Origin of the sequence: Allotamlana fucoidanivorans (assembly GCF_006265225.1) — a bacterium.
In the GTDB taxonomy this organism is placed as follows: Bacteria; Bacteroidota; Bacteroidia; order Flavobacteriales; family Flavobacteriaceae; genus Allotamlana; species Allotamlana fucoidanivorans.
Window position 1 is genome coordinate 1 of record NZ_VDCS01000018.1, and the last position, 43,293, is coordinate 43,293.

Here is a 43,293-nt window from a genome sequence, read left to right on the forward strand (position 1 = left end):
ATCGCAGCTTGGGTAACGGCACAAACTAATAGTATTAATAGCAGTTTAGCGGGGGGATGTTCACCGAGCGTATCGCATGATTTTACCAATCAGTCTATTGACTTCTGTACGGGAGGTACGGTAACCATTACCTGGACGGTAGAAGATATCTGTGGCTCTACTAATCCTACTGCTACCTATACCCTAACACAACCGCAAGCAGTAAGCTATACTAGTCCTTCTGATGATACAGCTGATGCCTGTGAGTTTGATGATCAAGTAGGCGTTGACCAAGCATTCCTTAATTGGGTAAATACTCAATCAACCAATATTAATTTAGGTGGTGGTTGTTCTCCAGAATTAACAAATAATAGTGCTTCTGTATCTATTCCTGAATTATGTGTGGGTGGAACAGTTACCGTAACATGGACCATCGATGATGTTTGCGAAACCATTCAGGTTAGTGCCAATTTTACTTTGACACCAGTTCAAGGTACTAAATTCGACCAAACTACTTTACCTGCAGATGTAACAGTAGAATGTGATGCCATTCCAACTTCGGAAACACTAACAGCATCAAATTCTTGTGGTAATGTATCCGTTACATTTAATGAAACAAAAATTGATGGAAGCTGTCCTTCAAACTACTTAATAGAGCGTACATGGATGGCAACCGATAAGTGTGATAATACTGTTAGCCATAAACAAATCATAACCATTCAAGATACAACGGCACCAGTGCCAACAACTACGTTTGAAGGTATGATAAACGTAATTTGTACAGACATCCCTGAAATACCAAATTTAGAGTTCGTTGATAATTGTTCTTCAAACGTTACAGTAGTGTTTAATGAAACAAACTCATTTAATGAAAATGAACCTACAGATTATGAAATTGTAAGAACATGGTCCGTTAAAGATGACTGTGACAACTCTAAGGATTATGTACAAATCATCTCAGTGACCTTAAGTGAAGTGGTTACTGAAGAATTTGCTGAAAGTAGATGTTTTGAAGATGGTATTGTAGAATTGAACGACTATTTACCACGAAATCTAAATAGAAATGGTACTTGGACGCTTTTAGAAGGAAATCTAAACGCTCTTTTAGATGGAAGTGTTTTCAACCCTACAAAGCTTAAAATTGGTGAAGACTTTTTACCAAGTGATGGCGGAATTGATTATAAGTTTGCCTATACTACAACAGATGCAGGTTGTATTAGTGTTACAGAATACAATTTAAATATACATGCCGATTGTGTGGTGCTTCCATGTGGTGAAAATGATATTGTAATTTCAAAAGCGGTTACTCCTAACGGTGATCGTGTAAACGACACCTTTGATATCACAGGAATTGACTTATGTGGATTTGTTGCTGAAGTTAAAATATTTAACCGTTGGGGGGCTTTAGTTTATGAATCAGACAATTATACCTTGGGAAGCACAGAAACTTCTGGAATTTCGGGTGACTGGGATGGCTCTGCTCCAAAATCGGCCATCGGAAATGCTGGAAAATTACCTAACGGAACGTATTATTATATCATTAACTTGAAAGATAGTGGATTAAGTCCTTTAACAGGCCCTGTTTACCTAGGAACCAAATAAACCATTAACCTATGAAACGTACTAAACATTATATAATCGCTATTGCATTGTTTAGCTGTGCTATTGGATTTACACAACAGCTACCACAGTTTACTCAATACATGTACAACACGATTGCCATAAACCCTGCTTACGCAGGAAGTAGGGAAGCTTTAAGTATTATCGGGTTACACAGAAGCCAATGGGTTGGTTTTAAAGGTGGGCCAATTACACAAACACTATCTATTCATACACCGCTTAGAAATGATAGAATAGGTTTAGGTTTATCTTTTATTGAAGATGATTTAGGGCCACAAAACTTCACATATCTCTATGCTGATTTTTCATATGGCATTCCTGTAGGTAAAGAAGGAAAACTAGCTTTTGGTATCAAAGGAGGCTTTACTCAATTTAGTTTTGATTCAGATTTTAGGTTGGATCCAGGCAATATTGACGACCCTTTAATTTATGGTACTGAAGACAGGTGGACGCCCAATGTAGGTTTAGGGGCTTACTATACTACTAATAGGTTTTACCTAGGATTATCGACTCCAAGAGTGTTAAACAATGACTTACATAACAAGAATGGTTATGAAGCCCTAGAACGTATTAGTTACTATTTCACAGGAGGCGTTGTAGTCGATTTAAGTGAGAAAGTAAAATTTAAACCTGCATTTTTAATAAAGGCTACCAATGGCGCCCCAATGTCATATGATATAACGGCCAACTTTTTATTCAACGAGAAATTCTGGCTTGGTGGTTCATACAGAATTAATGAGCAAACGGCTGCTGTTGGTGGTATTGTTGATTTTCAGATTTCAAGACAATTGCGAATTGGATATGCTTACGAAAAACCAATTTCAGATATTGCCAGATACACAACAGGTACACATGAAATTTTACTTATTTATGAGTTCAAATTTATGAATTCAAAACTCAAGTCTCCTAGATACTTTTAATCCCAATCTGTCATGAACAAAAAGAACTACATTTTCATTTGTTTAGCTCTTTTCCTAAGTGTGTCTCTATTTGGGCAACAAGGAAAACAGAAAAGAGCAGATACCTTATTCAATAAATTTTCTTTTGTAAAAGCTTCAAAGGTATATAGAGAACTTATTGAGAATAATTACAATAAAGATTACGCTACCAGAAAATTAGCAGATTGTTATGCCCTTATGCGTGACCCCAAAAATGCTGCGAGATATTATAAAAGCGTGGTTAAACAAGAAAAAGTTCCTATTGAATATTACTATAAATATGCGCAATCACTACGCGGTATAAAAAAATATGAGGAATCTCAAGAATGGCTAGAACGATTTAAAGATTCTGGTGGGGTGGTAAATACCAATGACTTTTCAAAAGACATCAACTTTATTAGCAGTGTATTTAGTTCAAAGCAACAATATTTTCTTGACCGTGTACGATTTAATTCAAAATATAGTGATTTTGGTGCTTTTGAGCATAATGGCAAAGTGTATTTTGCATCTTCGCGTGATGAAGGCGTTTCGGTTAAACGACTGTACGGTTGGAATGAGCAACCTTTTCTTGATATCTATGTTACTGATGTAAACAACAAAACAAATGTTGATCACACCAATAAAGTTATTGGAGATGTAAATTCCATTCTTCACGATGGTCCAGCCACCATTACAAAAGATGGTAAAACCATGTATTTCTCAAGAAATAACTTTAATAAGAATACCGAAATTAAAGATAAAAAAGGGCTAACCAACATGAAAATTTATCGTGCTACATGGGTAGATGATAAATGGACAAATATTGAAGATTTACCTATTAATGGCGATGAATTTTCTACTCAACATGCCGCTCTTAATAAAGATGAAAACAAACTCTATTTTGCCTCTGATAGACCTGGAGGCTATGGAGGGTCTGATATTTGGGTGGTTGATATACATTCAGATGGTTCTTTAATCAATTTAAGAAATCTGGGGAATGTGGTTAATACAGAAAATGCAGAAGGCTTTCCTTTTATAAATAACGAAGATGTTTTATTCTTTTCTTCTGATGGGCATACCGGTTTAGGCTTACTGGATATTTTCACTACTATAAAAGGAGAAAATGAAAAAAACATTGTAGATGTTATAAACTTAGGGGTTCCTGTTAATTCTAATAAAGATGACTTTGCATTTACCATGAATCCCAATGGCATTACAGGCTATTTTGCTTCAAACAGAACTGGAGGAAAAGGTAGTGATGATATCTATGCCTATCATAGAGTTCCATTATTAAATGTAGAAGGCGTGGTAACCGATGCCATTAATACTAAACCTATACCTCATGCAAAAATTACACTATTTGATGAGAATAATCAACAAATTGCCTATGTAGAAACGGATGAAGATGGTTATTACGAAATAAATATTGATAGAGATAAGGATTATAAAATTGTAGCTAATCAAGATAAATATATTGAAGATTATAGAATGTTTACTTCAAAAAACATTCAAATTGAACTAACTACAATAACAGCTAATCTGCTATTAAACCCAATTCAAAATGTAGTCAAACTGGCTGAATTAAATACCATTTACTTCGATTTTGATAAACATAACATTCGAAAAGATGCAGCAATTGAATTGGATAAGATTGTTGATTTAATGCAAAACACCTACCCTGAAATGGTAATACGTATTGAATCGCATACCGATTCTAGAGGAGAATTAACATATAATGACAGACTATCTATAGACAGAGCAAATGCTACCTATGAATACTTAATTTCAAAGGGTATTGATCCCTCAAGAATAACCGAACATCAAGGTTTTGGTGAACGACGATTAACCAATGGTTGTCAAGATGGCACCAATTGCGAAGAGGAAGCTCACCAATTAAACAGGCGTACGCAATTCATTGTTATTAAAATGGAATAACAATCAATGTAAGTTTGATGGTTTTAACTAAAAAAAGAGCACAAATGAAAATTAAGAATTACACACTTACTGTTATAGTTTTATTACTTAACATAGTTTCTATGGCTCAAAGTGGTAAACAAAAACGTGCCGATAATCTTTTTAATAAGTTCGCTTTTTATGACGCTAAAGAAGTTTATAAAGAACTCATTAATAAAAACTATAATGTTGACTATGCCACAAGGCGTCTTGGAGATTGCTATGCTTATATGAGAATGCCTGATAGTGCTGTAATATATTATCAAAAAGCTATAGAACAAAAAAATGTTCCTACTGAATATTATTACTATTATGCCCAAGCTTTAAGGGGCACTGAAAATTATAAAGCATCTCGCACATGGTTAAAGCGCTATAAAAAATCTGGAGGGAAAATTAATAAACAAAAGTTCCTAAAAGATTCAGATTTTATTAATTCCATATTCAATACTAAGCAACACTATTTTTTGAACAATGCTATTCAATTTAATTCTGAATTTAGTGATTTTGGTGCTATTGAAAATAACGGTCTTATTTATTTTGCTTCATCACGAGATCAAGGTGTTTTAAGAAAACATATTTACGGATGGAATAATGAGCCATTTTTAGATGTTTACGTCACCGAAAAAAGTAAAAATGATAGTGTTGTTAACCATAAATCAAAATTAAAAGGCAAAGTAAACTCAGCATTTCATGATGGTCCTGTCACTTTGACAAAAGATGGTAACACCATGTACTTTTCTAGAACAGCTTTTCTAAAAAATGTGTTAAGTAAAAATAATGCCGGTGTTTCAAATTTAAAAATTTATAAGGCTAGTCTAATTGATGGAAAATGGACAAATATTGAGGAACTCCCCTTTAATAGCAACTATTATTCCAATGGGCATCCTGCATTAAATGAAGATGAATCAAAGCTATATTTTGCTTCAGACAGGCCTAACGGTTACGGCGGATCAGACATTTACTATGTTGATATTCTCGCCGATAATTCATACGGAACACCTCAAAACGTTGGGTATATAGTAAATACAGATAAAGACGAGCTATTTCCTTTTATTAATAACGAAGGAGTTCTGTTCTTCTCTTCTGATGGTCACCCTGGTTTAGGATTGCTCGATGTGTTTGGAACAGTTAAAGACAAGGAAGGGCAACTAGTTAGTGCTTTAAACTTAGGCATTCCTGTAAATTCAAGTAAAGATGATTTTTCATTTTTTATGAGCACCGATGGTCTATCTGGTTACTTTGCGTCTAACAGAAAAGGCGGAATAGGCAGTGATGATATTTATGCTTTTGACAGAATACCTCCATTAATAATTGAAGGCCATATTCAAGATGAACTCAATAATTTACCTATAGAAGATGCTCAAGTTGTTTTATTTGATAATGAAGGAAATGAAATAGTGTCCTTAAAAACAGATGAAGATGGCTATTATCAAGTAAATATTGATCGAAATTCAGAATACAAGCTCAATGCTTCACATCCAAAGTATGAACAGAATTTCTTGAACATTACTTCCAAAAACTTAGAAAATTCGGTAAAAAGTATAAAAGGAGATATTAAACTGTCGCCCATTCCCGATGTACCTGTTCTTGCTGATTTAGGTATCATTTATTTCGATTTTGACCAATCAAATATAAGACCAGACGCTGCTTTAGAACTAGATAAGGTCGTTGATCTCATGGTAAATACATATCCTGAAATGGTTATTAGAATTGAATCGCATACCGATTCAAGAGGTTCATTAGAATACAATGATGAGTTATCTGGAAAAAGAGCTTATTCTACTTATTATTATTTAGTATCAAAAGGTATTGATGCTTCAAGAATCATTGAATATAAAGGGGTTGGAGAGCGTCAATTGACTAATAGTTGTAATGGAACCATCAATTGCACCGAAGCTGAACATCAACTTAATAGACGTACCGAGTTTATTATTATCAAAATGAAATAACCAACACTATTTACTATAAAACATCTTAAGCGTATTTAATCTTTATGACTTAAATACGTTTTTTTTAATGTCTGTTTTACTTACATCAGTCATTCTCCATCTGTTTGCTAAAGGATCGTGGAGGGTTTGAGCAACTAGCTTACTAAAAATGTAACGACCCAGAGATAAATCCGTAGGATTTTGCGAGTAGGCAAGAGCAAAGTAATTTTTTACATGGTATTGCCGTGTTGTTATTAATTTATTTTGGTTAGTTCAGTTATTGAATCCGACAGTTTTATTTTTTCAGTATTGTCAGTTGAAATAAATGGAATTCTATGAACCATTCCAAATTCAAATTCCACGATCAGCATTTGAGTCAATTGCATAGTCTCACCCGTGATATTTTTGAACTTCATAAGATTTATTGAGTTCATTCAATTCGGTCAAATCCCTTAAGAAAAATTTTAAATGCTATTTACAACACATTTATATTGAAATAAATATATTGGTAAAATACCACCTTCCATCTTCATTCTTTTCAGCAGAGATATCAAAATTTGTAAAATCTCCTTCAAGATTAATGCGGTGCGCCTCACTCTCAATCCATGCGTCAACCACACCCTCTGCCGTACTAAACCCATACGCCACATTTTCAGATACTTTTTGTGCGCCTGCATTAGATTTCAAATAGTCGCTTCGCACATAAAAATTATCATGAGAAACTGTGTTCTTTTCAACCATATAATCTGTATGGCTATTGGCTACAGATTTAATAATATCCATATCACTTAATGGATTTAAACCTTTTGAAAGGCGGTAATCGTTAATCAAGTTTAAAATTTCAATTTCAATAGATTTGGTTGAAGCCGCAGTTAATTTTAATTCTAGAGCATCAACTTCATCTTCAATACTATCTGTTGAACAAGAAAAAAGTGTCATACTCATGACAAGAACCAAAAGCGTCATCTTACGGAATAACTTCATGGCTAGGTAAATTTGGGTTTGGTCTTTTAAATTTACCTAGTAGAAGTTCTATTGGCTGTTAATAAAATGTTAAAACCGATTAAAAACAAACATTTAATCGTATATATAAGTTTTTAATCGGTAAAATGCACTTTTTTTAATTAAAAAAGTAGTATTTAACGTATAAATTAAGGAGATAATCGATTTGTCAACCAACTAAAGTCCTCCTCCAGTCTATATCTAATACGATCATGTAATCGATTGGGTCTACCTTGCCAAAACTCAATTTCTACAGGCTTAACTAAATAACCTCCCCAATGTTTCGGCCTATCAATAGTTCTTCCTTCATACTGTTTTTCAAATAGTTTAAGCTTATTTTCTAAATATGCTCTATTTTCTATAACGGCGCTCTGATTAGAGACTAAAGCTCCTAACTGACTACCTCTTGGCCTAGATTCAAAATATCCATCACTTAAATTTTCTGCTATTTTCTCTGCTTTCCCTTTTATGATAATTTGCCGTTCTGCTCCTGCCCAAAAAAAGGATAAACAAACATTTGGATTTAATTCAATCGCTTTTCCTTTTTCACTGTTATAGTTTGTAAAAAATATAAACCCTTCATAGGTATAACGTTTTAACAGAACAACCCTATTTTTAGGAAAACCATCTTTACCAATAGTAGAAATAGTCATAGCATTTGTTTCATCTTGCGGAAAGTGTGTGTCAACCTCATGAAACCATTTTTGAAATAATTCCATAGGATTATCAGGCACCTTATTTAATACTAGTTCTCCTTTTTCGTATGATTTTCTATAATTGCTTAAATCCTTTTCCATAATAACAAAATAACAAAATTTTATTATTTTATATAGACAAAATACTAAACAAACATTGTAGTTTTGCAACCTCTCTAATTAGAACTAAAATGAAATTTGAAGAATCGTTACAAAGTAAACTTTTAAGTCATCACAAATTAGAAATGCCTTTTGGAACCTTCTTTTTTTGTGAAAACTTTGTAATTTCTGAAATACATTCTGAGAAACACTTTGACTGGCCTAAAATTGAATTGGTTTTAAAAGAAATTATCGATTTCTATGGGGCAGGAGCAAAATTAGGTTATGTTTCTAATAGAGTTAACTCTTATTCTATAGACCCCAGCCATTGGGCAAAAATAAATTCTAACAAAGCCGTTATTGAGATGATTGGTACGTGTATAGTGTATTATAACTACATTATGTATTTAAATGCTTCTTTAGAAAACAGATTTAGCGATGTTGAAATAAAATCATGTCTGTCTTTAGATGAAGCTATTGAATGGGTACAACGTTTAAATTACTAATTATAGATCAAACGTTTTCCCATCTTCCGCTAACAGTACATTTTTAAAAATCTGTTCGGCCTCCTTTTTAAAATAATTGATACTATCATACCGCGTAGAATAATGCCCTAGAATAAGTGTTTTAACCTGGGCTTGTTTTGCAATTTCTGCGGCTTGAATAGCCGTTGCATGTTTTGTGCGTTCTGCTAAATGTGCATGCTGCTCTAAAAATGTAGATTCATGATAGAGTACATCTGTATTTTTTATAATGGGTACAATATCTTCTTTAAACATAGTGTCGCTGCAAAACGCATAACTTTTCGGCTTTTTCCCAGGAAACGTAACACTATCATTTTTTATCAAGATTCCATCTTCATTTTTTACATCATAACCCTGCTTCAGTTTTCTATAGTAGGCCACATCAATATTTGCTCTTTTAACAGCCTCTATATTTAGCTTACGTTCCCTTTTTTTTTCCTTAAAAAGAAAACCATTTGTGTATATTCTATGATTTAAAGGAATGGTGTGGACTTCAACTTTGTTATCTTCAAAAATAAGTTCGGAAGCATGAGATGTTAACTCATGAAAAAATAAATTATAATTTGTCCAGGAATCTGCTAACTTCATTTGAAGTGTAACAATTTCTTTGATACCCTTTGGGCCATAGATATGTAAGTCTGCTTCTCGGGTAAGTAATCTGAATGTTGAAATTAATCCGACTAAACCAAAAAAATGATCACCATGCAAGTGAGATATAAAAATATGTTTTATTCTATTGAATTTAATTTTATGTCTTCGCAACTCTACTTGAGTTCCTTCTCCACAGTCAATTAAAAACATATGATTACTAATCTCTAAAACCTGTGATGTTGTATTATTTAAAGCACGCGGCGTAGCACTATAACAGCCTAGAATAGATAATCTCATGAGGATGCATTTAGTGGTTTATAGTTTAAAAAATCGTCAACTAAAAATTTAGATTTAAACGAAAATGCAAACGGTGATTCTCCATAACTATTCAAATAATCAAGACGGTATTTGGCATCCTGAAAGGTTGGTTTATAGCCTTTAGGAATATACCAAAAAGCCATATGCATTCTATTCATTTTTTTAAACCATGCTTTCTTCCTTTTAAAGATGTCTACATGCCCTGTTTGATACGTAAATTTAAAAAGAGATTCAAAATCCTTCCATACAGAGATATTGATGACCAAAGCATTGTTTTGAAATATTTTTGCACCTTCATCTTTGTCCTCATCATTCATGCGCCAAATAAACCCTTCACTAGCATCTGCCATAGCATTTATATGATCTACATTACCAACAAAATCTTGCATAATTGGGTCATTTAAAGGTGCAAGAACCTCTGCAATGTTTACCTGAGCTAATTGAAAAGCATGCATGTTAAAACCCTAAATCACGCTCCATATCCTCCATTTCAATAACATCATAGGCTTCCTGCAATGTAGGTACAACAATAATTTCATCAGGAACATCATCAAAATCTACTTTATCTGATACAATTACAAATGAATTTTTAGCTGCTTTATGTATGGTAGATAGTTCTAAAAACTCAAGAATATCCCCCTTATCAAGGGGATCTAAAGATGTTAATGAAACGATAATATTGCTGTTTTTAAACTTTGGATATAATGCCTGTATCTTCTTTGTTAACTCTACAATCGTAGCTTTTTCTTGCGTGATTATAGATGTATTTCCATTTTGGTCTAAAATCATAATCTACTGTTTTATTTTTGATGCTAAGAGGTAAATTACTGCCATTCTAACAGCTACCCCATTTTGAACTTGATCTAAAATAATAGACTGACTAGAATCAGCCACATCACTAGTTATCTCAACACCTCTATTAATGGGACCGGGATGCATGATAGTTATCTTTTTATCTAAGGTATCTAATAACTGTTTGTTTACCCCAAATTGTTGGGTATATTCTCTGGTAGATGGAAAATAACTAATATCCATACGTTCATTTTGTACTCGAAGCATATTAGCTACATCACACCAACTTAAAGCTTTACGAAGATTGGTTTCCACCTTTACCCCAAGCTCATTGATATACTTTGGAATTAGCGTTTTAGGACCGCAAACCATGACTTCTGCACCTTGTAATTGCAGTGCAAAAATATTTGAAAGCGCCACTCTACTATGTAAAATATCACCAACAATAACTACCTTCTTACCTCCTACTTCACCTAATGTTTCGCGAATCGAATAAGAGTCTAATAAGGCTTGTGTTGGGTGTTCATGAGCACCATCACCAGCGTTAACAATACTGGCCTTTACATGTTTAGATAAAAAAACACCTGCCCCAGGATTTGGGTGGCGCATCACCACCATATCCACCTTCATGGATAAGATATTGTTTACGGTATCAATTAGTGTTTCTCCTTTTTTTACAGACGATTGTGCGGATGAAAAATTAATTACATCTGCTGATAAGCGTTTTTCAGCAAGTTCAAAAGACAACTTGGTTCTTGTTGAATTTTCAAAAAATAAATTAGCTATTGTAATATCTCTTAGTGATGGTACTTTTTTGATTGGTCTGTTAATCACTTCTTTAAAATGATCGGCCGTTTCAAAAATTAGTTGAATATCTTTTTTATTAAGATATTTTATTCCTAATAAGTGATTGACACTTAATTCACTCATTGCTTTTATCTATTTTTCAATTAAATAAACCGAATCTTCACTATCGTGTTCTTTCCAGTTCACCTTTACTTTTTCATTATTAATAACATCTACTTGACGCCCTCTATAATCTGGCTGAATGGGTAAATGTCTACTAAAACGTCTATCTATAAGCGTTAATAATTCTATTTCATTAGGCCTTCCAAAAGATTGTATAGCGGTTAAAGCAGCTCTTATACTTCTTCCTGTATACAGTACATCATCAATAAACACAATATTTTTATCTTCTACTAAAAAGTCAATTTTTGTTGAATTAGCTTCTAAAGGCTTATGACTTCTTCGAAAGTCATCTCTAAAAAATGTAATATCTAAATGGCCTAATTGAATATTCTTAACCTTATAATCCTCTTTGAGTATTTTAGCAATTCTATCTGCTAAAAAAACACCGCGAGGCTGCAAACCAATTAGTACGGCATTTGAGAAATCATTGTGTTTTTCAATAAGTTGACAAGCCAATCGGTGAAGAATGATGTTTACCTCTTTTTCGTTAAGTAAAACTTTTTGACTCATATACTATCCAAACGTGTTTGGTACACAAAGGTAATGCAAAAAATCATAAGTATAAACGGTAAATTAGAATCTTATTTGGGTATGTTTTTTAAATGTAGGTTTTAAGACAACTTACTTTTCTTTTTTTTTAACTTATTTACCATGGAGACATGAACTTCTATTTAAAAAAATGAATAAAAAAAACTCCTCAAAAATTGAGGAGTTTTATAAAAATTATAAATGTATAGAAAGATTATTTCTTCCCGTCCATTTTATCTTTAAGAGCTTGTAAAGCATCATTAGCATCACCTAAAGTTGGTTTTGCTTCAGCAGCTTGAGATTCTGCTTTTCTTACCGCCTGCTTAACGATCTTAGCTTCTTCTTCTTTAAATACCGCAGTATGAGAAGCAACTACACGTTTAAACTCTTTGTTAAATTCAATAATTTTGAATTCAGCAGTTTCACCTTTAGCTAGTTTACTACCGTCTTCTTTTTCTAAGTGACGTGCTGGTACAAAAGCCACGATATCTTCATTAAACTCTATAGTAGCACCTTTGTCAACAATATCAGTAATTGCTGCTGTGTGAGATGTTCCTAAAGCAAACTCAGTTTCATACTTATCCCAAGGATTTTCAGTAGTTTGTTTATGACCTAAACTTAATTTACGTCCTTCAACATCTAACTCTAATACCACAACGTCTAACTTATCTCCTACTGAACAGAACTCAGATGGGTGTTTAATTTTCTTAGTCCAAGATAAATCTGAGATATAAATTAATCCGTCAATACCCTCTTCCAATTCAACAAATACACCAAAATTAGTAAAGTTACGTACCACACCTGTGTGTTTAGAACCTACAGGATATTTACCTGTAATATCTGTCCATGGATCTGGTGTTAATTGCTTAATACCTAGAGACATTTTACGCTCTTCTCTATCTAAAGTTAAGATAACTGCTTCCACTTCATCTCCTACAGAAACGAAATCTTGAGCAGAACGTAAGTGTGTAGACCATGACATTTCAGACACGTGAATTAACCCTTCAACACCATCAGCTACTTCAATAAATGCACCGTAATCTGCAATTACAACCACTTTACCTTTTACTTTGTCACCAACTTTTACCTCTTCAGCTAATGCTTCCCAAGGGTGCTTAGATAATTGTTTAAGACCTAATTGGATTCTTGATTTGTTTTCATCAAAATCAAGGATTACCACGTTAAGATGTTGGTCTAACTCAACAATTTCATTTGGATGATTGATTCTTGACCAAGAAAGATCTGTAATATGGATTAATCCATCTACACCACCAAGGTCAATGAATACACCATAAGATGTGATGTTTTTAACAACACCTTCTAATACTTGACCTTTTTCTAACTGACCAATAATTTCTTTCTTTTGTTCCTCGATATCAGCCTCAATAAGTGCTTTATGAGAAACTACAACGTTTTTGAACTCGTGGTTGATTTTAACCACTTTGAATTCCATTGTTTTATTTACGTACTGATCGTAATCTCTAATTGGTTTAACGTCAATTTGAGAACCTGGTAAGAATGCTTCAATACCGAATACATCTACAATCATACCTCCTTTAGTTCTGCATTTAACAAAACCGTTAACGATTTCACCAGTTTCGTGAGCTTTATTAACTCTGTCCCATGCTTTGATTACACGAGCTTTTCTGTGAGATAATACCAACTGACCTGTAGCGTCTTCACGCACATCAATTAATACTTCTACTTTATCACCAACTGCTAAGTTAGGATTGTAACGAAATTCGTTTAAAGAAATAACACCTTCAGATTTTGCATTGATGTCAATGATAGCATCACGATCTGTAATGTGAATTACAGTTCCTTCTACTACTTCATCATCTAAAGTGTCAACGAAATTTTCAGCTACTAATTTTTCAAATTCTTTTAACTGTTGATCATCAACTTCATCAATACCTTCTTGGTAATTGTGCCAGTTGAACTCTTTTAAGAATTTTTCAGGGTTTGCTTGAGCTTCTGATACTTGAGGAGCTTCGGCAGTTTTTGCTTCAGTTGCTTCAACTTCAGCTTGTTTTGCGTTTTCAGCCATTTATGCTAATTACTTAATGTTTTACGTATTGTCTTTATAATAACGTAAACACATTTTGTTTGTATTCTGTTTGTTTCAGGAGATTTAAGCGCGTAACATACAGAAGTGTTAAATTTAATTACGTGTTCTATTTCCTTTTATCTTCCCGACGATTCGCTAAAAGGAGTGCAAAATTACAAATTAATATTCTAATTACCTAATAATTAGAAAACAAATAAAATGTGACTTTTTACTTCTTAATGTGTCTAAATCTTAACCATTTATTAAATTTAAAGTGCTTGGATTTTTTTACCTTAACCAAAACAATCTGAATTAATAAAAACCTTTTTAAATATGACTGCAAAATCAAAATACCAACCCGTTTTAGACTTAGGAGAATCTTTAAACATTCAAAACGGTGATGTAAAAGAAGAAGATGGCAAACTAAAAGTTTGGGGAACCGCTAAAACCCCTTATGAAAAAAACTTACTTTGGGACAAAATAAAAGAAATTGGTGGTGAAAACCCTTCAGATATAATGGCAGATATAAAAGTTGCCGATGCCAGTGTTTTTCATAGACATACTGTAAAAAGTGGTGAAACCTTAGGTAAAATAGCTAAGCAATATTATGGTAATGCATCAAAATATCAAGAGATATTTAAGGCTAATTCAGATATTTTAAAAAATCCAGATTTAATTTATCCAGATCAAGAATTGATTATCCCTAATCTGTAGTTTCTGTTATAGAGAATAGAAAGAAAGCGAGTCTTTAGTATAAAAACTCGCTTTTTACTTTTGTTAACCAATACTTCCGTTTACTTCCTTGATTTTGTCCTCTGATAATTTTAAAACTTTATCAAACTGTTCCTCTAGGCTAAAGTGAGAATTATCAATTTCAATAGCATCTATAGCCTTTACAAGTGGGGAATCTTTTCGTGTTGTATCTAAATAATCACGTTCTTCTACGTTTTTTAAAACAGCTTCATAGGTAACAGCATCACCTTTATCACTAAGTTCCTTAAAACGTCTTTCTGCCCTTTTTTCAGCGGAAGCAGTCATAAATAATTTTAACTCTGCATTGGGAAAAACTACGGTTCCAATATCTCTTCCATCCATAACAACCCCTTTATTTTTTCCCATTTCCTGTTGTTGCTCAACTAATTTTTGTCGGACTTCAGTAACAGCCGCAACCTTACTTACGTAACTTGATACTTCAAGTGTCCTTATAGCCTTCTCAACGTTTTTACCATTTAAAAAAACCTCAGCAAAACCTAATTGTTCATTGAATTGAAATGTGATTTTGATGTCATTCAAACTACTAATTAAAGCTTCCTTATAAAAAGCATCAGGACTAACAAACGTATTCTGCATAGCATACAAGGTTACAGCTCTATACATAGCTCCTGTATCTACATAAATATATCCTAGATGTTTTGCCAGTTGTTTTGCTATTGTACTCTTTCCTGTTGATGAGAAGCCATCAATAGCTATGGTAATTTTACTCATTTATAATTGTTAGGATAGCAAATGTACATAAATGAATTAGATCAAGTTTCTGTCAAGTTAATTTTTATCATTATTAAAATAAGATTAAACCATTTGTTTTGTAGAAATGCTTAAATGTTTTCTAGATAAATAGACATTACACCCTTATTAAAATTATCATTTTATAATTTAACGCTTTCACTAATTTACGATTTAAACAATGCGAAAACTATTAATTTCATGTCTTTCTTTTTTTATCTGTTCCACCATTTATTCACAAACTATTTATGTCTCTACAAATGGTAATGACACAAATGATGGCAGTGAAAATGCACCTTACAAATCATTCAGTAAAGCTGTTTCTGTAATGACTTCTGGTGATATTTGCATCATAAAAGGAGGCACTTATGAAGAACCTTTAATCATAAATAAAAGCGGTATCTCAGGAAGCTACCTAACCTTTAAAGCTGCTAACGGAGAAACTGTTAACATAAAGGCTACTAGAAAACTTACTGGATGGCAACAGCACAGCGGTACTATTTACAAAACCAATGTAAATATGAGCATTGATAGCCGATTTCGTGCCGTATACCATCATGGTGAGTACATGGATTTAGCGCGTTGGCCAAACAACACAGATAATAACCGTTGGACCATTGATTGCCATCCCGTATCGGGTGGTGGTAGCGGTAACTATATTACAGCCACTGGAATTCCTGATATCGATTGGGAAAATGGTGGGCTTTTGTATTACTTAGGAGCGCATTCTGGAACAAGTTGGACAAGACCTATTACTGGGAGTTCTGCGACTAGAATTGACCACCAACAAGTTGATATTACAAAATGGCCCTTTGGCATTCATAACCCTGAAGTTTGGAGAAGTAACCCGGGCAACGAACGTGGACAGTTTTATTTGTTCAATAAACTTGAAGCATTAGACTATGCTAGGGAATGGTATTACGACAGTGCTGCAAACATGATCTACTTTCAACCTGCTGATGGTAACTTGCCTGTGGATGGAACAGTTGAATATGCGGTTTCAAAATATGTTGCAGAAATAACTGGTGATTATGTTAAATTAGAAGGCTTAGATTTCTTTGGAGGAAGCATAAAAATACATAACAATGCAGATAACAATCAAATAATTAATTGTAAAATTATTCATGGTAGTGAAGGGCATGATTCCCTTAGTAATACTTCTGCTCAGGTTGGTGAGGCCGCTTTAGAAGTTTTGGGTGCTAATACCCTGATTCAAGGTAATATTATAGATCATAGCTCTGTAAGCGGTATACATATTATGGCTTGGGCTGGTGCACATAATTGCGTTGTTGAGAAAAATACAATTAGCAACACAGATTACAATGGTATTCATGCTTCACCTATAAGAACCTCAGCTGATAATTTAAAAATTTTGAAAAACACTATTTTTAATACAGGTAGAGATGGTATGTATGTAGCAGGAACAAATTGCGAAGTAGCCTACAATGATGTTTCTGCCTCTCAAAAAATTAACAGTGATTCAGGAATTTTTTATACTGTAGGCAACGCTAACCCCAAGAATAACGAAATTCATCACAATTGGTTTCATGATGCAACAGCGCCAGCTTATTCACACAGCCCTGATAGTCCTGCTAAAGCTGCCGGTATTTATTTAGATAACAATAGTAAGGGCTATACTGTGCACCATAATGTAGTTTGGAACGTATCTTGGAGTGCTTATCAAGTTAATTGGAATAATGTTGGTTTAAATTTTTATCACAATACCATTTGGAATGCCGAACGTGCTATGGATTCTTGGGTAAATGGCTACACGCAATCCGATAATAAAATTTATAACAATTTTTCAAACAAAGGTGATTGGTTTACTGGCAATGACCTTTCTGAATTTGATATTCAAGATAATTTAATAACTGCCGTATCTGTGCTTGAAAACCCCGAAAACCTTGACTTTATGCCAAAGGAAAATAGCGCATTAATAGATCAAGGAAGAGTGATTTCTGGGTTTGAAAAACCCTTTAAGGGTGTTGGTCCAGACATTGGAGCATATGAGCGATTGGGTACCAGATGGACAGCAGGCATAAATGCGATTGAAGATACTGGTTCAGGTGACATTGTTTCTGTATTAGATACTCAATTTACCATATTAACTACCTCTGAAACTTGTTCAGATGAAAACAACGGCACACTAACCATTGAGGCCAGTACAGAGGCTGATTACAACATTAGCCTTGACGGAAATGATTTTGCCTTTACAAAGAACAAAACCATTACTAATCTAACTCCTGGCTCTTATGAATTGTGTATTAGTATTAAAGGCATAAATGAATCACAATGCTTTGTTGTAAACATTGACGAAGCATTGCAAATAACTTCAAAGTCTACTCTATCAAATAAAAAACTTAATATAGAACTCTCAGAGGGGACAACACCATATAAAGTATATATAAACAATGACATGGTTTTAGAAACGCAATCACCGTCTTTTTCTGTTGATGTATCACAAGGAGATATTGTTAAAATACAGTCCAATAAACCATGTGAGGGAGAAATAATAAAATCTATTGACTTTTATTCAAACATTCAACCTTTTCCCAATCCTACAACCGGTGTTTTCCAGATTAGTATTCCTATCAACGAGGGACTGATTCCAATAGAAATTTACAACATGACAACGCAACTTGTAAAAGCAAAAACATATACTATCATTGACGGAAAAATAACTATTGATTTAACCAATAATCCTCCAGGCGTATATTTTGCTAATTTAGTCTTAGATAAACCAATAAATATTAAAATAATAAAAAAATAAGATGATGAAATTTCTAAAATATACTTTCGGCTTAAGTATTATTATTTCTCTTGCAATAGCATGTTCTGGAGGAAGTGATGATGGTGGTTCGCCTCCAGAACCGAAAAACAATGCGCCTTTTAAAGTGACATCATTAACATTTCCTGAAAACGATATGCTATGTACCTCCAATACTGTTGAATTCACTTGGGATGCAGCCACAGATCCTGATGGTGATAAGGTTTCATATATTCTAGAGATTTCAAAAGATTCTGGGTTTGGGGCAATTGATCAGTCTGTGAATTCTAATACATCATCTAAATCAGTCTCATTAGAAAAAGGTATTATTTATTTCTGGCGTGTAAAAGTTAAGGACACTAAAGGCCTTGAAAGCGAATATTCATCTGTATTTAGATTTTATACAGAAGGTGAACCTTTAACTAATCATATTCCTTTTCCTGCGCAGCCAATAAATCCTGCAGACGGAGAAACTATTAATGGAAACTCAATTACCTTAGAGTGGGAAGCTACTGATATTGATAATGACCCATTGACATATGACGTATATGTTGACACCGTTAACCCGCCTACACAAAAAATAGGTGATAATCAAAGTAATAATACTACAAATGTTAACCTAAACCCTGCTTCAACCTATTATTGGAAAATTGTAACAAAAGATGATAAAGATGGACAGTCTATCGGACAAGTTTGGTCTTTTATGACCAATTAATATTTATTAAGACCATAGTATAGGGAAAGCTGGAGTAAGAAAACTTCAGCTTTCTTATCTCAAATCAATCTGCAGTCCAAAAAAGTTGGAATTACCGGCACTTGTATATTTAGCATGCGTATAACTAAAACGCATTCTATTCATTTTTATAGAAATACCTGCCGACAGTCCTGAAAAATTGCGCTGATCAACTATTCTTAAATCCTCACCTCTTCTAAAATTATAACCTAACCGAATATTAAATCCTTTATCTGGAAACAATTCTGCGCCAATTATAGTATGCCTTATCACCTGACCAATAAAACCTATCTTTTCTGAACTTTGATTACCAGATAAATCACTGGTTACTCTAGCTGGATTAGGTCTTGCAATAGGCCATTGCTGTAAATTTTCTAAAGTAATATGCCAACGAATAGGTACATTTTCTAGTTTTTGAGACATTCCAAAAGCAACTTCAAAAGGCAACTTTTCATAGATATCAGCATAAGTTGTTATTTGTGAACCTAAATTTCTAACCACCAACGCCGCATTGAAATCAATAGCTTCATCAATATATAGTAAACCAAGATCAACCGCTACCCCAAAAGAACTATATTGCTCTAGGTTTGATGAAATAAATTTCACATTGGTTCCAAAATAAAAATCAGAATACCCTATTTGTAAGGCATAGCCTAAAGACAAAGCAGTTTCATTTCCTGTAAACGTTCCAGTAGAATTCCCATCTTCATCATAACCATCAAAAGAACCATAATTAATATAAGTAACACCTGTATGAAATGTTTGTGTTCTTCTATCAACAGTATAAGCATACGATGCTGTACCATAGCCAATACCTCCCAAATAACTGGTATAGTTTAAAGCCAATTGATTATCCATTTCCTCATTAATCGTGGCTGGATTAAACAACCCTTGCGTAACATCATAGTCAACATTGGTGAATACTTTTCCACCTAAAGCCGCTTGACGCGGAGACGCAATCAAATTAAGAAACTGATAGGTAGACTCGCCTCCCACTTGAGCTAGTGCCCACGTAGATACTAAACAGCAAAAAAAGGAGACTATTATTCTTAGCATATTGAGGCGCAAAGTAAATAAATCTATCTTAAAACGATAACATGAATCTTTTATTTTAATTCATAAAAAAACCTCGACATATGCCGAGGTTTAAATATTGCTTTAATATGCTATATTTTTTTTGCGTTTTTTACTTTCTGATTTGTAATAGCTATGTTAATCACATCACTCATATCTGACACATAATGAAATGTTAAGCCTTTTAAATATTCTGGTTTTATTTCCTCAATATCTCTACGGTTATCTTCACAAAGTAAAATCTCTTTTATTCTAGCCCTTTTGGCAGCAAGTATCTTTTCTTTAATACCTCCCACTGGTAACACCTTACCTCTTAAGGTGATTTCACCCGTCATTGCTAAACTTTTCTTGACTTTCTTTTGAGTGAATAGTGACACCAATGAGGTTAACATAGTAACGCCTGCACTAGGTCCATCTTTAGGTGTAGCCCCTTCAGGAACATGAATATGTACATTATAATTATCAAAAACTGATGCGTCAATACCAAATGCATCAGCGTTAGATTTTATATACTCCATAGCAATGGTGGCCGACTCTTTCATAACCTTTCCTAGATTCCCCGTAATGGTCATAGCGCCTTTGCCCTTTGATAAAATCGATTCAATAAAAAGGATATCACCACCAACTCTGGTCCATGCTAAACCTGTTACAACTCCAGCTACATTATTGTTTTCATATTTATCACGCTCTAATTTAGGTCCTCCTAAAACCTCAACAATGTCTTCATTAGTGACTTTAATATTATAGTCTTCTTCCATAGCTATACTTTTAGCCGCAAAACGCACCATTTTAGCCACCTGTTTTTCTAAACCACGAACGCCTGATTCACGTGTATAGCCCTCAACTATTTTTTCAAGTTGTGCTTTACCTATTTTCAAATCTTTAGCCGATAAACCATGCTCTTTTAATTGTTTTGGTAATAAATGACGCTTAGCTATTTCAACTTTCTCTTCAATGGTATACCCTGTAACGTTAATAATTTCCATACGATCTAATAATGCAGGCTGAATAGTTGATAAACTATTTGAAGTAGCAATAAACATAACTTTTGATAAGTCATAGCCCATTTCTAAAAAGTTATCATAAAACTCACTGTTTTGTTCAGGATCTAACACTTCTAACATTGCTGAAGAAGGATCGCCTTGATGCGAATTTGACAACTTATCAATTTCATCTAAAACAAACACAGGATTTGATGTTCCTGCCTTTTTTAAGCTTTGAATAATACGCCCAGGCATAGCACCAATATAGGTTTTTCTATGACCTCTAATTTCTGCCTCATCACGTAATCCGCCCAGCGAAATTCTCACATATTCTCTACCTAAAGCTTCCGCAATAGATTTTCCTAAAGAGGTTTTACCAACACCTGGAGGTCCATACAAACAAAGTATGGGAGACTTCATATCGTTTCTTAGCTTTAAAACAGCTAAATACTCAATAATTCTTCGCTTTACATCTTCTAAACCAAAATGATCGCGGTCTAATATTTTCATAGCTCGCTTCAAATCAAATTGGTCTTCACTAAATTCATTCCAAGGTAAATCTAAGAATAACTCTAGATAATTACGCTGAATAGAATACTCTGCAACCTGAGGATTCATCCGTTGCATTTTAGCTATTTCCTTTTCAAAATGTTTAGCCACTTTTTCATCCCAAAGCTTATCTTTAGCTTTGATCTTCATTTCCTCAATTTCCTGATCGTGACTTACACCACCCAATTCTTCCTGAATAGTTTTCATTTGCTGATGCAGAAAATATTCGCGCTGTTGTTGGCTCATATCCATTTGAACCTTAGACTGAATATCATTCTTAAGTTCTAGTTTCTGAAATTCAACATTCATAAACTTCAATGTAGCCAAAGCACGTTGCTTCAAGTTATTTATTTCTAATAACTCTTGCTTTTCCTTTACGGTAAGATTCATGTTTGATGACACAAAATTCACCAAAAATGAATTGCTTTCAATATTCTTAATAGCAAAAGAGGCCTCACTAGGAATATTCGGATTTTCCTTTATGATCTCAAGTGCAAGATCTTTTATAGAATCAATAATTGCAGAAAACTCCTTATTATTCAATGCAGGTTTAGCCTCTGGAATATCTCTAATTGTAGCATTCATGTAAGGCGTCTCGGTAAGAACTTCAGCAACCTTAAACCGTTTTTTACCTTGAATAATTACAGTAACATTGCCATCGGGCATTTTTAAAACACGTAGTATTCTAGCTACCGTCCCCGTTTCATAAATATCTTTTGCCGTGGGTTTTTCTACAGACTCATCTTTTTGAGCCACTACCCCTATTACTTTACTTCCTTTATTAGCATCATTAATAAGTTTAACAGAGGTGTCTCTACCCGCTGTAATAGGTATAACAACACCTGGAAACAACACTGTATTTCTTAATGATAAAATAGGTAGTGTTTCTGGTAATTCTTCATTATTTATTGCCTCTTCATCTTCAGGAGTCATCAATGGAATTAGTTCTGAGTTTTCATCAAATTCCTGTAATGACAAACTGTCAAGGCTCATAAAATTAGATTTTTTCATAGACATATTTAGGTCAAACTGTCATTAAAACAGTACTGAACAATTTTTTAAGTGATTTCTAATACTCAAATAAATACTAATAATCAGCTATTTACGTAGCCAACAACATATATTAGCATAGTCTATATGGCAAGAGCTGTGCCAATAACGAACTAAAGAAACTTGACACCCTTTACTAATCTATATTTTCCCCATTTTCTTTAACACAAACAACAATACTATTGGAATTGCCAACAAACCAATCATAGGCAAACTGGTTTCAAAAAGCCATGGTGCTAAAAATAACGTTATGATATACCCACCAATAGCTCCTCCAAAATGGGCATCATGCCCAATATTACCCACACGCTTTTTCATACCATACATAGAATACAATAAGTAACCGATACCAAATACATAAGCAGGAATAGGTACTGGAATAAAGAAAAACATTAAACTCATACCTGGTTGAAGTAAAATAGCCGCATAAATAATACCAGTTACAGCACCACTAGCACCAACAGCACTATAATGATATTCGTTTTTATGAAAGTACAGTGACAATAAATTACCTAGTAGTAAACTACCAAAATAAATCAATAGAAATTGAACTGGGCTCAGCAGTCTAATTACTAAATCTGCAAAAAAATAAAGCGATAACATATTAAATAACAAGTGCTGTGTATCGGCATGTAAAAACCCAGAACTTATTAACCTAATTTGTTCCCCTCGCTTAACGGCACCAACATTAAATTTATATTTTTCAAAAAAGCTATAATCACCAAACCCTTTATAGGTAATTATAACATTGGCTGCTATTATGATGATGGTAACTAAATCTAAATTGCCCATAGCGTATGTAATGTTTAAATTGAATTTAATCTATATTTGTTGCTACAAATCTAAAATTAATTCATGCAATTTCTAGCGTATATTCTTGTTTATCCAATTTTATGGGTAATATCTAAATTATCTTTTAGATTACTATACTTGATATCTGATGGCGTATACCTATTGGTTTATTATATTATTGGATACAGAAAACACATTGTTACGGATAATTTAAAATTGGTTTTCCCTGAAAAGCCTGAAAAAGAAATTATTATCATAAGAAAAAAATTCTACAAGCATTTATGTGATATGTTTTTAGAAATGGCAAAAACCATGTCTATTTCAGAAGCTCAATTACGAAAAAGGTTTGTTATTAAAAATCCTGAAGAGTTTAAACGTTTAGAAGGTTTAAATAAAAGTATTATTGTGATTTTTGGACATTATGCAAGCTGGGAATGGACTATTGTTTTAAAAAATCATATCAGTTTTAAGACCTTTGGGGTTTACAAAAAACTAGCAAATAAATATTTTGACAACCTAATTAGAACGATTAGATCTAGGTTTGATACCACCTTAATCAGTACTAAAGAAACCATTGCTACTATTAATAAATTTGAAGAAGCTGGTGTAAGAACATTAACGGGGTTTTTAAGTGACCAATCGCCAAGGCACACCAAAGATGCGTATTGGCAAAAATTTATGGGAATTGATGTCCCTTGCTTTACTGGCGCCGAGCGCTTAGCTAAAAAATTAGATTTTTCTACCGCTTACCTAAAAGTAACTAAAAAAAAACGGGGACATTATGAAGCTGAAATTATAACACTTGCCGAAGACTCCAGAACATTCAAGGACTATGATTTAACTAAATTGTTTCTTCAACAGTTAGAAAAACAAATTTATGAGGTTCCTGAATATTACTTTTGGACCCATAAACGTTGGAAACACCGAAAAAATAACCAACAAGGCTAAACGTTAATTTTCTTTAAAATCAGGATTCATAAGCACTCTACCTTCTTGTGCTGCTTTCATATATTCTGCTTTTGAAGGTCGAGGCCGAATACGGTACTTGGTAGGGAGGCCCGTTTCTCTAAAGAAATCATCTGGTGTTCTTCGCTTTGGCAAAAAGTCTTTAGTTTGGGATCTTGTTTCTTTTAAACGAGCTCTCATATCAGCTAAAACCTCAGCATACTCAACATTTGAAGCTATATTATGTAGCTCATCAGGGTCATTGATAATATCAAATAACTCCTCTTTTTCTCTTGGCTTTATGAAACATTTAAGTTGCGTCTCATTAAGTGTGCCTTCTTCGTATTCTTCAAGCATGCTCTGCCAACTTCTACCACGAATTATATCTGCCGAAGGAGTGTTAGGCAAATCTTCATAAAAGTTCTTCACGTATTTATAAGCTTTTGTTCTTATCGCTCTGGTATAGTCTTCAAAATCATGAAAATGGTCTTCTGCATATATTTGATCTCTTATCTCTTTTGACGTATCTAAAAGCATGGATGAAAAGTCATACCCCTCAAATTCTTTAAAAGGGGTTAAACCAGCAAGACTCATAATTGTAGGTGCAATATCAACAGAACTCACCAAATTACTATTTACGGTACCTGCTTTAATTTTTGCAGGCCATTTTACAATCCAAGGTGTTTTTATACCACCATCATATAAGGTTGTTTTATCCCTTGGAAATGCTCTTCCATTATCTGCAATAAACAGAATAACGGTATTCTCAGCAACACCCTGTGCTTCTAGCTCTTTTACAACATGACCAATATAACTATCCATTCTTGCTATTTCATCATAATATAGAGCAAAATCCTTCTTTACCAAATCGGTATCTGGCATGTACGGTGGTAATTGGACATCATTTTCATTATGCACACTTGGGCAGCTTCCATCATCATAAAAAGGTCTATGGGCATCAAATGAGGCTAACCATGTGAAAAAAGGTTTATCCTTAGGACGTTCTTTTAGCAATTTCACCCATTCATCACAACCACTACCATCACCCACAAGTCTTCTATCTAAGCCAATAGGTGCATCAATCCATTGCATTTCAAAAAGCGCGTTAAAATCATTTCTCACAGGATCTCCCAAATGGTACTTTCCTGCTAATCCTGTCCAATAACCATTTGCCTTTAAGGCTTGAACAAATGTTTTCTTTCCTTCGGGAAGTGGCCACGATAATTGCTCGGCATCTGTATTATGAGGATAAAGTCCTGAAATTATACTTGTTCTACTTGGGCTACAGGAACTTGTAGTTAAAAACGCTTCGGTAAACAACATGCCATCCTGTGCTAGCCTATTTAGATTTGGAGTTTTAATATGAGGATGCCCATAGACACCAATATCATTCCAACTAACATCGTCGGCAATAATAAGTACTATGTTTGGTTTATCTGTAGTTTTGGCTGCTTCATGAGGCGCCTTCTTTTTTGACTGACAAGCTGCTATTAAAGCAATAAAAGAAAGGGAAAAATGATACAGTAATTTCTTAACTAACATGGCCTGATTTTTTAAACGATGCTAAATCTAAGACTTTTCTTTAATTTTTTAAGAATATGACCAAATATTACCCTACATTTCAATTATTCTCTTATTGTGCAGAAATAAATTTAAGAGTATACCTTCTCTATACTAAAAAGAAGTCAATTCTTCTTTAGTAAATAAAAATCTTTGATATTCAAACACTACCCTATTCCTACCGTATTTATTAGGTAATTCTTTGGATTAACATAATTACCGTCGAGATATATCTAAAATTTCATCTATAAACTTATCTCCAAGCGCATCAGCCTCAACTTGTGATTTTGCTTCAGTGTATATTCTAATGATGGGCTCGGTATTGCTTTTACGTAAATGCACCCAACTCTCAGCAAAATCAATTTTGACACCATCAATAGTTGTTAAATTTTCTTTCGCATAACGTTCTTCTATGGTATTCAAAATACCATCAACATCTAATCCTGGTGTAAGCTCTATTTTCTTTTTCCCCATAAAGTAATTTGGATAACTTTTTCTAAGTTCACTTACCTTCATTTTTTTATCGGCCAATAAACTCAAAAATAAAGCTACCCCAACCAAAGCATCTCTTCCGTAATGAGACGCAGGGTAAATAATGCCACCATTACCTTCACCCCCAATAACAACCTTATTTTTTTTCATGAGCTTAACCACATTTACTTCTCCTACTGCACTAGCCTCATAGATTCCACCGTGTTTTTCTGTAATATCTTTTAAAGCTCGTGTAGAACTCATGTTACTCACGGTATTTCCTGGTGTTCTGCTCAGCACATAATCTGCGCAGGCTACCAAAGTATATTCCTCTCCAAACATGTCTCCATTTTCATCCATAAAAGCTAAACGATCAACATCAGGATCTACCACAATTCCAAAATCAGCTTTATGTTCTTTAACCGCTTCAGATAAATCGGTTAAATGTTCCTTCAAAGGCTCTGGGTTATGTGGAAATTCTCCATTAGGATTACAGTGGATTTTTATCACATCAACCCCTAAACGTTCCAAAAGTAAAGGTATAGCTATACCTCCTGTTGAATTCACCCCATCAACCACTACTCTAAACCGTTCTTCTTCAATAGCCTTTACGTTCACTAAATCTAAATCAAGAACCTCAATAATATGAAGGTCTATATAGGCCTTATTCTTTGTAATGTTGCCTAAATTATCTACATCTGCGAAACTCATAGTATCACTCTCGGCAATTTCAAGGATTTTTGCTCCTTCATCCGCATCTAAAAACTCACCGTCTTTATTTAACAACTTTAAGGCATTCCATTGTTTTGGATTATGGCTAGCTGTTAAAATAATACCACCATCTGCATGTTCCATTGGCACAGCTATTTCTACGGTAGGTGTGGTAGATAACCCTACATCAACAACATCAATCCCTAACCCAACTAAGGTATTCATTACAAGGTTTTGAATCATTTTACCTGATAGACGAGCATCACGCCCAACCACCACTTTATACTGTTCTTTATGGCGCTGTTGTTTAAGCCAAACACCATAGGCCGAAGCAAATTTTACCGCATCAATAGGAGTTAAATTTTCACCCACAGCGCCTCCAATGGTACCTCTTATACCTGATATTGATTTAATTAATGTCATAATACTAAGTTAGTTTTTCGAACAAATATAGTATTTCAAATTCGTATTTCTTACCAAGGTATTTTGTAAATTTCACAAATGAACTATTTAGCACATATTTATTTATCTGGGGACAATGAGTTAGTCGTCATAGGCAATTTTATTGCAGATGGTATAAAAGGTAAAGATTATAAAAAATACCCTGAAGCTATTCAAATAGGTATCTTATTGCATAGATATATTGACACCTTTACCGATGCGCATAAAACGGTAAGAATCAGCACTAAACGATTACATAAAAAATACGGGCATTATTCTGGGGTTATTGTTGATATTCTGTATGATCACTTTTTAGCGAAAAACTGGAGTCTATATTCAAACACGCCCCTAAAAACATTTGTAGAATCGTTTTATGATGCTCTTGAAGATCACTATGATATGCTTCCTGCTCGGATTCAAAAAATGATACCTTACATGTTATCTGAAAATTGGCTTTTAAGTTATGCATCTATTGAAGGTATTTCAAGAGTTTTAGATGGCATGAACAGAAGAACAAAAAACAGATCTGGTATGAATGAAGCAGTGGTTGAATTACAAGAATTTTATGAAGATTTTGAACATGAATTTTCTGATTTCTTTGCTGAACTTATAACCTTTTCAAAAACAAAACTTGAAGAACTAAGCGCACCTTAATCCTAATATTCATTAACTGTTGTAGAAGATAAACTACAATTATATAGAGTTAAATAAAACTTGTTAAACTTTAGGAGTTCGTCAGGATGATTATTTTAAAAGACCAAGTGCATATAGGTTGAACGGATTATCGAGAAGATAATACGCCCATCGTTTTTTATATAGAAACTTTCCAAATGAAAAGCATATTCAATAAATTAGCAAGAATTTATAACAGCGCCAATTAATCTATCTTGTATGAAAAAAGTACTTAAAATAATTTTAGGAGGATTGGTATTTTTAACATTACCTAGCCTATTATTTTTTGCTTTTTTCTATTTTAAATACCATGAAAATTTGCCAGAGGGTACATCAGGAAACCAAGCAGACACCTTAGCGTACAATATGCTGAATGCCCTAAATTATGAGGCTTACAAAAACACAGACATGATTGAGTGGACCTTTAAAAACCGAAGGCATTACATTTGGAATAAATCAAAAAACACCTGTGAAGTACTTTGGAAATCCTACCGCGTAGACCTTAATTTAGCTAACCCTACAAAGAGTACCGTTTTTATTCATGGATTTAGAAATGAAAGTGATATTAGTCATGATTTAATAAAAAAGGCTTTAAGGTATTTTAATAACGACTCCTTTTGGCTTGTAGCGCCATACAAGGTTTTTGATAAAGGCACAGAACGTAAACTGGTAAAAATTGCAAATAAGGATGCTTTATTAGTTACCTATTCATCTGGAGGAACTACCCCAGGGGATTCTTACCTTTGGTTATTGGATGACAACGACAAACCCTATGCTTTTAAAATGTGGACTTCCATTCTTCCTATTGATGGTTTGGAAGCCTCATGGGATAATTGGATAACCACCAATACAGGAGCTATGCTCCCAACCTTTCATAAATTCTTGTTTTTAGGATTGGAAATAACACATATAAAAACATCTAGCAATTAATACTACTTACTGCGCTGCCCTACAAAGTGATGACTTTTTGATTTAAACAAGACATTGAAACTTGTTAAGCTTCCATAAATTCTAGTAATATATTGTTGCAAGTCAATTTTTCCTTGCTCATCTAAATCACTCGAATTAATACGTTGTTCCATAACTCTTAGTCGATCTCTTACCATGATGATCTTATGAAAAAATTTATCTATAGGCAATTCATAAGGTTTCAAATTATTCTCAGCTGGTTGTAAAATAAGTGTTCCACCTTTATACTTATCGGCAATAGGAACAACTTCGCTCACATCACTCCATTTTTTTAATATATTCACTAAACTCTGTTCTACTTCAAAAAAACTAATAGTATCAACATCATCTTGCGTTGCTTCAATAACTTCAAATTCACTATCTAAGTCAATCGTTTCTAAACCATTTTCAATAAATGTTACCCAATAATGTTGTGAAGTTACATTAGTTACAACACCTTTTCCATATTCTGAATGATTAATTCTTGAACCTATACCTAATAATTTCATCTCTTTAGTTTTAAGTTGTTAGCTAGCATTTCTACTTACAATAATAACAAATCTAACGCTAATCTTCACAAGAATTTAACATCTAAAAATTGTATCTTCGCAGTCTTGTTTACCTAACAAAGGTTTACTATTGCTATGAGTAAATTTGAAGAACGTATTGAAGTAAGAGGAGCGAGAGTTCACAACCTAAAAAATATTGATGTATCCATTCCAAGGGAAAAACTTGTAGTTATTACAGGACTTTCTGGAAGTGGCAAATCATCATTAGCATTTGATACTATTTACGCTGAAGGTCAAAGACGGTATATTGAAACTTTTTCCGCCTATGCACGTCAATTTTTAGGAGGCTTAGAACGCCCTGATGTTGATAAAATTGATGGGCTTTCCCCTGTAATTGCCATTGAGCAAAAAACAACGAGTAAATCGCCACGATCAACCGTTGGAACCATTACAGAGATTTATGATTTTATGCGTTTACTCTTTGCCAGAGCTAGTGACGCTTACAGCTATAACACAGGTGACAAAATGGTTAGTTATAGTGATGAACAAATTAAAGCACTTATACTTAAAGATTTTGAAGGTCAGCGCATCAATATTTTAGCACCAGTAATTCGATCAAGAAAAGGACATTACAGAGAATTATTTGAACACATTGCAAAACAAGGGTTTGTAAAAGTAAGAACAGACGGTGAAATTCGGGATATTGCGAAAGGCATGAAACTTGATCGCTATAAAACCCACGATATTGAAATTGTTATTGATAGATTAGTGGTTAATGACACTATTGATAATGATAAACGACTCACAGAAACGATTAATACAGCCATGTATCATGGCGAAGACGTTTTATTGGTTATTAATCAAGATAATGGTGAAACGCGTTATTTTAGTAGAAATTTAATGTGTCCGTCTTCAGGTATTTCATATCCAAATCCTGAGCCTAATAATTTTTCTTTTAATTCTCCCAAAGGAGCTTGCCATACGTGTAATGGCATAGGAACCTTGTATCAGGTTAATGAAAACAAAATTATTCCAGATGATTCGTTGTCTATAAAAAATGGGGCACTAGCGCCTCATGGCCCTGAAAAAAATAGCTGGATCTTTAAACAGTTTGAAACTATTGCGACACGATTTAACTTTAAACTTACTGATGCTTATAAAAGTATTCCTAAGGAAGCCAAACACATGATTCTTTATGGAGGTCATGACAAATTTTCTGTTGAAAGTAAAACTTTAGGAGTTACTAGAGATTATAAGATTGATTTTGAAGGGGTAGCTAACTTTATAGAAAATCAATATAAAACGGCTGAATCAACTTCACTAAAACGCTGGGCAAAAGATTTTATGGACAAGGTTACGTGCCCTGATTGTAAAGGCTCAAGACTCAAAAAGGAATCTCTTTACTTTAAAATAAACAATAAAAATATTGCCGAATTAGCAAACTTAGATATTGTTGATTTATCTCTATGGTTTGCGGATCTTCATAAACACCTTTCTGAAAAACAGTTTAAAATAGCTGAAGAAATACTCAAAGAAATTAAATCACGACTTCAATTTTTATTAGATGTTGGTTTAAATTATTTAAGCCTTAACCGAAGTTCAAAATCATTATCTGGTGGTGAGGCGCAACGCATTAGGTTAGCTACACAAATAGGATCTCAGCTTGTTGGTGTTCTATATATTCTAGATGAACCCAGTATTGGTTTACATCAACGCGACAATGAAAAACTCATAAATTCTCTCGTTTCTTTAAGAGATATTGGAAATTCGGTGATTGTGGTAGAGCATGATAAAGACATGATAGAACGTGCCGATTATGTTATTGATATTGGTCCTAGGGCGGGTAAACATGGTGGTGAAATTATTAGCATTGGAAACCCCAACGAACTAAAATCACAAAATACCTTAACCGCTGATTATTTAAACGGGAGCAAGGAAATAGAAATTCCTAAAACACGAAGAAGTGGTAACGGTCATTTTTTAGACTTGAGAGGTTGCACGGGTAATAATCTTAAAAATGTATCGGTAAAATTTCCACTTGGTAAAATGATTGGGGTTACAGGGGTTTCTGGAAGTGGTAAATCTACTCTTATTAATGAAACGCTCTACCCTATTTTAAATGCTCATTACTTTAATGGTGTGAAAAAACCAATGCCATACAAAAGCATAAATGGTTTAGAACATATTGACAAAGTGATTGACATTAATCAATCACCCATAGGGCGAACTCCCAGAAGCAATCCCGCTACTTATACGGGTGTTTTTAGTGAAATAAGAAGTTTATTTGCAAAAATTCCAGAAGCTATGATTCGTGGTTATAAGCCTGGAAGGTTTAGCTTTAATGTAAAAGGTGGGCGCTGTGAAACCTGTCAAGGTGGCGGATTAAAGGTGATTGAAATGAACTTTCTTCCAGATGTTTATGTAGAATGTGAAACTTGCCAAGGTAAGCGGTTTAACCGAGAAACCCTTGAAATTCGTTACAAAGGAAAATCTATTAGTGATGTTTTAAACATGACCATTAATGAAGGGGTAAATTTCTTTGAGCATATTCCTAAAATACATAAAAAACTAAAAACCATAAAAGATGTTGGGCTGGGCTATATCACCCTAGGGCAGCAAAGTACCACGCTTTCGGGTGGTGAAGCCCAACGCATAAAACTAGCTACAGAACTATCAAAACGAGATACTGGAAACACGTTTTATATCTTAGACGAACCTACAACAGGGCTCCACTTTGAAGATATAAGGGTTTTAATGCTTGTGTTAAACAAACTTGTAAATAAAGGAAACACTGTGTTAATTATTGAACATAATTTAGATGTCATTAAAACGGTAGATCATATTATTGATATTGGTTATGAAGGCGGAAAAGGTGGCGGACAAATTATTGTTGAAGGCCCTCCTGAAGAGGTAGTAAAACATAACAAAAGCTATACCGCCAAATTTCTTAAAAAGGAATTAATAACAGTCTAGCTCATACTTGGTACTTGATCATATCATTTAATCGGAGTACTATTTCGTACATTTTTATATAAACCTAAAAAAATATGAAAAGTTTACTTTGGATAGTAGCCGTTATATGTATAATAACATAACTCCTTGGTCTTGTAGGCATAGTTCCTAACATTGGCGCAAGTAGCTTAATACATATTTTATTAGTTATAGCAATTATCATGGTCTTTATAACATTATAAGCGGTAAAAGACCGCTGTAAAATTACTACATTCAATCAGTTCCATAAATAAGGAAAGGTGCATGTACTTAACAGATTCACCTTTCCCTTTTTTATTAAAAAATAAAACTAATAATCCTAAGTAGAATATTGGAGTATCTTATTTTTAAATCTTATTTTGCAAACAAAACAAATGTAAGTTTCATTGATTAAAGACTTAAAACTATGATGAAAGAATTACGACACAAAGGCTGGAATGAAATAAAAACAAATGACTCATGGGCTATTTTTAAAATCATGGGCGAATTTGTTAATGGCTTTGAAAAAATGAGCAAAATAGGACCTTGTGTATCTATTTTTGGTTCGGCCAGAACAAAACCTGAAGACAAATACTATAAGTTGGCCGAGTCTGTAGCAAAAGCTATTGTTGAAGCTGGATATGGCGTGATAACTGGCGGAGGACCAGGAATTATGGAAGCTGGTAATAAAGGCGCTCATTTAGGCGGAGGTACTTCGGTTGGACTCAACATTGAATTGCCATTTGAACAACATGACAACCCTTATATTGATGCTGATAAAAACTTAGACTTTGATTACTTCTTTGTACGCAAAGTGATGTTTGTAAAATATTCACAAGGCTTTGTTGTTATGCCAGGAGGCTTTGGTACACTTGATGAATTATTTGAAGCCATTACCCTTATTCAAACTCATAAAATAGGTAAGTTTCCTATCATTCTGGTAGGAACAGATTTTTGGCGAGGTCTGATAGACTGGATTAAAACCACACTTTTAGACAGATTCTCAAACATAAGTCCTAAAGATTTAGACTTAATTCATTTGGTGGATAGAGAACATGAAGTAATCACTATTCTTGATGAATTCTATAAAAAATCAAATTTATCTCCTAATTTTTAGTCATTACAACGTATTAAATTGGATAAGTATAGTACTAATTACGCCTATAATCATTGCTTATTAGTTAAGGGTTTGGTAGTATATTTATTATATTGCATCGCCTTTATGACTATAACCTTTTAACGCTATTATAATATTGAATTTGCGTCTATTTTATTGTGCCATTTTATACTGCGTTTGCTTCTCTTCCTTCAGTCAAAATAATATTGCTGTAAAGGCTGCTTTTGATATTAATAAAAAGCAAATCAAAATTTCACAAACTATACAATATTTTAATGTATCATCAGATACTTTAAAAGTAATTTACTTGAATGACTGGGCCAATAGTTACGCCACTAAATCAACCCCTCTTGCTATAAGAATGGCTGATGAATACAGAAATGATTTTCACCTCGCAAAAAATGAAGATAGAGGCTTTACGGTAGTTACCTCATTGAAAGAAAATGGTAAAGATGTTGTCTTTCAAAGAGTAAAAGACCAAATAGACATTATTGAAGTTCAACTAAATACGGCTGTAAATCCAGGACATTCATACACTTTAAATCTTGAATATATTGTACAAATTCCTAATGATAAATTTACATATTACGGCATTACCAGTGATGGTAATGTCAATTTAAGGTACTGGTATATAACACCTGCTGAGTATAACGGCGATTGGCTATATTACAGCAATAAAGATTTAGATGATATGATTATTCCTAAGTCTGATATTTCTCTTGAAGTTGAAATTCCTAAAAATTACAAACTCACTTCTGATTTGAATATACAAACCACAACATCTGGTTTTAAAACTCAAACTATTAAACTAAATGGTGAAAACAGAAACTCTAACAAGCTGTTTTTGAGTAAAAAATCAGATTTTAACACCATTCAGTCTGAAGATATTTCTTTTATATCAAACATTGATGATGGTGGTTTAGAAGTTTTAGATAAGGTTTTAATTACTGAAAAAATAACAAATTTTATATCCAAACATTTTGGTCCCTATCCGCATGAAAAATTATTGCTCACTCAAATTGACTATGTAAAGGACCCTATTTACGGATTAAATTTTTTACCAAAATTTATAAAACCGTATCCTAATCATTTTCAATATGAGCTAAAGTTGCTAAAAATAGCCCTACATAATTACTTAGAAAACACATTACTCATCAACCCCAGAAAAGAACAATGGCTATTAGATGGTATACAGATTTATTATGCCATGAAGTATGTAGACACGCATTACCCAAACATGAAATTCTTGGGGACTATTGCCGATCTTTGGGGGGTTAGATCTTTTCATGCTGCCGACATGAACTTTAACGACAAATATGTCCTAGCTTTTATGCTTATGGCAAGAACAAATAGAGATCAAGAATTAACAAAGGCCAAAGACTCTTTATTAAAATTTAATAAAAATATTGCCAACAAATACAAGGCTGGTGTGGGTTTAAAATATTTAGATGATTTTGTAAATCATGATGTCGTTGAAAATGCACTTGAAAACTTTGTAAAAGAGAACAAACTGCAAGAAACATCAACTGCAGCGTTTGAAACTTACATTAAGTCATTAACCAATAAAAATATCGATTGGTTTTTTGAAGACTATATTGCCACACGAAAAAAAATTGATTTCAAAATTAAAAAGGTAATTACAACAGAAGACTCTATAACCATTACTGTAAAAAACAAGAGAGACAACAAAATGCCTATTTCGTTATACGGGTTAAATAACGATAGTATTATTTCAAAACATTGGATACAAAACATAACAGATTACAAAACCATAACAATAGCTAAAGACAGCATTAATAAGCTCGTACTAAACTATGAAAATAACATTCCCGAATTTAATTTAAGAGATAATTGGAAATCGTTAAAGGGATTTTTCTTTAACAACAAACCATTTCAATTTAGATTATTTAAAGATATTGAAGACCCTAATTACAACCAAGTCTTTTTTATGCCACTTATAGAGTTTAATAACATTTATGATGGCATAACTTTAGGTGTAAAAGCTTACAACAAAACTATACTTAGAAAACGCTTTAATTATCAGATATCTCCTCAATATGCATTTGGTTCAAAATCATTAACTGGTGCGGCTTCTGTTTCTAATACCCATTATCTAAATGACAGAAACCTATACCAAATAAGATATGGCGTATCAGGTAGCTACACCTCCTTCGCCCAAGATTTATTTGTTAGAAAATTAACCCCTTCCATCACATTCAGGTTCAGAGAAAATAATGACTTAAGGTCTAACAAAAATAAAATGTTATTATTTAGGTTTGTTGACATCCATAGAGATAAAGACGAAAACAATATTTTAACAACTACAACACCCAACTATTCTGTTTTTAATGCACGATATATTCACTCAAACGACAACTTGATAACCTACAACAGATGGTATGTAGATTTTCAGCAAGCTAATGATTTTAGTAAACTATCCTTAAATTATGAGTATAGGCATTTGTTTGAAAATAACAGGCAACTTAATCTTCGGGTATTTACTGGAGCTTTTTTGAATAACAAAACAGATATCAATTCAGACTTTTTCAGCTTTGCTCTAGATAGACCAACCGATTATCTGTTTGATTACAATTATTTAGGCAGATCGGAGTCCTCAGGTATATTCAGCCAACAGTATATTCCAACGGAAGGAGGGTTTAAATCAAAATTAGAACCTCATTTTGCTAACCAATGGATCACCACCCTTAACGCCAGTACAACTATTTGGAGGTATATTTTATTATATGGTGATGTTGGCTTTGTAAAAAACAAATTATCGACACCCAAATTTGTTTATGATTCTGGTATTAGAATTAACTTGGTAACAGATTATTTTGAGCTATACTTTCCTATTTATTCCAATAAAGGTTGGGAGATTACCCAGCCCAGGTATGCTCAAAATATTCGATTCATTTTCACTGCAGATCCCAAATCGCTCTTAGGCTTATTTAGACGACGCTGGTTTTAAATAATTTTTACAAAAATAAGGTTTTGAATATATTTTTCACAACAAAACAGAGTTTTACCGCTTAATTTTATTGTATTCGTAATTATTTACACAAAAATATAATTGCAAAAAAGACAAACATTACCTACTTTTGCAAAAGCTAAAAGCATTACTCTATGCAAACCCTATCCAATTTGAAAAGTAACATATCTTTTGAAGATTTTAAGGCCGAAGTTTTAAACGATTACAAAATAGCCTTAATTAGTCGTGAATGTAGCTTATTAGGAAGACGAGAAGTGCTTACTGGAAAAGCTAAATTCGGAATTTTTGGAGACGGTAAAGAAGTACCACAATTAGCAATGGCTAAAGCCTTTAAAAAAGGCGATTGGCGCTCTGGATATTACAGAGATCAAACCTTTATGATGGCTATTAATGAACTCACCGCAGAGCAGTTCTTTGCTGGACTTTATGCCAACACCAACATAGAATTAGAACCCATGTCTGCAGGGAGGCAAATGGGAGGTCATTTTGTAACGCATAGTTTAAACGATGATGGTACTTGGAAGAATCTCACAAAACAATATAACTCAAGTGCAGACATTTCTCCAACGGCTGGCCAAATGCCCAGATTATTGGGACTGGCGCAGGCTTCTAAAATCTTTAGAGAAGTAAAAGAAATAAATGCAACTAATTTCTCTAATAACGGTGATGAAGTAGCTTGGGGTACCATAGGTAACGCCAGTACAAGTGAGGGCTTGTTTTTTGAAACTATTAATGCTGCTGGGGTATTACAAGTTCCTATGGTAATTAGTATCTGGGATGATGAATATGGTATATCTGTTCATGCCAAACACCAAACAACAAAAGAAAATATATCTGAAATATTATCAGGTTTTCAAAGAGACCAAAATAACAAAGGGTATGAAATTTTAAGAGTAAAAGGTTGGGATTATGCTAATTTAATTGAAACCTACCAAGAAGCTGGAGCTATAGCTAAAGAAGAACATGTACCTGTTCTTATTCATGTTTCTGAATTAACACAACCTCAAGGGCATTCTACCTCGGGTTCTCATGAACGTTATAAAAGCGCAGAACGCCTAGAATGGGAAACAAATCATGATTGTAATACGCGTTTCAGAGAATGGATAATTGAAAATGGTATTGCAACAAATGAGGCACTAATAGAACTTGAGCGTGCCGCTAAAAGAGAGGTTAGACAGGCCAAAAACACAGCATGGAACACCTTCTTAAAACCTATAAAAAAAGAACAAACTGAACTCATATCTATTTTAAAACAAATCGCACCGCTAAGTAGCAATCGTGTTTTTATTAATAAAATTCAAGAAAATCTTTCTGAAATTGGAGAACCTACAAGAAAGGATATTTTATCAAGTGCTAGACGTGCTTTGAGATATATAGTAGGCGAAACATTTGTTGGTCATCAAACATTAGGTCAATGGATAAATGGCATTTTTGAAAACGTACAGCCCAAGTTTAGTTCTCACTTATATTCTCAAACACAACGTTCTAATACGCGTATTAAAGAGATTAAACCTACATATGATGATGGGGCCGCTTTAGTTGATGGAAGGATTATATTAAGAGACAACTTTGATGCCCTTTTTGCTAGTCATCCGGAGGCTCTAGTATTTGGTGAAGATACAGGTAATATTGGTGATGTTAATCAAGGATTAGAAGGCTTACAGGCCAAATATGGTGAATTACGTATTGCAGATGCCGGAATACGAGAAGCTACTATTGTTGGGCAAGGTATTGGCTTAGCCTTAAGAGGTTTAAGACCTATTGCTGAAATTCAATACTTAGACTATATCCTTTATGCGATTCAAATTATTAGTGATGATTTGGCTACCACCCACTACAGAACAAAAGGAAAACAAAAAGCACCGCTTATTATAAGAACGCGAGGCCACCGTTTAGAGGGTATATGGCACTCTGGATCACAAATGGGAGGCATTCTAAATTTGGTAAGAGGTGTTAACCTTTTAGTGCCTAGAAATATGACCAAAGCCGCTGGATTTTATAACACATTACTTTTAGGTGACGATCCTGCAATTGTAGTTGAGTGTTTAAATGGTTACCGCTTAAAGGAAAAAATGCCTAATAATTTAAATGCTATAAAAACGCCAATAGGGGTTGTTGAAACGATAAAAACAGGGCAAGATATAACTTTAGTCTCTTACGGTTCTACCTTAAGAATTGTTGAGCATACTGCCAAAGAATTACAGGCTGTAGGTATTAATGCTGAAATTATTGATGTACAATCACTTATCCCTTTTGATCTAAATCATGATATTGTAAAAAGTATTGCTAAAACAAATAGAGTCATGATTATTGATGAAGATGTTCCTGGTGGAGCTTCGGCATACATACTTGATGAAATAATTAATAAGCAAAAGGCGTTTCAATATCTTGATAGTGCACCAAAAACACTAACAGCGAAACCTCATAGACCTGCCTATGGCAATGATGGTGATTATTTCTCTAAACCATCGGCTGAGGATATTTTTGAAGCTGTTTATGAAGTTATGCACGAAGTAAACCCAAGAAATTATCCCAAATTAAGATGATACCTTTTCTTTAAAAAGAGCATTAAGCATTTTAAAATAACATGAAAGCTGTAGGTATTAGAGACATTAAAAAAGAATTAAAACAGCTTTCAAATCAAGAGCTCCAAGATCTTTGCTTAACACTATCACGCTTTAAAAAAGAAAACAAAGAACTCCTCACCTATTTACTTTTTGAATCTTATAACGAAGATGGCTACATTCAAACGATAAAAAGTTACATGGATGATGAATTTCAAATGATTAATACCTCCAGTTTTTATTTTATTCGTAAGAGCGTCAGAAAGATTTTAAAAAACGTAAAAAAATACATTCGATATTCTCAAAAAAAGGAAACTGAAGTTGAACTCCTACTCTACTTTTGCTTGAAGTTAAAACATTTCAATCCGAGTATTTCTAACTCTACCCAATTACAAAACGCGTATCACAGACAACTTCAATTGGCAAAGAAAATACTTCATAACCTTCACGAAGATTTACAATATGATTACAATATAGTATTAGAAGAATTGTAAAATTCGGTTCAAAACAATCTGATAATTGCAGTTTAAAGTCGAACTCAATTTAGGTTCGCGTTTCATAGCCGCATTCAAATACTAAAATTAATAACAAATACTTCTTTTTAGGTCACAATTTGGAATACATTGTTTGAATGGTTGGTGCAATATTCTATCTTTGCAGCCTTAAATTAGTACTACAATTTATGAAGATTTCTTATAACTGGCTCAAACAATTTTTAAAGACAGATTGGACACCCGAACAAACAAGTGAACTCCTTACAGATTTAGGTCTGGAAGTTGAAGGATTAGAAGCCTATCAATCTGTAAAAGGTGGTTTAGAAGGTGTTATTGTAGGGGAAGTACTTACCTGTGTAAAACATCCTAATGCAGACAAATTAAAAGTAACCACGGTCAATATAGGTGACAATGATCCTTTGCAGATTGTTTGTGGCGCACCCAATGTTGCGGCTGGTCAAAAAGTACCTGTAGCAACTATTGGCACTATGCTTTATACAGAAGCAGGGGAATCTTGGACAATCAAAACAGGAAAAATAAGAGGTGAAGTAAGCCACGGAATGATTTGTGCTGAAGATGAATTAGGATTAGGCAAATCTCATGATGGCATTATGGTTCTTGATGAAAATATACAAGTAGGAACCCCCGCGGCTGAAATTTTTGATATTGAAAATGATCAAGTTTTTGAAATAGGACTAACACCAAACAGAGCAGACGCCATGAGTCATTTAGGTACAGCGAGAGACCTAAAAGCAGGCTTGATGCAAAAAGATATCAATTTAGAACTCATTACACCATCAGTAAGTGCGTTTCATGTAGATAATCGTATGCTGAAAATGGATGTTGATGTTAAGGACAAAACTTTAGCCCCACGTTATTGCGGTGTAACCATATCTGGAATTAAAGTAAAAGAATCGCCTGCTTGGCTTCAAAATAGACTGAAAGCTATTGGGTTAAGTCCTATAAACAATATTGTTGATGCCACTAATTATGTGCTTCATGATTTAGGGCAACCGTTACACGCTTTTGATGCTGTGAAAATAGCAGGAAATAAAATTGAAGTAAAAACACTTGAGGCTGGAACAAAATTTGTTACCCTTGACGGGATTGAAAGAACTCTTCATGAAGACGATCTGATGATATGTGATGCCGAAAAACCAATGTGTATTGCTGGAGTTTTTGGCGGTGAATTTTCAGGGGTTACCGAAAATACCACAAGTATCTTTTTAGAAAGCGCTTATTTTAACCCTATAAGCATCAGAAAAACGGCAAAACGTCACGGTTTAAATACAGATGCTTCTTTTAGGTTTGAACGCGGTATAGATCCTAATATTACCGAGTACGCTTTAAAAAGAGCTGCCTTACTTATTCAGGAAATTGCAGGAGGAGAAATAACCAGCGATATTATTGATGTTTACCCGAAAAAGATTAAAGATTTCGAGGTTAGATTAAGTTTTGAAAATGCCAAGCGTTTAATTGGTGAAGAAATTCCTAAAGAGACCATAAAAAAAATATTATCGTCTTTAGAGATTAAAGTTAATAACGTTACGGAAGCAGGGTTAGGATTAACGGTACCAGCTTATAGAAATGATGTGCAACGTGAAGCAGATATTATTGAAGAAATTTTAAGAGTTTACGGTTACAACAATGTAAATACAACCAAAAAGTTAAATGCTTCAATAGCCACTATGTCTCGTTTTGAAGATTATAAAATTCAAAATATTATAGGAAACCAATTGGCGGCCCAAGGATTCTTTGAAATTCTTTCTAATTCATTAACCACACCAGGCTATGTTAGTTTAAGTGAGCAACTGAAAGAAGAGCATAACGTAACCATGCTTAATCCGTTGAGTAACGATTTATCTGTTTTAAGGCAGTCATTACTATTCTCAGGATTAGAATCTATCGCTTTCAACATCAATAGAAAACGATCCGATTTAAAATTCTTTGAATTCGGAAAAACTTACCATACTTTTGGAGATAATCGTGAAGAATTTAAGCATTTATCACTATTTATTACGGGCAATCAGGCTTCTGAAAATTGGATAGAAAAAAGCGTAAAATCTGATTTCTTTTTAATGAAAGGATTGATTACTTCCATTTTAGATAGACTAGGAATTTCAAACGCAAAAGAAACTCCGGTAAAAGATGATTTGTTTGCTGAAGGGGTAACCGTTAGTCTTGGTAAAACTAAATTGATTGATTTTGGTTTAATAACAAAAACCGTTTTAAAACATTTTGACATTTCGCAAGAAGTCATTTTCGCTGATTTTAATTGGGATAACATATTGGAAATTATAAAGCATAACAGTATTAAATTTAGCCCAATACCAAAATACCCTGAGGTTAGGCGAGATTTTGCCTTACTTTTAGATGAAAATGTAACCTTCAGTTCTATTTATCAGATAGCCATTCAAAGTGAAAAACACTTACTAAAAGACGTGAACTTGTTTGATGTTTATCAAGGGAAAAATTTGCCTACGGGAAAAAAAAGTTATGCCGTAAGTTTTACACTACGTGATGAAAATAAAACACTTAACGACAAGCAAATAGATAAAATAATGAAGAAACTACAAACTAATTTTGAAAACCAATTGGGTGCAGAATTAAGGTAAACAAGGTAGTTATAAAATAAAAAAGCCAGCTTATTGCTGGTTTTTTTGTACCTAAAAATTTCGTATATTTAAGATGAACCTTAAAAAGGTATTGTCATGACAAATTCAAATTATGTAAAAATTTATACTGGCGAATTAATTGTTGTACAGCGTATGGTTTCTGAGTTAGAAAAGCTGGATATTATTCCTGTTTTGAAAGATCAAACAGATTCTGGATTACTTCCTATTTTTGGATCATCGAACTCTATCTTTAAACAAGTTTATGTACACAAAGATGAATTAGATACAGCTCAAAAAGTTGTAGATGCAATATCTTCCGAATTGGAAGAACTTCAATAGTAGGCAATACATTCTGGTTTCAATTAACCACAACCAACACCAAGTTGTTGAATCTACAACTTTAGGTGCTGGTTGCTTCATTCATTGCTTTCAGTATCTAAACACATAATCTAATCTCGGCAGAACCACAATATCGATACGATTACCAACAACTTTCATAATAATGACCACTGACATTTACCCATTTTAGCGAGTTTATTATATTATAAATATCTAACTGTGTAATCTATTGGCACACCATGATTATCTCTACTTGAAACAGCATTATCACCTTTAATTATTTTCTCTAAATCTCAAAAGTTTTTTGCAGAAACAGTCTCTGCTCCCACCTTTGCATTACCTACTACTACAACGGTAGTAATACTTGAATTCTCTAAAACATTTTTATATTTAGCTTCAACCTCTCCTTTTTGACCTCCTCCCGTTAAACCGGACAATTTAAAACTAGAGAAAACCGAGCAAATAAATGTGTAACTTTAAACAATTATTTGCATATGAAACGATCAAAATTCACGGAGAGTCAAATCGTATTTGC

At 33.6% G+C, this 43,293-nt stretch carries 34 protein-coding genes; 18 read left to right on the forward strand and 16 right to left on the reverse strand.

Going from position 1 to position 43,293, the window contains the following annotated elements; all coding sequences use genetic code 11:
* From FGF67_RS15705 to FGF67_RS15720, 4 genes are all read left to right on the forward strand, one after another.
* Positions 1 to 1,581, forward strand: a 1,581-nt coding sequence (locus FGF67_RS15705) for a gliding motility-associated C-terminal domain-containing protein (protein WP_139698715.1), incomplete at its 5' end; no start/stop codon positions are given.
* A gap of 11 nt (positions 1,582 to 1,592) precedes the next feature.
* Positions 1,593 to 2,519 (forward strand): PorP/SprF family type IX secretion system membrane protein, encoded by a 927-nt coding sequence (locus FGF67_RS15710; RefSeq protein ID WP_139698716.1) that lies wholly within the window; start codon positions 1,593 to 1,595, stop codon positions 2,517 to 2,519.
* A gap of 12 nt (positions 2,520 to 2,531) precedes the next feature.
* Positions 2,532 to 4,451 carry an OmpA family protein gene (locus tag FGF67_RS15715; protein WP_139698717.1) on the forward strand — a complete coding sequence of 640 codons (1,920 nt, stop codon included), beginning with the start codon at positions 2,532 to 2,534 and terminating at the stop codon, positions 4,449 to 4,451.
* A gap of 44 nt (positions 4,452 to 4,495) precedes the next feature.
* Positions 4,496 to 6,418, forward strand: coding sequence for an OmpA family protein (locus tag FGF67_RS15720; RefSeq protein ID WP_139698718.1), 1,923 nt, complete (start codon positions 4,496 to 4,498; stop codon positions 6,416 to 6,418).
* Between the two features lie 465 nt (positions 6,419 to 6,883).
* Here the strand turns inward: FGF67_RS15720 and FGF67_RS15725 are convergent, their stop codons facing one another.
* Together FGF67_RS15725 and pdxH are read right to left on the reverse strand one after the other, a co-directional pair.
* Positions 6,884 to 7,381 (reverse strand): CAP domain-containing protein, encoded by a 498-nt coding sequence (locus tag FGF67_RS15725; protein ID WP_139698719.1) that lies wholly within the window; start codon positions 7,379 to 7,381, stop codon positions 6,884 to 6,886.
* Positions 7,382 to 7,548: 167 nt separating this feature from the next.
* Entirely contained in the window at positions 7,549 to 8,196 is a 648-nt protein-coding gene (gene pdxH / locus FGF67_RS15730) for a pyridoxamine 5'-phosphate oxidase (RefSeq protein ID WP_139698720.1), read from the reverse strand.
* 89 nt (positions 8,197 to 8,285) lie between these two features.
* Between pdxH and FGF67_RS15735 the strand changes: the two genes are divergently transcribed.
* Entirely contained in the window at positions 8,286 to 8,699 is a 414-nt protein-coding gene (locus FGF67_RS15735) for a hypothetical protein (RefSeq protein WP_139698721.1), read from the forward strand.
* On the opposite strand, the gene FGF67_RS15740 is transcribed toward FGF67_RS15735, so the two are convergent.
* The 6 genes from FGF67_RS15740 to rpsA form a co-directional block, all read right to left on the reverse strand.
* On the reverse strand, positions 8,700 to 9,605 hold the full coding sequence (locus FGF67_RS15740; RefSeq protein WP_139698722.1) for a ribonuclease Z: 906 nt from the start codon (positions 9,603 to 9,605) through the stop codon (positions 8,700 to 8,702).
* On the reverse strand, positions 9,602 to 10,081 hold the full coding sequence (locus FGF67_RS15745) for a DUF3291 domain-containing protein (RefSeq protein WP_139698723.1): 480 nt from the start codon (positions 10,079 to 10,081) through the stop codon (positions 9,602 to 9,604). Before FGF67_RS15745 ends, FGF67_RS15740 begins: the two co-directional genes overlap by 4 nt.
* A gap of 1 nt (position 10,082) precedes the next feature.
* Complete coding sequence (locus tag FGF67_RS15750) at positions 10,083 to 10,415, reverse strand: ribonuclease Z (protein ID WP_139698724.1); 333 nt, start codon at positions 10,413 to 10,415, stop codon at positions 10,083 to 10,085.
* A gap of 3 nt (positions 10,416 to 10,418) precedes the next feature.
* On the reverse strand, positions 10,419 to 11,348 hold the full coding sequence (locus FGF67_RS15755; RefSeq protein WP_139698725.1) for an aspartate carbamoyltransferase catalytic subunit: 930 nt from the start codon (positions 11,346 to 11,348) through the stop codon (positions 10,419 to 10,421).
* Between the two features lie 9 nt (positions 11,349 to 11,357).
* Entirely contained in the window at positions 11,358 to 11,897 is a 540-nt protein-coding gene (gene pyrR / locus FGF67_RS15760; protein ID WP_139698726.1) for a bifunctional pyr operon transcriptional regulator/uracil phosphoribosyltransferase PyrR, read from the reverse strand.
* A gap of 232 nt (positions 11,898 to 12,129) precedes the next feature.
* Positions 12,130 to 13,962 carry a 30S ribosomal protein S1 gene (gene rpsA, locus FGF67_RS15765; RefSeq protein WP_139698727.1) on the reverse strand — a complete coding sequence of 611 codons (1,833 nt, stop codon included), beginning with the start codon at positions 13,960 to 13,962 and terminating at the stop codon, positions 12,130 to 12,132.
* 333 nt (positions 13,963 to 14,295) lie between these two features.
* On the opposite strand from rpsA, the gene FGF67_RS15770 reads away from it, so the two are divergent.
* The gene (locus tag FGF67_RS15770) at positions 14,296 to 14,676 is read left to right on the forward strand and encodes a LysM peptidoglycan-binding domain-containing protein (RefSeq protein ID WP_139698728.1); all 381 of its coding nucleotides are present in this window, start codon (positions 14,296 to 14,298) and stop codon (positions 14,674 to 14,676) included.
* Positions 14,677 to 14,739: 63 nt separating this feature from the next.
* Here the strand turns inward: FGF67_RS15770 and cmk are convergent, their stop codons facing one another.
* On the reverse strand, positions 14,740 to 15,447 hold the full coding sequence (gene cmk, locus FGF67_RS15775; protein WP_139698729.1) for a (d)CMP kinase: 708 nt from the start codon (positions 15,445 to 15,447) through the stop codon (positions 14,740 to 14,742).
* 199 nt (positions 15,448 to 15,646) lie between these two features.
* On the opposite strand from cmk, the gene FGF67_RS15780 reads away from it, so the two are divergent.
* Positions 15,647 to 18,235 (forward strand): right-handed parallel beta-helix repeat-containing protein, encoded by a 2,589-nt coding sequence (locus FGF67_RS15780; protein ID WP_139698730.1) that lies wholly within the window; start codon positions 15,647 to 15,649, stop codon positions 18,233 to 18,235.
* Position 18,236: 1 nt separating this feature from the next.
* Positions 18,237 to 18,947, forward strand: a complete 711-nt coding sequence (locus tag FGF67_RS15785; RefSeq protein ID WP_139698731.1) for a fibronectin type III domain-containing protein — start codon at positions 18,237 to 18,239, stop codon at positions 18,945 to 18,947.
* A 54-nt stretch (positions 18,948 to 19,001) separates the two neighbouring features.
* Here the strand turns inward: FGF67_RS15785 and porQ are convergent, their stop codons facing one another.
* The 3 genes from porQ to FGF67_RS15800 form a co-directional block, all read right to left on the reverse strand.
* Positions 19,002 to 20,021: a type IX secretion system protein PorQ gene (porQ, locus tag FGF67_RS15790; RefSeq protein ID WP_139698732.1), complete on the reverse strand. Its 1,020-nt coding sequence runs from the start codon at positions 20,019 to 20,021 to the stop codon at positions 19,002 to 19,004.
* 110 nt (positions 20,022 to 20,131) lie between these two features.
* On the reverse strand, positions 20,132 to 22,582 hold the full coding sequence (lon, locus tag FGF67_RS15795) for an endopeptidase La (protein WP_139698733.1): 2,451 nt from the start codon (positions 22,580 to 22,582) through the stop codon (positions 20,132 to 20,134).
* 180 nt (positions 22,583 to 22,762) lie between these two features.
* Positions 22,763 to 23,413, reverse strand: a complete 651-nt coding sequence (locus FGF67_RS15800) for a rhomboid family intramembrane serine protease (RefSeq protein WP_139698734.1) — start codon at positions 23,411 to 23,413, stop codon at positions 22,763 to 22,765.
* Between the two features lie 63 nt (positions 23,414 to 23,476).
* On the opposite strand from FGF67_RS15800, the gene FGF67_RS15805 reads away from it, so the two are divergent.
* Positions 23,477 to 24,361, forward strand: coding sequence for a lysophospholipid acyltransferase family protein (locus tag FGF67_RS15805; RefSeq protein WP_139698735.1), 885 nt, complete (start codon positions 23,477 to 23,479; stop codon positions 24,359 to 24,361).
* Between the two features lie 3 nt (positions 24,362 to 24,364).
* Here the strand turns inward: FGF67_RS15805 and FGF67_RS15810 are convergent, their stop codons facing one another.
* Positions 24,365 to 25,900: a sulfatase family protein gene (locus tag FGF67_RS15810; protein ID WP_139698736.1), complete on the reverse strand. Its 1,536-nt coding sequence runs from the start codon at positions 25,898 to 25,900 to the stop codon at positions 24,365 to 24,367.
* 234 nt (positions 25,901 to 26,134) lie between these two features.
* Positions 26,135 to 27,523 (reverse strand): phosphoglucosamine mutase, encoded by a 1,389-nt coding sequence (gene glmM / locus FGF67_RS15815; protein WP_139698737.1) that lies wholly within the window; start codon positions 27,521 to 27,523, stop codon positions 26,135 to 26,137.
* A gap of 78 nt (positions 27,524 to 27,601) precedes the next feature.
* On the opposite strand from glmM, the gene FGF67_RS15820 reads away from it, so the two are divergent.
* The gene (locus FGF67_RS15820) at positions 27,602 to 28,195 is read left to right on the forward strand and encodes an acyl carrier protein phosphodiesterase (RefSeq protein WP_139698738.1); all 594 of its coding nucleotides are present in this window, start codon (positions 27,602 to 27,604) and stop codon (positions 28,193 to 28,195) included.
* 237 nt (positions 28,196 to 28,432) lie between these two features.
* Positions 28,433 to 29,143, forward strand: a complete 711-nt coding sequence (locus FGF67_RS15825; RefSeq protein ID WP_139698739.1) for a hypothetical protein — start codon at positions 28,433 to 28,435, stop codon at positions 29,141 to 29,143.
* A 2-nt stretch (positions 29,144 to 29,145) separates the two neighbouring features.
* On the opposite strand, the gene FGF67_RS15830 is transcribed toward FGF67_RS15825, so the two are convergent.
* Positions 29,146 to 29,670, reverse strand: coding sequence for a hypothetical protein (locus FGF67_RS15830; RefSeq protein WP_139698740.1), 525 nt, complete (start codon positions 29,668 to 29,670; stop codon positions 29,146 to 29,148).
* 135 nt (positions 29,671 to 29,805) lie between these two features.
* On the opposite strand from FGF67_RS15830, the gene uvrA reads away from it, so the two are divergent.
* The 7 genes from uvrA to FGF67_RS15870 all read left to right on the forward strand — a co-directional run bounded on the left by uvrA (position 29,806) and on the right by FGF67_RS15870 (position 42,758).
* A complete protein-coding gene (uvrA, locus tag FGF67_RS15835; protein ID WP_139698741.1) occupies positions 29,806 to 32,643 on the forward strand; it encodes an excinuclease ABC subunit UvrA in 2,838 nt (945 codons plus the stop codon).
* A gap of 424 nt (positions 32,644 to 33,067) precedes the next feature.
* Complete coding sequence (locus FGF67_RS15845) at positions 33,068 to 33,757, forward strand: LOG family protein (RefSeq protein WP_139698742.1); 690 nt, start codon at positions 33,068 to 33,070, stop codon at positions 33,755 to 33,757.
* Positions 33,758 to 33,893: 136 nt separating this feature from the next.
* Positions 33,894 to 36,725, forward strand: a complete 2,832-nt coding sequence (locus FGF67_RS15850; RefSeq protein WP_139698743.1) for a gluzincin family metallopeptidase — start codon at positions 33,894 to 33,896, stop codon at positions 36,723 to 36,725.
* A gap of 155 nt (positions 36,726 to 36,880) precedes the next feature.
* The gene (locus FGF67_RS15855; RefSeq protein ID WP_139698744.1) at positions 36,881 to 39,292 is read left to right on the forward strand and encodes an alpha-ketoacid dehydrogenase subunit alpha/beta; all 2,412 of its coding nucleotides are present in this window, start codon (positions 36,881 to 36,883) and stop codon (positions 39,290 to 39,292) included.
* Between the two features lie 41 nt (positions 39,293 to 39,333).
* Complete coding sequence (locus tag FGF67_RS15860; RefSeq protein ID WP_139698745.1) at positions 39,334 to 39,804, forward strand: hypothetical protein; 471 nt, start codon at positions 39,334 to 39,336, stop codon at positions 39,802 to 39,804.
* 188 nt (positions 39,805 to 39,992) lie between these two features.
* Positions 39,993 to 42,419, forward strand: a complete 2,427-nt coding sequence (gene pheT, locus FGF67_RS15865; protein ID WP_139698746.1) for a phenylalanine--tRNA ligase subunit beta — start codon at positions 39,993 to 39,995, stop codon at positions 42,417 to 42,419.
* Between the two features lie 96 nt (positions 42,420 to 42,515).
* Positions 42,516 to 42,758, forward strand: coding sequence for a DUF2007 domain-containing protein (locus FGF67_RS15870; protein WP_139698747.1), 243 nt, complete (start codon positions 42,516 to 42,518; stop codon positions 42,756 to 42,758).
* 293 nt (positions 42,759 to 43,051) lie between these two features.
* On the opposite strand, the gene FGF67_RS17285 is transcribed toward FGF67_RS15870, so the two are convergent.
* Entirely contained in the window at positions 43,052 to 43,195 is a 144-nt protein-coding gene (locus tag FGF67_RS17285; RefSeq protein WP_158293236.1) for a hypothetical protein, read from the reverse strand.
* Positions 43,196 to 43,293: the final 98 nt, after the last annotated feature.

Bases quoted from the DNA above. Each gene is read 5' to 3' on its own strand.
- FGF67_RS15725 (WP_139698719.1), bottom strand. From the start codon at position 7,381: ATGAAGTTATTCCGTAAGATGACGCTTTTGGTTCTTGTCATGAGTATG.
- rpsA (WP_139698727.1), bottom strand. From the start codon at position 13,962: ATGGCTGAAAACGCAAAACAAGCTGAAGTTGAAGCAACTGAAGCAAAA.
- FGF67_RS15810 (WP_139698736.1), bottom strand. From the start codon at position 25,900: ATGTTAGTTAAGAAATTACTGTATCATTTTTCCCTTTCTTTTATTGCT.
- FGF67_RS15800 (WP_139698734.1), bottom strand. From the start codon at position 23,413: ATGGGCAATTTAGATTTAGTTACCATCATCATAATAGCAGCCAATGTT.
- FGF67_RS15805 (WP_139698735.1), top strand. From the start codon at position 23,477: ATGCAATTTCTAGCGTATATTCTTGTTTATCCAATTTTATGGGTAATA.
- uvrA (WP_139698741.1), top strand. From the start codon at position 29,806: ATGAGTAAATTTGAAGAACGTATTGAAGTAAGAGGAGCGAGAGTTCAC.
- FGF67_RS15745 (WP_139698723.1), bottom strand. From the start codon at position 10,081: ATGCATGCTTTTCAATTAGCTCAGGTAAACATTGCAGAGGTTCTTGCA.
- FGF67_RS15710 (WP_139698716.1), top strand. From the start codon at position 1,593: ATGAAACGTACTAAACATTATATAATCGCTATTGCATTGTTTAGCTGT.
- FGF67_RS15860 (WP_139698745.1), top strand. From the start codon at position 39,334: ATGAAAGCTGTAGGTATTAGAGACATTAAAAAAGAATTAAAACAGCTT.
- FGF67_RS15735 (WP_139698721.1), top strand. From the start codon at position 8,286: ATGAAATTTGAAGAATCGTTACAAAGTAAACTTTTAAGTCATCACAAA.
- FGF67_RS15845 (WP_139698742.1), top strand. From the start codon at position 33,068: ATGATGAAAGAATTACGACACAAAGGCTGGAATGAAATAAAAACAAAT.
- FGF67_RS15820 (WP_139698738.1), top strand. From the start codon at position 27,602: ATGAACTATTTAGCACATATTTATTTATCTGGGGACAATGAGTTAGTC.
- FGF67_RS15855 (WP_139698744.1), top strand. From the start codon at position 36,881: ATGCAAACCCTATCCAATTTGAAAAGTAACATATCTTTTGAAGATTTT.
- FGF67_RS15770 (WP_139698728.1), top strand. From the start codon at position 14,296: ATGACTGCAAAATCAAAATACCAACCCGTTTTAGACTTAGGAGAATCT.
- glmM (WP_139698737.1), bottom strand. From the start codon at position 27,523: ATGACATTAATTAAATCAATATCAGGTATAAGAGGTACCATTGGAGGC.
- FGF67_RS15720 (WP_139698718.1), top strand. From the start codon at position 4,496: ATGAAAATTAAGAATTACACACTTACTGTTATAGTTTTATTACTTAAC.
- FGF67_RS15785 (WP_139698731.1), top strand. From the start codon at position 18,237: ATGATGAAATTTCTAAAATATACTTTCGGCTTAAGTATTATTATTTCT.
- cmk (WP_139698729.1), bottom strand. From the start codon at position 15,447: ATGAGTAAAATTACCATAGCTATTGATGGCTTCTCATCAACAGGAAAG.
- porQ (WP_139698732.1), bottom strand. From the start codon at position 20,021: ATGCTAAGAATAATAGTCTCCTTTTTTTGCTGTTTAGTATCTACGTGG.
- FGF67_RS15780 (WP_139698730.1), top strand. From the start codon at position 15,647: ATGCGAAAACTATTAATTTCATGTCTTTCTTTTTTTATCTGTTCCACC.
- FGF67_RS15715 (WP_139698717.1), top strand. From the start codon at position 2,532: ATGAACAAAAAGAACTACATTTTCATTTGTTTAGCTCTTTTCCTAAGT.
- FGF67_RS15740 (WP_139698722.1), bottom strand. From the start codon at position 9,605: ATGAGATTATCTATTCTAGGCTGTTATAGTGCTACGCCGCGTGCTTTA.
- pyrR (WP_139698726.1), bottom strand. From the start codon at position 11,897: ATGAGTCAAAAAGTTTTACTTAACGAAAAAGAGGTAAACATCATTCTT.
- pdxH (WP_139698720.1), bottom strand. From the start codon at position 8,196: ATGGAAAAGGATTTAAGCAATTATAGAAAATCATACGAAAAAGGAGAA.
- FGF67_RS15870 (WP_139698747.1), top strand. From the start codon at position 42,516: ATGACAAATTCAAATTATGTAAAAATTTATACTGGCGAATTAATTGTT.
- FGF67_RS15825 (WP_139698739.1), top strand. From the start codon at position 28,433: ATGAAAAAAGTACTTAAAATAATTTTAGGAGGATTGGTATTTTTAACA.
- pheT (WP_139698746.1), top strand. From the start codon at position 39,993: ATGAAGATTTCTTATAACTGGCTCAAACAATTTTTAAAGACAGATTGG.
- FGF67_RS15830 (WP_139698740.1), bottom strand. From the start codon at position 29,670: ATGAAATTATTAGGTATAGGTTCAAGAATTAATCATTCAGAATATGGA.
- FGF67_RS15750 (WP_139698724.1), bottom strand. From the start codon at position 10,415: ATGATTTTAGACCAAAATGGAAATACATCTATAATCACGCAAGAAAAA.
- lon (WP_139698733.1), bottom strand. From the start codon at position 22,582: ATGAAAAAATCTAATTTTATGAGCCTTGACAGTTTGTCATTACAGGAA.
- FGF67_RS15755 (WP_139698725.1), bottom strand. From the start codon at position 11,348: ATGAGTGAATTAAGTGTCAATCACTTATTAGGAATAAAATATCTTAAT.